44 protein-coding genes, 2 pseudogenes and 1 riboswitch are annotated in these 55,338 nt (G+C 51.6%); of the genes and pseudogenes, 35 read left to right on the top strand and 11 right to left on the bottom strand.

Features of this window, described 5'->3' with window-relative positions; all coding sequences use genetic code 11:
* The 4 genes from RTK01_RS01850 to RTK01_RS01835 form a co-directional block, all read left to right on the top strand.
* Positions 1-1,045: site-specific integrase (locus RTK01_RS01850; RefSeq protein ID WP_312279341.1), on the top strand; the 1,045-nt coding region annotated here is incomplete at its 5' end.
* A gap of 490 nt (positions 1,046-1,535) precedes the next feature.
* A complete protein-coding gene (locus RTK01_RS01845; RefSeq protein ID WP_312279340.1) occupies positions 1,536-2,330 on the top strand; it encodes an ABC transporter ATP-binding protein in 795 nt (264 codons plus the stop codon).
* 267 nt (positions 2,331-2,597) lie between these two features.
* Positions 2,598-3,995 carry an ABC transporter permease gene (locus RTK01_RS01840; RefSeq protein ID WP_312279339.1) on the top strand — a complete coding sequence of 466 codons (1,398 nt, stop codon included), beginning with the start codon at positions 2,598-2,600 and terminating at the stop codon, positions 3,993-3,995.
* A 364-nt stretch (positions 3,996-4,359) separates the two neighbouring features.
* Positions 4,360-6,816, top strand: coding sequence for an ATP-binding protein (locus RTK01_RS01835; protein ID WP_312279338.1), 2,457 nt, complete (start codon positions 4,360-4,362; stop codon positions 6,814-6,816).
* Here RTK01_RS01835 and RTK01_RS01830 read toward each other — a convergent pair.
* Both RTK01_RS01830 and RTK01_RS01825 read right to left on the bottom strand, forming a co-directional pair.
* Positions 6,798-7,844: an ATP-grasp domain-containing protein gene (locus RTK01_RS01830; RefSeq protein ID WP_312279337.1), complete on the bottom strand. Its 1,047-nt coding sequence runs from the start codon at positions 7,842-7,844 to the stop codon at positions 6,798-6,800. The two genes, RTK01_RS01835 and RTK01_RS01830, sit on opposite strands and share 19 nt — an antisense overlap.
* Before the next feature lie 114 nt (positions 7,845-7,958).
* A complete protein-coding gene (locus RTK01_RS01825; protein WP_312279336.1) occupies positions 7,959-8,876 on the bottom strand; it encodes a tyrosine-type recombinase/integrase in 918 nt (305 codons plus the stop codon).
* A gap of 419 nt (positions 8,877-9,295) precedes the next feature.
* On the opposite strand from RTK01_RS01825, the gene RTK01_RS01820 reads away from it, so the two are divergent.
* Entirely contained in the window at positions 9,296-9,601 is a 306-nt protein-coding gene (locus RTK01_RS01820) for a hypothetical protein (protein WP_312279335.1), read from the top strand.
* Between the two features lie 199 nt (positions 9,602-9,800).
* Here RTK01_RS01820 and RTK01_RS01815 read toward each other — a convergent pair whose 3' ends face one another.
* The 3 genes from RTK01_RS01815 to RTK01_RS01805 all read right to left on the bottom strand — a co-directional run bounded on the left by RTK01_RS01815 (position 9,801) and on the right by RTK01_RS01805 (position 11,749).
* Positions 9,801-10,640: a nitroreductase family protein gene (locus RTK01_RS01815; RefSeq protein ID WP_312279334.1), complete on the bottom strand. Its 840-nt coding sequence runs from the start codon at positions 10,638-10,640 to the stop codon at positions 9,801-9,803.
* Between the two features lie 122 nt (positions 10,641-10,762).
* Complete coding sequence (locus RTK01_RS01810) at positions 10,763-11,266, bottom strand: nitroreductase family protein (protein WP_312279333.1); 504 nt, start codon at positions 11,264-11,266, stop codon at positions 10,763-10,765.
* A 27-nt stretch (positions 11,267-11,293) separates the two neighbouring features.
* Positions 11,294-11,749: a MarR family winged helix-turn-helix transcriptional regulator gene (locus tag RTK01_RS01805; protein WP_312279332.1), complete on the bottom strand. Its 456-nt coding sequence runs from the start codon at positions 11,747-11,749 to the stop codon at positions 11,294-11,296.
* Positions 11,750-12,247: 498 nt separating this feature from the next.
* On the opposite strand from RTK01_RS01805, the gene RTK01_RS01800 reads away from it, so the two are divergent.
* The 3 genes from RTK01_RS01800 (at position 12,248) to RTK01_RS01790 (ending at position 15,661) form a co-directional block, all read left to right on the top strand.
* Positions 12,248-13,774: an oligosaccharide flippase family protein gene (locus RTK01_RS01800; protein WP_312279331.1), complete on the top strand. Its 1,527-nt coding sequence runs from the start codon at positions 12,248-12,250 to the stop codon at positions 13,772-13,774.
* 61 nt (positions 13,775-13,835) lie between these two features.
* On the top strand, positions 13,836-14,042 hold the full coding sequence (locus RTK01_RS01795) for a DUF503 family protein (RefSeq protein ID WP_312279343.1): 207 nt from the start codon (positions 13,836-13,838) through the stop codon (positions 14,040-14,042).
* Positions 14,043-14,101: 59 nt separating this feature from the next.
* Positions 14,102-15,661 carry an S-layer homology domain-containing protein gene (locus RTK01_RS01790; RefSeq protein ID WP_312279330.1) on the top strand — a complete coding sequence of 520 codons (1,560 nt, stop codon included), beginning with the start codon at positions 14,102-14,104 and terminating at the stop codon, positions 15,659-15,661.
* A 1,001-nt stretch (positions 15,662-16,662) separates the two neighbouring features.
* Here the strand turns inward: RTK01_RS01790 and RTK01_RS01785 are convergent.
* Positions 16,663-18,807, bottom strand: coding sequence for a methyl-accepting chemotaxis protein (locus tag RTK01_RS01785; RefSeq protein WP_312279329.1), 2,145 nt, complete (start codon positions 18,805-18,807; stop codon positions 16,663-16,665).
* 891 nt (positions 18,808-19,698) lie between these two features.
* On the opposite strand from RTK01_RS01785, the gene RTK01_RS01780 reads away from it, so the two are divergent.
* The 14 genes from RTK01_RS01780 (at position 19,699) to RTK01_RS01715 (ending at position 33,519) form a co-directional block, all read left to right on the top strand.
* Positions 19,699-20,724, top strand: coding sequence for a LacI family DNA-binding transcriptional regulator (locus tag RTK01_RS01780; RefSeq protein ID WP_312279328.1), 1,026 nt, complete (start codon positions 19,699-19,701; stop codon positions 20,722-20,724).
* 142 nt (positions 20,725-20,866) lie between these two features.
* Entirely contained in the window at positions 20,867-21,373 is a 507-nt protein-coding gene (locus RTK01_RS01775; RefSeq protein ID WP_312279327.1) for a tripartite tricarboxylate transporter TctB family protein, read from the top strand.
* Between the two features lie 48 nt (positions 21,374-21,421).
* Positions 21,422-22,450 carry a tripartite tricarboxylate transporter substrate binding protein gene (locus RTK01_RS01770; RefSeq protein WP_312279326.1) on the top strand — a complete coding sequence of 343 codons (1,029 nt, stop codon included), beginning with the start codon at positions 21,422-21,424 and terminating at the stop codon, positions 22,448-22,450.
* Between the two features lie 43 nt (positions 22,451-22,493).
* Complete coding sequence (locus RTK01_RS01765) at positions 22,494-23,984, top strand: tripartite tricarboxylate transporter permease (protein ID WP_312279325.1); 1,491 nt, start codon at positions 22,494-22,496, stop codon at positions 23,982-23,984.
* A 121-nt stretch (positions 23,985-24,105) separates the two neighbouring features.
* The gene (locus RTK01_RS01760) at positions 24,106-25,170 is read left to right on the top strand and encodes a hypothetical protein (RefSeq protein ID WP_312279324.1); all 1,065 of its coding nucleotides are present in this window, start codon (positions 24,106-24,108) and stop codon (positions 25,168-25,170) included.
* Between the two features lie 28 nt (positions 25,171-25,198).
* Complete coding sequence (locus RTK01_RS01755; RefSeq protein WP_312279323.1) at positions 25,199-25,486, top strand: UxaA family hydrolase; 288 nt, start codon at positions 25,199-25,201, stop codon at positions 25,484-25,486.
* Between the two features lie 15 nt (positions 25,487-25,501).
* Complete coding sequence (locus RTK01_RS01750; RefSeq protein WP_312279322.1) at positions 25,502-26,665, top strand: UxaA family hydrolase; 1,164 nt, start codon at positions 25,502-25,504, stop codon at positions 26,663-26,665.
* Between the two features lie 16 nt (positions 26,666-26,681).
* Positions 26,682-27,686, top strand: a complete 1,005-nt coding sequence (locus RTK01_RS01745) for a Gfo/Idh/MocA family oxidoreductase (protein ID WP_312279321.1) — start codon at positions 26,682-26,684, stop codon at positions 27,684-27,686.
* A 97-nt stretch (positions 27,687-27,783) separates the two neighbouring features.
* On the top strand, positions 27,784-28,773 hold the full coding sequence (locus tag RTK01_RS01740; protein ID WP_312279320.1) for an aldo/keto reductase: 990 nt from the start codon (positions 27,784-27,786) through the stop codon (positions 28,771-28,773).
* Positions 28,774-28,987: 214 nt separating this feature from the next.
* Positions 28,988-29,620, top strand: a complete 633-nt coding sequence (locus tag RTK01_RS01735) for an undecaprenyl diphosphate synthase family protein (protein WP_312279319.1) — start codon at positions 28,988-28,990, stop codon at positions 29,618-29,620.
* A gap of 112 nt (positions 29,621-29,732) precedes the next feature.
* A complete protein-coding gene (locus RTK01_RS01730; RefSeq protein ID WP_312279318.1) occupies positions 29,733-30,239 on the top strand; it encodes a hypothetical protein in 507 nt (168 codons plus the stop codon).
* A 322-nt stretch (positions 30,240-30,561) separates the two neighbouring features.
* Complete coding sequence (gene mtnK / locus RTK01_RS01725; protein WP_312279317.1) at positions 30,562-31,782, top strand: S-methyl-5-thioribose kinase; 1,221 nt, start codon at positions 30,562-30,564, stop codon at positions 31,780-31,782.
* Positions 31,779-32,831, top strand: a complete 1,053-nt coding sequence (locus tag RTK01_RS01720) for an S-methyl-5-thioribose-1-phosphate isomerase (RefSeq protein WP_312279316.1) — start codon at positions 31,779-31,781, stop codon at positions 32,829-32,831. Before mtnK ends, RTK01_RS01720 begins: the two co-directional genes overlap by 4 nt.
* Before the next feature lie 13 nt (positions 32,832-32,844).
* Entirely contained in the window at positions 32,845-33,519 is a 675-nt protein-coding gene (locus RTK01_RS01715; RefSeq protein ID WP_312279315.1) for a class II aldolase/adducin family protein, read from the top strand.
* An 81-nt stretch (positions 33,520-33,600) separates the two neighbouring features.
* On the opposite strand, the gene fabZ is transcribed toward RTK01_RS01715, so the two are convergent.
* Both fabZ and nifJ read right to left on the bottom strand, forming a co-directional pair.
* Entirely contained in the window at positions 33,601-34,044 is a 444-nt protein-coding gene (gene fabZ, locus RTK01_RS01710) for a 3-hydroxyacyl-ACP dehydratase FabZ (protein WP_312279314.1), read from the bottom strand.
* 13 nt (positions 34,045-34,057) lie between these two features.
* Positions 34,058-37,579, bottom strand: coding sequence for a pyruvate:ferredoxin (flavodoxin) oxidoreductase (gene nifJ / locus RTK01_RS01705; RefSeq protein ID WP_312279313.1), 3,522 nt, complete (start codon positions 37,577-37,579; stop codon positions 34,058-34,060).
* A 228-nt stretch (positions 37,580-37,807) separates the two neighbouring features.
* Here nifJ and RTK01_RS01700 point away from each other — a divergent pair, with 228 nt between their 5' ends.
* Together RTK01_RS01700 and RTK01_RS01695 are read left to right on the top strand one after the other, a co-directional pair.
* Complete coding sequence (locus tag RTK01_RS01700; protein WP_312279312.1) at positions 37,808-38,572, top strand: IclR family transcriptional regulator; 765 nt, start codon at positions 37,808-37,810, stop codon at positions 38,570-38,572.
* 73 nt (positions 38,573-38,645) lie between these two features.
* Positions 38,646-39,455: an SDR family oxidoreductase gene (locus RTK01_RS01695; protein ID WP_312279311.1), complete on the top strand. Its 810-nt coding sequence runs from the start codon at positions 38,646-38,648 to the stop codon at positions 39,453-39,455.
* Between the two features lie 193 nt (positions 39,456-39,648).
* Here RTK01_RS01695 and RTK01_RS01690 read toward each other — a convergent pair whose 3' ends face one another.
* Entirely contained in the window at positions 39,649-41,451 is a 1,803-nt protein-coding gene (locus tag RTK01_RS01690; RefSeq protein WP_312279310.1) for a helicase-related protein, read from the bottom strand.
* A gap of 466 nt (positions 41,452-41,917) precedes the next feature.
* Between RTK01_RS01690 and RTK01_RS01685 the strand changes: the two genes are divergently transcribed.
* The 10 genes and pseudogenes from RTK01_RS01685 (at position 41,918) to RTK01_RS01640 (ending at position 52,305) form a co-directional block, all read left to right on the top strand.
* Entirely contained in the window at positions 41,918-43,336 is a 1,419-nt protein-coding gene (locus tag RTK01_RS01685; RefSeq protein ID WP_312279309.1) for an SLC13 family permease, read from the top strand.
* Positions 43,337-43,530: 194 nt separating this feature from the next.
* On the top strand, positions 43,531-45,249 hold the full coding sequence (ilvD, locus tag RTK01_RS01680; protein ID WP_312279308.1) for a dihydroxy-acid dehydratase: 1,719 nt from the start codon (positions 43,531-43,533) through the stop codon (positions 45,247-45,249).
* Positions 45,250-45,275: 26 nt separating this feature from the next.
* Positions 45,276-46,169 (top strand): dihydrodipicolinate synthase family protein, encoded by an 894-nt coding sequence (locus RTK01_RS01675; RefSeq protein WP_312279307.1) that lies wholly within the window; start codon positions 45,276-45,278, stop codon positions 46,167-46,169.
* 437 nt (positions 46,170-46,606) lie between these two features.
* A complete protein-coding gene (locus tag RTK01_RS01670) occupies positions 46,607-47,473 on the top strand; it encodes a DNA polymerase III subunit delta' (RefSeq protein ID WP_312279306.1) in 867 nt (288 codons plus the stop codon).
* Positions 47,470-48,294: pseudogene (locus tag RTK01_RS16790) on the top strand (stage 0 sporulation family protein); the annotation flags it as partial. The gene RTK01_RS01670 and the pseudogene RTK01_RS16790, both read left to right, overlap by 4 nt.
* A gap of 517 nt (positions 48,295-48,811) precedes the next feature.
* Positions 48,812-49,657 carry an HAD family hydrolase gene (locus RTK01_RS01660; protein WP_312279304.1) on the top strand — a complete coding sequence of 282 codons (846 nt, stop codon included), beginning with the start codon at positions 48,812-48,814 and terminating at the stop codon, positions 49,655-49,657.
* A gap of 238 nt (positions 49,658-49,895) precedes the next feature.
* Complete coding sequence (locus RTK01_RS01655) at positions 49,896-50,282, top strand: GntR family transcriptional regulator (RefSeq protein WP_312279303.1); 387 nt, start codon at positions 49,896-49,898, stop codon at positions 50,280-50,282.
* Complete coding sequence (locus tag RTK01_RS01650; RefSeq protein WP_312279302.1) at positions 50,269-50,964, top strand: ABC transporter ATP-binding protein; 696 nt, start codon at positions 50,269-50,271, stop codon at positions 50,962-50,964. The genes RTK01_RS01655 and RTK01_RS01650 overlap by 14 nt, the downstream gene beginning before the upstream one ends.
* The gene (locus tag RTK01_RS01645; protein ID WP_312279301.1) at positions 50,958-51,761 is read left to right on the top strand and encodes a hypothetical protein; all 804 of its coding nucleotides are present in this window, start codon (positions 50,958-50,960) and stop codon (positions 51,759-51,761) included. Before RTK01_RS01650 ends, RTK01_RS01645 begins: the two co-directional genes overlap by 7 nt.
* 73 nt (positions 51,762-51,834) lie before the next feature.
* Positions 51,835-52,305: a small multi-drug export protein gene (locus RTK01_RS01640; RefSeq protein ID WP_312279300.1), complete on the top strand. Its 471-nt coding sequence runs from the start codon at positions 51,835-51,837 to the stop codon at positions 52,303-52,305.
* A 123-nt stretch (positions 52,306-52,428) separates the two neighbouring features.
* Here RTK01_RS01640 and RTK01_RS01635 read toward each other — a convergent pair whose 3' ends face one another.
* Positions 52,429-53,535, bottom strand: coding sequence for a hypothetical protein (locus RTK01_RS01635; protein ID WP_312279299.1), 1,107 nt, complete (start codon positions 53,533-53,535; stop codon positions 52,429-52,431).
* A gap of 54 nt (positions 53,536-53,589) precedes the next feature.
* Positions 53,590-54,840 (bottom strand): amidohydrolase family protein, encoded by a 1,251-nt coding sequence (locus RTK01_RS01630; RefSeq protein WP_312279298.1) that lies wholly within the window; start codon positions 54,838-54,840, stop codon positions 53,590-53,592.
* A gap of 54 nt (positions 54,841-54,894) precedes the next feature.
* Positions 54,895-54,995: riboswitch (purine riboswitch) on the bottom strand.
* Positions 54,996-55,188: 193 nt separating this feature from the next.
* On the opposite strand from RTK01_RS01630, the pseudogene RTK01_RS16785 reads away from it, so the two are divergent.
* Positions 55,189-55,338 (top strand): annotated as a pseudogene (locus tag RTK01_RS16785) (ZIP family metal transporter); the annotation flags it as partial.

Raw genomic sequence — 55,338 nt, 5'->3', positions numbered from 1 at the left:
AGAACCTACACCTTCTCTACCATGGGTGTCCAACTTGAACTTGCAATTTGCGAAAGATTTTATGTTGCCTGCCTTCGGCAATTGCAAACTGTCCAAGATCAGTGCGCTAAATATTGAGCAGTATTTGAACAACCTAAAGCAGGCCGGGGTTCGCAAGGACGGCAAGCCGGGCGGATACAGTCAAAAGACGATTCTCAGCCACTATACCATTCTATACAAGCTTTTTAATCTGGCTTTAAAATGGGACATGGTGCAATCTAATGTCTGCGTAAAGGTGGATCGCCCTATTGTTGACGCGAAAGAAGCCAGCTTCTATCAGGAAGAGGAGATTGTGAAAATGCTCTCCTATTTATCTGCTGAAGCAATGATGTATCAGGCGTATGTGTTGATTGCGCTGGTCAGTGCCTGTCGCCGCAGTGAGGTTTTGGGGCTGGAGTGGGATGACATTGACTTCGACCGGAATGTTATTACGGTGCGACGGACAAGCCATTACACGGCAGAGCGAGGCATCTATACACAGGATAAGTTAAAGAATGGTCAGGCATCTAAAACTGTGACCATGCCTGACAATGTAATGGACTTTTTGAAAAGATATAAGATTGCACAGAATCATACCCGCGCTACCATGGGTAAACAGTGGAGCACATGCAACCGCTTGTTTATTGTAGAGACAGGCGGTTGCATTACACCAGCAGGCGGGCCAATTCATCCAGACAATATAAGCCAATGGTTTGAACGGTTCTTGTTGAAAAATGGCTTGCCAAAGATCACGCTCCATCAGGTCAGGCATACCAGTATCAGTTTTCTTCTGAATAGGGGCGTAGACGTGGATACAGTTGCTAGACGAGCAGGACATAAAAACAGCCAAATTACATCCAGTATTTACGGACATGTATTTGATAAGAACATGCGTGACAGTGCAAATAAGTTTAGCGGTCTTTTGAAAAAGCAGATATCACATAACGAATTTCATATAGACCAGAATACGATACCTCCGCCCTCCTGCCCTACTCATGGCCGGAGGGAGATTTTTTATCAGCATTAAAAACATCTTTGCTCTTACATTGCACAATTATCCAGATTGTGGTATTATATTTTATAATATTACACAATTTTACACGCTTTGCAGGCCCTCCGCATAGTATAAGTTGAGCATATTATATCGAGATACAAGTATTTAGAATGCTTCGCATAATAGCAGGGGCTGTGTGAAAACAGGTCGGATGCTTCAAGTACCAGAAATATTATGGTATAATATAAGCAATACTACACATTTCAGAATTGGACAAATCTTCCCTTGCCTACTGCCGTATATAAGTCATTATGAAGTCAATGGAATAGCCGGTCTTTAAGAAATAGACACACGTATAGTCCTCTTTCTTCAATATGTTTCCTTTCCGCTATTTGTTGCGTATCTACTGTAGCTGCTTTCTGCCTGCGGCCGCAGGCAGGAGGTTTCAATATGGCTCTTTTATCAGTTTCTGGTTAGTCCAAACATAAGCTGAGAAAACCGTATGTTCAATAGGAGGTATACTATGGATAAAACCAGCGAAAGCGAGATGCCCGCCGTCTCTATACTGGATCTTAAAATGAGCTACGGAGACAAGCAGGTGCTCAGCGGCATCAATCTTGAAATCCAGCGGGGACAAATTATCGGCTATATCGGCCCAAACGGAGCAGGAAAAAGTACAACCGTAAAAATCCTGCTGGGGATACTTGAGGGATACCAAGGTCAGGTGCAAATCCTGGGCGAGGACATTTCCTCTAATTCCATAGCTTATAAAAAGAAAATCGGCTATGTACCCGAAACAGCTGATATTTATGACAGTCTCTCCGCTCAGGAATATCTGACCTTTATCGGCGAGCTCTACGGTCTGGATTTTGAAGTGACAGACCGCAAAGCCCGCAGATTGATGAATTTATTTGGAATTGAGGATGCCTATTCCGCAAGAATTTCCTCTTATTCGAAAGGTATGAAGCAAAAGGTACTGATCATTGCCAGTCTGATTCACAACCCGGAAATTATCTTTCTCGACGAGCCACTGAGCGGGCTGGATGCCAACAGCGTTCTTGTCTTCAAAGAAATCATGTCCGAATTGGCGGCACAGGGCAAAACGATTTTCTATTCCTCGCACATTATGGAGGTAGTGGAAAAAATCAGTGACCGGATTATCATGCTCAACAACGGAAACATCGTCGCTGACGGTACGTTTGAGCAGCTTAAAGAGCAATGCAGACAAGGCTCTCTGGAGGAAATTTTCAATCAGCTGTCGGGCTTTTCCCAACACCAAAGCATTGCTGGTGAGTTCATCGGTGTCATTGAGGAGTAAGATATGCGGGATTTTGTGTTTTTAAAATTTCTGGACCGGATAAAAAAATTATTTCCCGCCATGGGAGTCGATTATCCGGTAATGCGGCGCATTTTACAGGTCAAATTGGTAATGAACAGCCGCCGGTCCGCCACTGTAATCAACCAAGAGCAATCCGAGCGCAAAAATCCCTATCTGGCCTCTTTAGCCATTTATGCCTTCATGGGTGTCTTTATCGGACTGTTGATACTTCTCCCCTCTCCACTGTTTTTAAAAATGAGCATCGTTATGGGCATGATTCTCTTCCTCCTTTTGACCACGATGATTTCTGATTTTTCTTCTGTGCTGCTGGACGTGCAGGACCGGGCAATTCTGCTGACCCGCCCGGTAAACGTCAAGACGCTGAACGCCGCAAAGCTTTTGTACATACTCTATTATCTGGCAGGCATCACTCTGTCTCTGGCCGGCGTTTCGCTGATCGCCGGTTTTTTTAAATACGGCGTATGGTTTTTCCTGACCATGTTCCTTATTCTGATTTTGATCTGCTGTTTTTCCCTTCTGTTCACCGCAATTTTCTACTTTGCAATTCTGCATCTGTTCTCGGGGGAAAAGCTCAGGGACATCATCAACTATTTTCAAGTCATCCTGACTGTCTTTATGACAGTCGTCTACCAGCTGGTCGGCAGGATGTTTAATCTCATCGACTTAAACGTTCTAATTGACCTTCACTGGTGGAGTTACCTGCTTCCGTCATCTTGGTTCGCAGCCCCTTTTATCATTCTCTTTTCCGATGAGCACGCAGCGGCATATTTTCTCCTGTCTGCAATCGGCATCATCATCCCTGCATTGGCTCTGATCCTGTACATCAAGGCGGCGGCACCGGCTTTTGAGCAAAACTTGCAGAAGCTCACAAGATCGGGCTGCGGAAGAACCAAGGGGCTTTCTCGGCTGCATAAAATTCCCGCACTGCTTTGTCCGAATCACGACGAACGGGTGTTTTTTGAATTTACCCGCTCCATGCTAAAGAGTGAGCGCAAGTTAAAACTTCGCCTGTTTCCAAGCTTGGCTCTGGGAGTCATCATGCCGTTCATCATGCTTCTGAGTTTGGTACATATCGCTACGTCAATATCCGACTTTCTACAGACTGTTTCACAAGGAAAATACTACCTGTACGCTTACTTTTCTATCGTCATATATTCCACACTATTCTCTGTCGTCGGCAAAAGCGAAAGCTATCGGGGAGCGTGGATCTATAAAGTAATGCCGGTAGACAATCCCGGCCTTGTACTCAGAGGTGGAATGAAAGCGTTCTTGTACAAGTATATCGTCCCATTTTATCTGCTGACCTGTGTGATTTTTATAATGTTGTGGGGAGTCAGGATTATCCCCGACCTGCTTATAATCTTCATGAATCTGATCTTGGTAATGCTGTTCGTATTTTTGCTCTCTAAAAAAGAACTTCCCTTCAGCCAGAATTTCCGTGCCGACCAGGGTACGGGGTCTTTAGGCGTGGTCTTGCTGTCCTTTCTGCTGTGTGGAAGTATGGCCGCCGCACATTATCTGCTGGCAACCCGGCTGAACTATGGACTGGCACTCAACCTTGGAATTTCCACCGTTTTGACGGTCTTTCTCTGGTGCAAAAGTTTTCACATTAGTTGGGATCAAATTGTTTGCGATGCCGGATAACTTATCAGTCAGGCCGTTTCTGTGGGTCCGGGACTATAGATAGGATTTGATTCAGCAGGTATTATCTGCAATCCGTCAGACGCTTCATCAAGCGTTTGATATGCGTCTTTGTTTGCAGCTGATGAATACTTTAAAAGGCTGCGTTATGGATACGTATTTATGTGTCCCATTTTGTTTTGAGTTTCGCAGTATATTTAATGCAGGCCGAGCACCAACGGTTATTGGACTTGTAAAAAAATCCAGCACAAAAACCACATAATCTAAGCCAAGCATAAAAATGTAATATATTAAAATAAACAACGGATAATTTGTAATTATCCATAATAATAAAGCACACTGCTTTTATTTAAATAGAGGTGTTTTTATGGGCCTAGCAGATTATCAACAAGACATTGTAGCGCAAATGTATCAATTGCTTATAGAAAACGATTGTAACAAAGGGATTGGGCTATATGGTGCTACAGGGAGCGGAAAATCAACAATAGCACTAAACCTTGCAGCACAGCTTCAAGAGGGGTGGTCGACCTTCTATATTAGGGGTATTGATCCGAACCTCTCCCCATATCTTACATGGCATATTGGAACCAAGCTATATTCCAAAACGAAACTAAGTTTTGAAGGGAATATTTCGTTTGGAATTGATTTTTTTCCGTTGCCACTTTCTTTTGGAGGCGGAATCACTATTCAGAAAGATAAGAAAAACTATATACTGACACCGAGTGAGGAAGCTCTTATTGCATGTATAAAAAAACAGGCTGAGGCAAATAAACATATTTTTCTTATTGTAGATGACTACGAGCTGTGGGATATTCCGTCTAAGCAGTTCTTACAGAAAATTACCCTTTCAAAGTTAACACTACTCTCTGAGTTTCACGTTGTCATACTGCTCATATCTCGTGAAAAGTCATCTATTGAAGGAGAATTTATGTGGAAGTATATACCCGTTAATGAGATAACGGATAATGATGTTCTCTTTGTGTTGCGTCAAAAAGAATATGCAGGCTTTTATAATATAAATGATATACGCCGTTGTGCAGGGAATAACCTATCACTTGCCTTAATAGCTGCTGAATATTATAATCACAATGGTATTTCTGGCACTAATTTTAACGAGCTTATGGATAACCGCTGCAGACAATTATCAGAACAAGAAATTGACGCATTTTCTGCACTAGCACCACTTTCAATAATAGATTCTTACTTTACTAAGGATGAGACAGCGTTTTTTATAAATCAATCTCCAGAAGACGAAGAAGATATAGCGTATCAAGCAGAGAACTATCTGTTATTAGCTAAAAAGCTCTTATTTATTGAGGGAGATAGAGGCTACAAATTTACTACTCATGAAATGAAAAATTACTTTAAATTACAAATTTCTAAGAAAGAAAAGCTTCTTCACCGAAAATTTTCTAATTTTTTAAGAAAGCGTCACTCAGAAGACTATTTTAGCAGAGGGAAGCATTTGAGCCAAAGTCTTATGAATAATGACATAGAAGCAATTCGAGAAGCATGGCAACTGCTCTTTCTTTCCTACATTCGTCGAGTATCAGAGACTGATAGTGAAGCTGATACTTACAACATTCTTTCCGAGATTGAAGTTCTTTTGACCGGTTTATCTATTGAACTTGCAGATATGCAGCGTAGTACTTTGAAAGAATTTTTGGATGGCTATCAATTGTTTTCTCAATATCGATACAAGGATGCACTCCTGCACCTGCAGGCACTTATGTCAAGCCAACTGAGTTTGGCCTGTTTGGCTGAGAGCCAACGGCTCATACTTCTTTGCCATTTACAACTGGCTGAGAACCCAAATGCAATTAAGCGCACAGCTGAAGAACTTTATGATACTATAGAATCGTATAATTTCGATGAAGACGAGCAATATTGTCGAGCCTCTCTAGTCTTGCTAAATGTTTATACAGATCGATTTTATGATGCGCCTAAACTAAAGACGCTTAAAAGCAAACTCATACAAATAATACATCGACATCCTGGTACCCCTGCATTTGCGGAATTTGATGCATGCTATAACCGAAAGGCAGCACTCTATTTTTCAGCCTTGTTTGCCTTTCAACAAACAGAACAGAGCGTAAAATATTACCGAAACCGTTATAATCGGAGTGGACTATATATGGCTCTCTGCAATCATGCAGGAAACGCTATGATTGTAGAAAAGTACGATAATGCACAGCAGTCCTTATCAGAATGTGCAGAAATAGCAAATAGCAGTAATGGCTTGTACTATCCCAGTCAATATAAGGTCGAAAACAATCAAGTTCTTCTCACTTACCTTCAAGAAGATAAACTAGCTTTAGAAAATGAAAGTTCTGATATGATTTCTAGTGCAGCCTGCAAAACCTCCATGGAACTGGCACGAATAGTCGAGCATCAACAAGATGAAGTTTCACATGTAATTCTCTTGAATTACTTAGGTCTGTCAATATTATGTGGCTCCAAATCTTGGCCCTTAGAGCTCAAAAAAGTAAACTTGCAACTTGCGGATGCAGATGAATATTATCAATTCTATCTACATGATTTAAATTTTGCTAGTGCATTGCTTCAGCATGATTTAATAAGGGCTCAAGCTGAAGTGGACATATTAAAAAAATTGGACCCACCTCTTCTTCGTGAATACAAAGCAATTATTTTCAAGAGACGTTGTGTACAGCAGGAACTTTTAAGTTCTCCAAGCATAAAAAACATTGATCCAGTAGAGTATCACAGGTTTATCTCTAAAGAATGCGCGCATATTCAAGACCCATCGTGTCATTTTTTTGGACGAGGTTTCCTTCTATCAGATCTTCAATTTTTATCATTTTGACTCCAAAGAGCCGCTGAAATCACAGCGCGATAGATATCACTATAACAAAAACCCAGCTGATCAAATGCAAAGGAAAAGGAACTGTGCCTAGTGGTATACGGTGTAGTAGCAATGTCAAAAATATATGGCATTCCCTTGGCGCCAATTCTAAAATCAATTCGCCCATAGATATCCATTTGCAATAAGCTAAAAACTTTTTCGGCATAGTTCTTGATTTTATCTATCGTGAAAGCTGTTTGTGTGTCTTTGAGCTGATAAAACCCATAGTTATTTTCTGCAGAATTTTTTTCATCTAAAATTTTATTTCCATTAAGGTTAATGCCGACAGGGGACATTACCATAATGGAATCTCCAACTTTAAACAGTGGAACTTCACACTCAGTCCCCTCTATATATTCTTGGACGATGTATTGTGTTCCACGATATCGTTTAAACATAGAGGGAGATGCATCAAAAATTCCAGCTTGGGTTACTCCTTGGCTTGCAGATTCGGAAACAGGTTTGCATATAACCCTTAATCCATCTGGAGGTGAATCTTTTTCCCATTCACCATTATTATTGAGCAACCAACTCTGCGGTACAGGTATGTTATGGGAACGGATAAGTGTTGTGAAATAGTACTTATTACGGCACAATGCACAAGTTAACGAGGATGATGTGCTATACTTTAGACCAACTAATTCACAAAACGCAGGAATTACAGTCTTTTTGTTATCACCGAGGCCGTTTCGAGCCAAATTATATATTAGGCAATGTTTGAATCTTTCTGGATGTTCCATAAAATCCGAAATAAAGTCTAACTCGTTGTAGTACACAGCCTGAATATAATATCCTGCATCTACAATACCTTGATATATTTCGTAAAACTCTTCTATGGAAAACCGTTCGGTTTTACCACATTGTAGTTGCGCTATATTAATAGATCCCCGAGGTTGCTGAACATGTGCTAGTAGAATAATGTTCAAGGAATCCTTACTAACTACGCATTTATTTGATTCCCAAAAAGGAGAAAATTCTTGTTGTATCATAGCGGCCTCTTTTCTCTATGAACAACAGATAATTACAAATTATCCTGCATTCACAATTGGAGAGATTAATACAAAAAAAGCTCCCGCGCAAGCGGGAGCAGAGTAGATTATAGTTTAAATCGTGATATGATTTCTAGGATGCTTTTTTTGCATAATGCTTTTCTGTTTACTCAACGATACATGCGTATATATCTGCGTTGTCGTAATAGAACTATGGCCCAAAATGCTTTGGATATAACGGATGTCTACATCCTCCTCCAGCATTAAAGTCGCAAAGGAATGTCGGAGCATATGCGGAGTTATATTTTCAGGTATTTTGGCTATTTTTACATACATTTTAATCATATTTCTAACGGACTGTTCACTTAAACGATGTTCCAATCGATTAACAAAAAACCATCCAGTTTGAGTAATGCTTTTTGCATACGCTTTTTGATATGTGCGCAGAGCAGAAAGAGTGTCTATATTACTAATAAATACAATTCTCTCACGAGCGCCCTTGCCTTGGACTTTAACCGATCCATTTTTCAGATCAATTTCTGTAGATTTTATGGAGCATAATTCTGACACGCGCAAGCCGGTTGCAAACAAAAGCTCCAAAATTGCAACATTCCTCAGCTTTGCATAATACTGATAGATGCTCTGCTGCTGTTGTAAGGCTTGATAGGCAGTTTTAAGAAGCCGTTGTATGATTGATAATGGAAGAGATTTGGGAAGCGTAAGTGGTTCACGAAATTCCAAACGGATTTTACTAATTGGATTAAACTTGATTTGTTCGTCAAACTCAAGATAATTAATAAAAGCTCGTAAGCAGGCAATTTTTCTTTTTACAGTCTTGGGCTTATATTGTATATGCAACAATTGAATATATTTGCAAATGCATGTTTTTGTGAGAGGATCTGTTTCATTCATTGAGAAAGATGTAAATTGCGATAAATCAATTCCATATGCTTTTAGGGTCTTTTTGTTAAGCATTTTCTGGAATTCACAGTAGCTCAAGTAATTATTAATCTGCGCACTTAATTGATTCATAATGACCTCCTAGTTATAATAGGAAAATATTATGAACTATTTTCAGCAAATTGTCGAACCCCCCTAAGCTAGAAAAGAGGTCACCACGCGATTTCTCTAAGCCACTTAGAACTATGCATTATCCATATTACGGACAAGTCATTGCATTATGTTTATGATGGACATGCAAAAAATGTATTTAATTTGATGAGGCGATAAACCGGAATTCGATCGTTTACCGATAGGAAAAATTTATATGAAAATACGAATCAACACTTTATGGAGAGTGCCAGTTTTCTGCCTTGTCTCCAGCTGGGTTAGCTTTTATCTTACTGTTTATTTAGGGAAATTTTTCTTTATAGTAAAAACCGTGGGAGTTGATGGAGTGTGAAGTTTCTGCCGATCCTCTCCGCTCTGTCATTTTTAACGGAGGACTATTTTTGATAGTACTGTTATTGGGAGGCTTGTGGGCCTTCCGAACTATGACAAGAGCAGAGATTGCCGTTTCTTCAGCCATTATCTCTGCCACTTATTTTACTCTAACCCTAATGCAACTATATCTACCAAAATTTCCAGTATCCATCAGCGTTGAATTGGCGACCTTCCAGAACTGGATTAGCATTTTTGGTTCCGGTTTATATAAGATAATAGGTCGTTTTAACCTTTCTGTGCTGTCAGCAACCCTTGCGCCATTTCTTTTTGTACTATTTGGAAGAAAAGCAACTCACTCAAGCAATCAAATATAACCTTGGATTTGTCGAGTATAATTTAAGTGTTTTGAGCTGCTCAGTATGTTTACACTGCGAGAAGAACGCAGTGTCCAATTGTTTACATAATCAAAGGATAAATACCATTTGACATTTATTGCGTTTTATGAGCAAACGAAAAGATGCTAAAAATGCATATTTATAGTTGCTTTAAAGTCTTTCACAGACAGCTTAAAAATCATGCCTTTGTCCACGAAAAAAGATAACGCATCTTCTCCGGTACATGAATTTCAGGTTTAGTCAGCTTGACCAGCCGACCGGGTAGATCCCGTTCCAGTGCTGCCAAATGGAAGTGGCAGGCACCGATACCAACATCTGTGCGCTGGATATCGATCCCCAACTTACTATCCTTCATGGAACGCATCTCATAAAAATGATAGGTGTCCTTGTCCTGAACCACCCTCCAAGGCTGCTTGTTCCCTGCGGACGGAGCAAGCCTCAGCATTTCAAGAGGGGCTACATAATCACCGGCTTCAGCTTGCGTAAGCGGATGAGAAAAGTCACCCTTGAAAAACAGGGTATCCCACGGCTGACGCTGATTCGACTTTGCAACCCAGCGTACCATAGAATCCATCACTCGCCGTTTCTCCTGAGAATATCCAATGGGCGAAATAGCCGGGAACAGCTCTCCCTCTCCTAGCTTCATGGCCTCGGCAAATCCGCTCCGGTCAAAGGTCCCGCCAAGCCAGCAGGTTCCAAAGCCCAGCGATGTAAGATACAGGATTAGTTGTTCAAAGGAATAGCCCAAGGCTTCCAGCCCCAGCTCACCCGGAGCGACAGTCGCTCCGACAAAGTCTGAGGCTCCTTTAATAACGCCGTAGGTTCCCAGTTTCTCTCCGGACGCGGAGGCGTTTTTTTCCAACAAATGAAAGGACACTTCGACAGAAAACGGATTGCTCAGCCCCGCAATGTAATTCCGAATTTGTTCTTTTTCGCCGACAGGAAGCGGGCGGTCCAGATATGACCGAACACTGCTGCGGATCTTTACCGTTTCCTCAATTGAGAAATCCATTTTCATGTTACCGCATCCTCTCTAAGCCAGCGTGTGAAACAGATGCGCTTCACCGGGCTTTTCCATATAATTTCCGAACCGGGCCGCAGCGTCTTTAAAATGCTTTGATGCTGCGCCCCTCTTTACCATTACCATTTTTCATAATGCACACGCTCAGCCTGATAGCGGTCAACAAACTGATTTTTTTGTCCGTCCGGATAACCAACCGAAATCAATGCAAAAGGACGGATATTTTCAGGGAGCTGAAATAGCTTACGGACATTTTCTACCACAGGGGCAGAGGTTGCGACGCCCAGCCATACCCCGCCAAGCTCCAAATGAACGGCTTCCAGCAACATGTTTTCTGCAGCCGCACCCAGATCCTGCTCCCAGCCGGTCGGCACCTTCATTTTACTTTCATCCGCCAGAAGGACAAACGTCACCGCCGAGCCTGCGACGGGCGTTGCGTACGGTGAAGTTTTTGCTACCTCCGCCAGCTTCTCTTTGGCTTTGACCACAATAAATTCCCAAGCCTGCTGATTGGCGGCAGAGGGTGCCTGCATCGCTGCCCGCAGCAGCTTGTCAATTTTTTCGGGCTCTACCGGCTGGCTGGAAAATTTCCGGATGCTTCTTCTGCTAAAAATTTCTTCCATAATAAATAGCCTCCCGTTTGTGTTTTTTTATTCAGATTTGTTTGTTAGCTTCTCTAACAGCTTTTTGTTTATTTCCAGAAGTTGCAGCAGTTCTTCTTTTGTCAAAATATTCTGATAATTTTTATGAAGCAAATTCCATGCATCGACAATCTCTCTCTGCTGTGCCTGACCCTCCGGAGTTGACAGCAAGCAGACATTTTTCCCTTCCGACTGCTTTTTTACATATCCCCTTCGTTCCAGCTTATCAATCAGGCGGGTAATAGTGGAGGGTGTTAAATGAAACAGCTCACCAACATCCTTCTGCTGAATCTTTCCCTTAAGATTGATCATATATAACAGCATCGCATGGCTGGGAGACAGGCCGGTTTTGAAAAAAGCCTCATCCGCAAGCTTACCGAGCGCTCTGGCAAGCTTAGTTGTTGAAAAGAACAGGCAGCCGTTAAGCCTGCAATTCATCTGGCTTGTATTTATTTCTTCGCTCAAATCGTTCACCTCTATTGTTTGTACATGCAAATATATAGTGTTTTCAGAAATTTGTCAACTGGCGCTTACTCCTGTGCGCCGTGGAAATACAACATTCAGGAAAAAATCATTGCTCAAATTAAGCCGTCTTGTCAAGATGATTCATGCATGGAACGCTACTAAACTATTTGAAAATGGATAACCAGACTTGTCCCGATAACTTTGAGCTACTTGTTATGAGTAATACTGCAAAAGGAGAACGCCAAGAATACAAAACAAATATGCAGGAGATGCGGGGCTTTGGAAAAATTGGTATATTGCGTAGTCTTTGTCAAGACAATGTGAAAAAAGGCCTCCGATTTTATCAGCGGCCTTCCTGTGAATTGGGAGGGCAATACGCGGAGCCGCAATCAACCGCTCTTTTATGAGTGGACATCCTTGCTACCGCCGAAAATGTCATCGAATAATCCGTTCGCTTTGTCCATAGTCTAGATTATTAAAAGGCAAAGCGGTGCTGATTTGAGAAAAGTAAAAACTCTGTTTCTGAACTTTATACTCCTTTGCGGCGTTTCCGTCATATTGCAGACTGTCACCCTTTCCTTCCAGGCATATCTCGCCAGGAATCTGGGGCCGGAGGGGCTGGGACTCCTCCAGTTGACTTTATCGGTCTATTTTCTGGCCGCAACGTTTGCCTCCTCCGGGATGCGGTTCACAGCCACCCGGCTGGTGGCCGAGGAGTTGGGTGCCCGCCGACCGAACGGCGCCATTCAGGCGGTACGCTTGTGCCTCGCCTGTGCCGCAGCTTTCAGTATTACCTCAACAATTCTGGTGAATCTGGGGGCAAATTGGATTGGGACGGTCTGGCTCAATGATGCCAGGGCCATCCTGCCGCTTCGCATCTTTTCCTTCAGTCTTCCTCTGATTTCACTGTCCGGGGTCTTCAGCGGTTATTTCATCGGCGTACGCAAAGCGGCAGATATCGCCGCAGCACAATTGATCGAGCAGGTGCTTGGGGTCACCGCCAGCGTCGCGCTTCTGAGCATATGTCTGCCCATGGGGCTTGCATACTCCTGCGCTGCCGCAGCTTTGGGTCATGTGCTTGGTGAATTGGGTTCCTGCTTCATACAGTTTGTGCTTTACCGCAAAGCCATCAAAAACCAGCGCCAGAAAAACAGTGCTCCCACTTCCCATCTCTTTCGCCGACTGCTTCATATTGCCGCGCCAACTGCTTTGAGTTCCTATCTTACATCCAGCATCCACACAATCGAGCATCTGCTGATTCCCTACGGTCTGAAAAAGGGCGGTGCCTCCGAAAGCGGAGCTCTTGCCACGTTCGGAATCATCCGGGGCATGGCAATGCCGCTAATCCTTTTTCCCGCCTTCCTGCTCAACACAGCGCTGGACCTGGTACTTCCCGAACTGACGGAAAGTCAGGCTGCGGGCCACCTTAGGCATCTGAGTTATATCATCGGGCGGGTATATCGAATTGGGATTTTGTTTTCAGTCTTTATGATGTGGATCTTTCTGCGGTTTAGTCACGAATTGGGGATGCTGATCTATCAAAGCACCGATGCCGCATACTTCATCCGTCGTCTGGCCGTTCTGGCCCCGTTCTTTTACCTGGACATGATCACCGATATGATGGTCAGAGGCCTGGGCAGGCACATGAGCACGATGAAATACAACCTGATCACTTCTCTGGTCAGTGTTGTACTGCTTTACCTGCTTTTGCCCAAGTTTGCCATTACCGGCTATCTCATCACGGTTTATTGCTCCAAAATTCTGAATTTTACATTGAGCCTCCACAAATTGGTACATATTTCCGATCTGAAAATCGGATTGTGCGATATTTTCAAGGCAGTACGGTGTATGATTGCATCCGCTCAGCTTGCAAATCTGATGAGACGATTACTCCCGGTGTTTCCCGAACCTTTTTCAGGCCGGACGCAGATTGCCCTGACAATGCTGTTCTATATTCTGAACCTGCGGATTTTTGCCTGTGTTTCTCGGGAAGACATTGCCTGGTGCCGCTCGCTGTTAAAATAGGAAAATCTCCGCGCGACCATATAAGACCATATAAATTTAAAAAATCAGCAAGCTATAACAAATCCTAATTAGTAAAGCAAAAAACAAATTCAGTGTTTCAATTTCAAAAGTGGCTGCACAGGCTATTCACCAGACGATCGTGCTTGGACTGGCATGTGTAACTGGTACTGTATTGCATGCGGACAGTATGATTGATTCGATCCTGAAATCTATTGAGGTTCAGCGAAATCAGATAGGTAGACAGCTAGTTATGAATATTCTGTGCTAGGAGCTGAACTTCGCATTATGTTTAATACAGAACAATCTCAACGGGTAAGGAGTGCTGAAATGAAAAAGATACTGACCGGGTTTCTTTGTATTTTATTGTGTATTTCTTTTGTTCCCGAGGCTCTTGCTGCAGATATTGGAGTCTCAGGTTCCAATACGTCTCTTAATTGGGATTGGGTTTCAAGGGACAGCAGCTTTGAAAACGATATTGCCCTCAAGATGGAGCAGATTCGGCTGCTCCAAGGCGTTGGAAAACGCGAGGATGGGTCCACTGACTTTGGACTGGATCGGCATGTGACTCGAATGCAAGCCGTGCTCATGGTGATCCGGTTGCTTGGTAAAGGAGCGGAAGCCGCAGCATATCCTAAAACCCACCCTTTTACAGATGTTCCAAATTGGGCAGACAGCTATGTTTCCTATGCCTATGACAAGGGAATCACCAAGGGCGTATCGGGAACCCGCTTTGGCACAGCGGACAAGGTAAACGCTACCGGTTATCTAACGTTCATGCTGCGAATATTGGGCTATACGGACAAAAATTATATCTATGGCGATTATGAAGGATATTATAGCTCGGAATTTACCACCAAATTACCGTGGGCTTTGGCATCCTATTGCGGCATATTGCCGACGCAGGTTGATAAGGCGGAATTTCTTCGATCTGACTTGATTGATATTACCTGCGCCACGCTTTATGCTCACATGAAGGACAGTTCTGTGCAGCTGAAAGATAAGCTGATAAATGAAGGCGTCTTTACAAAGGCTCAGTTTAACGCCGCTTTTCCTCAAGATCCCTTTGCGTATTACCGCGAGATTGACAAGCAAATCTCTGCTGCCATTGCAGAAAAAGAGGCACAGGGGCAGTTGGCATTCGACAAGTATTCTACCGAATGTCACTTAATTATTGAACTGTATCAAGAGAATGGTGTCATAACAATTAAGCCCATGGTTTGCAATTATACAACGGATTTTCAGGAAGACAACACCTTAGGAACAAACGGCGGCGGGACAGGTCCCTGGATGATAAAGCTGGATGCGAATACTCTCAAGTGTCTAGAATGCTATTCCCCCGGGGAACTTGGCGATCAGGGGCTAAGTTGGGAAGATATTTTACCCGGTAAGTCGAAGCATGCCAGTTATTTGAGTCAGGGCATGGATCGTGTCTGCCGAATGGAGACCCAATTGCTGCTTAAAAAAGGGGTAATCGGTTACAGGCAACCCACCTATAATGAAGCACTGGCAATGATAAACACTTATTTGGGGATAACCCAGACGATTGAAACCACTCCTTGTACGATCCTGATCGGCGAAATCGATACATCACACGGAGGCTACGCGGATATAAGTCTTATTTACAAGCCGGGCTCCGCAGTAGGTGAGGGGAAAACCGTGTCACTGCCGATGCCGTCTGAAAGCTGTTGGGCTAGGACTTCGCAGCCGGATAAGCTGTGGCTCAGCGATGACGGTCTGACTTTGTATTATTCGTATCATTATGATGAACCGCTGGTAAGTGATGAAGGCACTCCGATGGAACACATTGAACACCAGGCCGGAACCTATCACTATACTACGGACTTGAAGACTGGAAAAACGTCTTTAGGCATCATTGCAAATAAATAATAAAGCAGACCTTTATTGTACCAATGTGAGCTTCGCGTAATCCTTAATAGCAAAAACGAATTAACGCCCAATTCATGTTTAAATAAAGAAATAAATTCTATATTCTCACATAATTCTCACAAAAATATTTTTAATTTGGATGAAATGTATACTGCCAGTGACCAGCCGGATACTATATGGGCATTATACAAATACCTTTGGATGAATATTGATTTGTTAAAATTACTCTTTCGCTCATAACCCGGAGGTCGTAGGTTCGAGTCCTGCCCCCGCAACCATAAAGGAAGCATCCTAACAATCGTTAGGATGCTTCCTTTTTTGCACTTTTATACTACATATAGTGTTTTTATATAGGTTCCTTCAAAATGTGGTACTCCCCGGCTGGTAAGCAGCTTTGCACCAGCCACCAGTAGCTACGAGCCCATTTAATGAAATATTGGTAAGTGTTGTTTAATATCGGTGGGTGTGTGTAAAAAATTGCGCACGATTTGCACATGCGGAAAATGATGCTCCAAAAACATCCCGGAAAAATTTTTTGCCACTTCCCTATCCGATGCGCCCCCTTTTTGCATAGGCGTTATTTAGGCGTATAGAACTGCACTGTATACCCTGCTTTTTAGGGTAACTACATTGGCTACCGTTAAAAGGCATGTCGAATTGTCCGCGGCATTTCCTAATTTGATAAGTTATATGACAAAAACATTTCTCTTGCAAGAACGGTCTAGTTATCTTTTTGCAAAAAGAGTGTATAAGGTATCACAGCATTTAAAGCGGCCTATAATATTAAAATCATGGGAAATGAGGAATCGCTCTTTTTACCATTTAAAAAAACAGCATTGTATTTGGAGCTGCGGAGTGGTGCAATTGTCTGAAGAACAAAAGTGCAGGACAGATCACTTAACAAATAGCAGATTAAAGATCCGATCCATCAGGCGGAGGAAAGCTTGGTGAACTTTTCTCTCCGCCTGATGAATGTCTCCTTTTAGATTGTACGTAAGCAATTAATATTTTCCTGCGGAAATTTCTTTTGCGTTATTTTTAGCTGGCTTTTCTAAAGATTCTTTGGCAGGCTCATAGGAAATTTCAGCAGTTTTATCCTGCGTAATTGAGACGCCGTCGTGGATTTCGTCGGATAATTCTCCGGACAGGTGGAAGACACTGATAAGCTTCAGTTGATGCTCTGCATAATTTAAAAGTTCGTGGCTGGATGCCGCACTTTCCTCTGCGGTGGCCGCGTTGACCTGAACCACCGTGGAGATCTGATCGATACCAACTCGAATTTGCTCGACAGACACCGACTGCTTTTCAGTTTCCTCTGAAATAGCTTGCATCATTTTCATGGCCTCGGCGGCTTGGCGGGAGGCATCTTTCATAGACTTTTCAGTTGCGGCGGAAATTTCGGCACCCTCTTTGACCGCCGCGACGGCAGTTTCAATTAGTTCCGCCGTACTCTTGGCAGCCTCAGTGCTCTGCTGCGCCAGATTACGAACCTCATCGGCCACAACGGAAAAGCCCTTGCCCGCCTCGCCAGCACGGGCGGCCTCCACTGCGGCGTTCAGCGCCAGCAGATTGGTCTGAAATGCGATATTATCAATCACTTTAATAATATTCTGAATTTCCAAAGAAGCGGAGTTGATGTGCTCCATAGAATTTGCCATTTTCTTCATATGCTGATTGCTCTCAACAAGGCTGCTTTCCGCCTCCTTGGAAAGGCTGCTGGCCTGCACAGCATTGGTGGCATTTTCTGTAATGCCGGAAGCAACCGTGGTGACCATGGCGGACAATTCTTCAACGGAAGATGCCTGCTCCGTGGCTCCCTGCGCCAGCGTCTGTGAACCGTTCGACACCTGAAGAGCATGGGAGGAGACATTGTTGGAAACATCGCGAAGCTCCGTCAGCATTTTATTTAGCATGGCGGATGTTTTCAGCAGTGCATTTTTGATAATGGCAAAGTCGCCATCATAAGAGTTTTTAAATTTCAGATCGAGATTCCCGTGTCCTATCTGCTCCAGAAGCTCCGACGTCTCGCTGATATAAGCGATGTACTCCCTCAATCGGGTGACCAGCGACTGCATGGACGCGGCCAACCGACCAACCTCATCTTTGGAATGTACATCAATGCTGACATCTAGGTTGCCGGCAGCCAAATCGTCTGTAATGGCCGTCAGGCGCTTCAGAGGCTTGGAAATACTTTTCGCAATCAGAAGAATTATGAGAATTACAATGGTAATTGCGATCAGATAGGTTGCTGCATTTACCAGAACCAACTGGGAGGCAGCCTCCTGATATTCCTTTTGTGGGACGGAAGTGACAATCAAAAATTTGCTCAGCGATTCCCGCCCGATAACCGCAAAGGCGTCTTCGCCGTTTTCGTTGTATTGGAACACGTTTCCGGTTGGAATAGAGAGCTCGTCGAGCATTTCCTGTGAGTACCCTGCGGAATCGAGACCTTGCATCAGCAGGTCCTGATTTGGATGCGCGAGGATCGCGCCGCCTCTGGAAATCAGCATCTGGGAACCCGTCTTAAACGAGGTCTGCGCATTAACCACCATGTCGCAGATCGTGGTAATTTGGATATCAATGGCCGTGACGCCGAGAATATCGCCCGACAAACCGTAAACCGGCACGGAAATCGTCGTGACAATGTTATTGGTATGCGGGTCTAGATACGGCTCAGTGACAATATAGCCGTTGTCGATGTCGGATTGTTCAGAAAACCAGTAACTGCGGCTTTTCAGATCAAAATCATCGGGAAACCAGTCCTTGCCGTCAAATGCCAGGTTCGTATTGGCACTGGAGATATAAGCGGACATGATATTCTCCGATTCATTTTGCATCAGATTGGAAAGCATGGTAAAAGCGCCGCTGTAATATGGGGAATCTTTCATATTTTCCACGGTTGAGCCGGACTGCATTAACTCAACGACATTTTGGTCAAGTGCCATTTGCTGGGCAATGGTTATATATTTCAACAGGTAGTTGGAAACATTGGAGACGCTTGTTTGGTTAGACAATTGCACGATTTTGTCTTCACTTTGGCGCATATCTCTTGACGCCATAGTCGACGTGACTACGCAGACGATCACCATAGCCGCCAGTACAATCCCGCCGATGCAAGTAATAATCTTTGCTGCAATACTCTTCATCCTATCAAATCTCCTCATTTTATTGGCACGCAATATCTTTCCTCCGAAATTCACTAGGTTTATCACGTTCTAATATATTTTTCGTCAGAATTTTGGAAAAGTTAATAAGATTTAACAGGCTGCAAACTGTGAATACTGGCAATTAGACGACAATTAGACGAAAGGCAACCAAAACAGAACATATCGTAGTAGCAGGCATCTTATTGGTATATTGATGTAATTCCTTTTAAAAAACGAGTATTTACCTTGTAGCCGTAGATTACAGCTTGCTCTTAAATACACTCAGTTTCACTAAATTTGAAAGAAACATGAATAGATACGGGAGTAGAGCGGATATTTGCAGACTATTACAACGCATATTTATCATTGACACTATCTAACAAATGGAAATAAAAGCGTGTGCAAAAGGCGGGCGGAAATCCGCCCGCCTTCTTTCGCTCAAGTTTCCGTCTCGGCGCTGTCTTTTAAACATTACCAGGGCAAATGGCTTTTTTACTAGAAAAAGCATCCATGATAGGTTGAAAATGTCTAAACATTTTAAATTTTTTGTTAATATTACAAAACCCGTGTGAATTTTTTGTCATATATTCCACTTGAAAACTGCCATTTTACGACTTATATTATTATGAGTACATAGAGGCTTGATGTCAGACGAAGGTAGTTCGTCTTTTATTTGTGTCGTTTGCGTGCACGTTCACGCATTTTTGCGTGCACGTTCACTCACATAATTCTTTGAATGTTTTTGCGACAGCGCAAACAGCATTTTTCTGTTAGAACGGCAGATGTTTTCTTTTTTTCAGGTCAAACGCTTCCCTCTGGTGCATGGCTGCCATCGCGGATATAATTTGTCCCATTCCCGCTGTATCTTTCTGGAAAGAAGAGGAATGATTTATGACAACCATTGAATCCATCGCTCAAAAAGCCGGCGTATCCCGGGGGACAGTAGACCGGGTGCTCCACAATCGCGGAAGGGTCAAGGCCGAGACGATAGAGAAGGTCTGGGCCGTGATGGATGAGCTGAACTTTCAGCCCAACAGTCTTGGCCGCGCGTTTTACCTTTCGCGAAAGAAAAACAAGATCGGCGTGCTGGTTTCTCTCCGCGAGCCGGACTTTCAAAGACTGGTGATGCGCGGGGTCAGCGACGGCATTTCATACGCCCAGCAGTACGGTATCCAGACCCTGACGGAATTTGCCCCTCCCGACGACCAGACCGCCTATCTGGAGGCTTTGGGCCGCCTGATTGACAGCGATATTCGGGGGCTGGTGCTGCGCGGAATTGAGTCGGAACAGGTCAATGCTCTGCTTCGGCAGCTCACCACAAAGCAAATTCCCATTATCACGTACAACGCGGACACGGAGGACAAGCTGCGGGACTGCTTTGTTGGGCAGGACTCTTACAAAAGCGGCGCCTGTGCGGCGTTTTTGATGCAGCAGATTTCTCCAGAAAAGGGGCGCACGCTGATTGTAGGCGTGGATCGGCTTCACTTCTCCAGCGAGGAGCGAATCCACGGCTTTGTCGATCATATCCGAAATTTCCCGGGCGAGGAAATGGAGCTGGCTCCCGTGGTTTACAGTCAGGGCAATCATGATATCTCCTATCGGCTTACTCGCGTCGAGATTGAGCAGTCTCCCGGGCTGACCGGCATCTTTGTCAGCGGTGCGGGCCTTAGCGGCGCCGCCCACGCCGTGGATGACGCCGGACTTTCCGGAAAAATCAAAGTGGTGGGTTTTGACACCACTGATTCCAACGTGGCCTGCATGAAGAAAGGAACCGTGCAGTTTCTTATTGAGCAGGACCCTTATCTGCAAGGTTATAAATCCGTTCAGCTTTTGGTGGACGCGATTTTTCAGGACCGTTCGGTGGAGACGGCATATTACGACACGGGAATTCAAATTAAAACTCTTTATAATTACTGAGGCGCTTCTCGGTTCCCGCGGCTTTACCCTGTTAATTTCAGCAGGCCGGCCTGCTGAAATGGATTTTAGCTCTTACGCAAAGCTTTTCCAACGCGCAGCAACCTGTTATGTGATTGATATGTGATTGAAAGGAGGAAAGTTTATGAAAAAAGTGATTCGAAGCACCAACGACCTTGTGTTGGCGGCGGTGATGGGCGCTATGTCCATTTTTCTGCTGACCAGCAAGCACATTATCACCGGCGTAGAAAACGGGCTCGGCGGCATGTGGGCGCAAGCTAGCACCTATATTCATCTTCTGGCAGGAATTATGCTGGGGCTGTGCATTTTGCAGTTGATCTACGCCATCAATTTCAAGCGGGACGGCGAGCATCAGGCAATCGCAATCCCCATTTCCAAGGAAATCGTCATCACTGCGGTGACCTTGGTTCTCTATGCGCTGCTTCTGCCCGTGCTGACGTTTTTCCCCTGCACTCTGGTGCTGAATATCGTTCTGTGCGGAACCTTTGCAATGAAGGAGAATCAGGGAGATCCCGATAAAGCGGGAAAGCTGCCCAAAAAGCAGCTTGTCGCCATTATCGTCTACTCCGTTGCTCTGACCGTTGCTTTGTGGGTCGTGTTTACCCAGCTTCTCAGGTGTATCCTCCCCTAAATGGGGTTTTGGATAAACAAACCAAATTAAGGAAATGAGGAAACATACATGAAAAAGGCTATGTCATTTGCGCTTGCGTCCCTGATGCTGGCGGGAATCCTGTCCGGCTGCGGCGGCAGCGGCTCCGGCAGCACCGGCAGTGCCAGCAGCGCCGGAAGCACCGGCAGCGGCTCTTCCGCATTGGATTATCCCACCAAAAACGTTCAGATTATCATTCCTTACGCTCCCGGCGGCGGCTCCGACAACCTGGTGCGCGGCGTCATTCAGCATCTGGATCTGGGCGCTACCGCGGTGGCCATCAACGTGGAGGGCGCTTCTGGCTACATCGGCGCACTTCAGGGCTTTAACAGCTCCAACGACGGCTATACCATCATGACCCACAACGAGATGGACCTGATCTCCTACTCCATGAGCGGACAGGCTCAGGATCCCCTGTACGAGGATCTGGAGTACATCTGCGATGTGGTGACCGACTACAACCTGCTGTGCACCAGTCCCGCCACCGGCTGGACCACCGCTCAGGAGGCAATTGATTACATCAACGCCAATCCCGGCACCGTGACCGTGGGCTGCACCGGCTCCAACAACGTCAACTACGGCACCACCATGGAGCTGCTGAAGGCCATGGGCATTTATGACAAGGTCACCATTGTGCCTTACGACGGCGGCGCCGCCAGCGAAACCGCCCTGCAGGGCGGCCACATCCAGTTGGAGGTCAACTCTCTGGCTGACACCTCTGCTTACATCGCAGCCGGCACCAACGTTCCCCTGCTGGTGTGCAATGACGAGCGCATCGACGCGCTCACCGACGTGTCCAGCACCGTTGAGGCTGGCTACAACGTGACCTATGGCAAGCCCCGTGGCTTCTTCGCCCCCAAAGGCACCGACCCCGCCGTTCTGGAGTACATTTCCGCCAAGATGAAGGAAGTCTGCGAGAAACCCGAGTTTGTGGACGCCATGGCCAACCTGGGCTTTACCGTGGCCTACGTTGACGGCCCCGCCGCCAAGGTTCGCGCACTTGCCTGGGCAGAAAGCCTGACCCCCGTCTTTGCGGACATGGCACAGATTGCCGGCTAAACACTATATTATCCTGCGCAGACAGGAAAGGGAGGGCTCTTGATTGTCGACAATCATCCTTGGCTTTCAGTATATCTTCAGTGACCCCATGACCATCGCGTTGCTTCTGCTGGGCATTTTCGTCGGAATTATTTTCGGCAGCATTCCCGGTCTTACCGCAACGCTCGGCGTTACTCTGTTTATCCCATTTACCTATGTTATGACGCCGGTTCAGGGCCTGACCATGCTGATTGCCGTCTATGTGGGCGGCATCAGCGGTGGTTTGATTACTGCCACACTAATTAACATTCCCGGCACCCCGTCGTCCATTTACACTTGCTTCGACGGATATCCTATGACGAAAAATGGCAAGCCTACTCAGGCTTTGGCCATTGGCGTCTTCTGCTCCCTTGTGGGTGGCACCTTCTCCGCGTTTGCTCTGATGGCAATTGCGCCTCAGCTTGCAAAAGTTTCCCTAAGCTTTGGTAGCTGGGAGTATTTCTCCGTGGCTGTGATGGGCCTGTCGGTAGTGGTGGCCATGTGCTCCAACTCCATGATTAAGGGCCTGATCGGCGCTATGTTCGGTCTGATGCTGGGCGGCATCGGCATCGATTCCATCAGCGGCGTGTCCCGTCTCACCTTCGGCTTCTGGCAGCTTCAGGCCGGTATCTCTTCCACCGCGCTGATGATGGGTCTGTTTGCCATTACCGAGGTGTTCAACCAGTCTTTGGAGCTGCACAAACCCCGCCCCAAGATTCACTTTGCAAAAACCACGCTGGTTCCGCCCATTTCCGAGATGAAGACAAGCTGGAAGGCCGTGGGCATCGGCTGCGTGGTGGGCACCGGCATTGGCATTCTGCCCGGCATCGGACAGAACGCCTCTACCCTGATTTCCTACAACCTTGCCCGCACCGTCTCCAAGACGCCGGAGATGTTCGGTCACGGCTGCCCCGAGGGCATTGCCGCTTCCGAAACCTCCAACAACGCCACCAACGGAGGTGCATTGATTCCTCTGGTCTGCTTGGGCATCCCCGGCGATCTGACCACCTCTGCCCTGATCGGCGGACTGATGATTCATGGCCTGCAGCCCGGCCCTCTGCTGTACAGCGAGCATCCGGAGCTGGTGGGCGGCATCATGGTGGCTTACTTCCTGGCAAACGTTGTGATGTACGTGATGGAGCTGGGCCTGATGAAGGCGTTTGTCCGTATGGTCAACGTGAAGCTGTCTTATCTGTTCCCCGCCATTGTGGCATGCTGCGTTCTGGGCGTATATACCCTGAACAACCGTATGTTCGACGTTTGGGTGATGATTGTTTTTGGCTTTGTGGGCTATTTCCTCATCTGCCTCGGTATCGACATGGCGCCCGTGATTCTGGGCTTCATTCTCGGGCCGCTGATTGAGAAATATATGCGCATGGCCCTGATCGCCTCCAGCGGTGAATGGGGACAGATTGCCACCCGTCCCGTGGCCGTATTTTTCGTGGTGGTTGCGATTCTCTTTGTGGTGGTTCCCATCGTACGAAAGCTGCTAATTCTCACCAAAAAAACGACCTAATGCCCTTTCGGGCTACTTGTTCGTAAGCACAGACAGGCAGTCGGGCCCGCTGCTATTGCAAAGAAGCACTCTTTGCAGCGCCGTGCCCGGCTGCCTGTCCTTGTTAAAATTGGAGTGACCGATGGATTTAACCTATAAGGTACCAAGGCAGGCGTATATTGACCTGCTGGCGGACATGATTCGCCGCAACGAGCGCCGACCCATCCGGGTGTTTACCCTTCTTTTATTGACTGTGGTGCAGATGGCAGCCGTCATTCTGCTTTGTATTTTTCGCCTGAATCCGGACCAGCGAATTTTCTTTCTGGTCTGGTCAATTCTTTTGGCGGCGCTGACGGCTCTGCGCCGCTGCACCGTTATGTCCCGGGCCAGGGGCACGCTGCGGCGTTTGGAGTACACCGGTCAGCTTTCCGAGGAGTTCTGGAAGGAGCACAAGCTTGGCACGACAGACGGACAGTTACGCCTGCGCTATGGCGCGCAGCGCCTTTCCTGTCCGCTACACGGTCTTTCCCGGGTGGAGGAGCGGGCAAATGCTCTGCATCTTTACTGCGGGGAAACCATGTTCGACATCGTGCCGGACTCCGCCTTTCCAAATCGGGAGGCCATGGAGCGCTTTGCCCGGTCGCTGCGCGATCAGGCAGCGCATTCCCAGCCACCGCCGGCGAAGCGCGAGGATTTGCTCGAAGGGGGCCTTTCTTGGCACATGGAGGGGAACGCTCTTGAAGACGGGCAATACCTTGCCTTCCGCACCCTTTATTACCGGCATCGCTTTTTGCGCTCCGCCACCTTTGTGCGTCTTGTGATCAGCGTGCTGGCCGTCATCAATCTGTTCCGGGATGCATCCCCCCTCAACATCGCCCTGAGCGCCGCGCTTTTGGTACTGGCAAATTTGGAGAATCTTTCCATGCTTCCGTTTGTCTGCCGCTTCCGCATCCGGCGTGAGGTGGGCGATTGGCTCGGAAGCGAAGAATACCGCCTCTCCCTGCGGGGAAGTACTGTGGTCTTTGCCTCTGACCGGGCAGAGGCGCGCATCCCTGTGGAAAAAATCAACCTCTGCGAGAAAGTCGGTCCTTACTATCTGATTGGCTGGAGCAGTTTCCCCGCCGTGGTGCTCCCGGCTCAGGTCTGGCAAACGCCGGAGGCATCCGCCCTTACAGAGGAAATCAAAGCCCTGTATCAGAGAAAATAGCCTTTTTAAGGCAGGAGGTATCGCTTTCATGAATGCACTGATCGTTGACCCAAGAGACAATGTGATTGTTGCCATTGAGCCGGTTGCCGCGGGAGATACGGTGACGTATCTTGTGGACGGCGAACCCGCGTCGCTGACGGCGGCGGAGGATATCATCATCTATCACAAGCTGGCCATCCGCGATATCCAAAAGGGTGAGCCGGTGGTTAAATACGGAGAACACATCGGCGCCGCAACGACGTTTATCCCCGCGGGGGCTCATGTCCACGTACATAACGTGGACAGCATTAAGGAAGACCGTCGGGCCAAGGAATAAAAGGGGATCACAATCATGACATTTTACGGATATCGCCGCCCGGACGGGCGGGTGGGTGTGCGGAACAAAGTTCTAATTCTGCCCGCCAGCGTCTGTGCTTCGGACGTCACCCGAATCATCGCCCAGCAGGTTGAGGGCAGCGTAACTTTCAACAATCAGCAGGGCTGCTCTCAGGTGGCGCCGGACCAGCAGTATACCATGGACATTATGGCCGGCTTTGCGGCTAATCCCAACATTTACGGAACGGTCGTGGTGTCTCTCGGCTGTGAGAACTGCCAGATGGATCTGGTTGTCGCCGCCATTCGCGAGCGGACCAACAAGCCTATAGAGCAGGTCATCATTCAGGAGGTAGGCGGCACGCTGAAAGCGGTGGAAATTGCCGTCCGTTACGCCAAGGCGATGGTTGCGGACGCCAGCATCCTGCGCAAGGAGGAGTTCCCCGTCTCCGAGCTGATTGTCGGCACGGAATGCGGCGGCTCCGACCCCACCAGCGGACTTGCCGCCAATCCGGTCATCGGCTCTATGAGCGACCTTCTGGTGGCCGCAGGAGGAACCAGCATTCTTTCGGAAACCACGGAGTTTATCGGCGCGGAGCACATTCTGGCCCGCCGGGCCGCCACGCCGGAGGTGCATGACCGTATCTACGAAATTATTACCCGCTTTGAGCAGTCTTTTCATCCTGTGGGTGAGGATGTGCGGGCTGGAAATCCCTCCCCTGGCAACAAGGCCGGCGGCATCACCACGCTGGAGGAAAAATCTCTGGGCTGCATCCACAAGGGCGGACACAGCCCCGTCAACGCCGTGTATGACTATGCCAAGCAGGTGGACCCGAAGCAGGGCCTTGTGATTATGGACACGCCGGGCAACGACCCCGCTTCCGTGGCGGCCATGGTCGCCGGCGGCGCACAGGTTGTGGTGTTTTCCAGCGGGCGGGGCTCCCCCACTGGAAACCCCATCGCGCCGGTTATCAAAATCACGGGCAACAAGCTGACCTTTGCCAAGATGGAGGATAACATCGATTTCAACGCCGCCCCCCTGATCTACGGCGAGAAAACGCTGGAGGCGCTTGGCGAGGAGCTTTTGCAGATGGTGGTGGAAACCGCCAGCGGCAAACAGACAAAGGCAGAATCCCTGGGTTTTACTGAAATCGCAATTGCCCGGGCGTGCAATTTTGTATAAGAAAGGGAGTACACAGATGGAAAAGAAAGTAGTGCGCTGGGGCGTTTTGGGGTGCTCCGGCATCGGAAAAAGCCGCACCATCCCCGGTATGCTTGCCGCGTCCAACGCGGAGTTTTATGCGCTGGCCGGGCGCGACGAGGCAAAGCTGAAGGCTTACGCAGAGCCGTTCGGCCCCAAAAAGCTCTATACGGATTATCAGGCGCTTCTGGACGATGAGAACGTGGACGCGGTTTACATTCCCCTGCCCAACGGCATTCACATGGAGTGGGTGATAAAGGCAGCCGCCGCCGGAAAGCACATTCTGTGCGAAAAGCCTCTTGCCCTGAATGAGAGCCAAGTGGAGGAGATGTTTGCCGCTGCTGAAAAGCACGGTGTTCTTCTGGAGGAGGCCTATGCCTTCCGCCACGCCCAGCTTGTGCAAAAGGTGAAGGAGATCATCGACAGCGGCGTGATCGGCAAGGTCCGTTATTTTGAATCCAAGCACTCCACCTTTGACTCCAACCGTCAGGGCATCCGTTATCAAAAGGGCATGGGCGGCGGCGCAGTGTTCGACGTGACGTGCTATAACGTGAGCCTTGTCTCCTATCTGCTGGGTGCGGATCCCACGGACATGCAGGTGTACTGCGGCTTTGACGCGCAGACCGGCGTGGACACCTCCGACTCTGTGCTGCTGCGCTATGGGCAGGACGTGTCGGCTATGTTGTACGCGGGGCTTGACGCCTATCCCCGCGGCTGCTTCTCCGTGCTGGGTGAGACGGGCCGCATTGATGTGGACCACAAGTTCAACAGCCGTGGCCTGTGCCACATCCGGGTAGGCAAAAACGCCCGGCCCCAGAATGCAGAGTATATCGACGAGGTTATCACCGATTACACCGTCTGGGTAGATGACAACTACTATCTGGAAGTCGAGCAGTTTGGCAACGCGATTCTCAGCGGCGCTCCCCTGCCCATTTCCCCGGAAGAATCCCTGCTGACTGCCAGAGTGTGTGACGCCATTCGCAAAGCCGGCGGCGTGGACTGATCTGCAATTTTCCGGCAAGGGGCTTTTCCCTTGTCGGAAAGATTTAAAAACGCTATCCTGACAGTGTCTAAAATACTCTACAAAAGGAGCGCGGAATATGAAAAAAAGCGAGCTGAGAAAAAGCGGCATCATGGTTTCCGGTTTAGCGCTTGGAACTTGGGCCTATTCGGGCGCAGCCCTCTGGGGCGCAAGCGACAATGCGGCCGCACTGGACACCATTCACTTTGCGCTGGAGCACGGTGTCAATCTGATTGACACGGCGGACCGGTACGGCGATGGCAAATCGGAAGAGGTTGTGGGCGAAGCGCTGAAGGGCCGCCGGGACAAGGCGGTTCTGGCCACCAAGGTTTACACCGACAAGCTCCGCTATGACGACGTGATCGCCTGCTGCGAGGCCAGCTTGAAGCGTCTCCAGACGGACTATATCGACCTCTATCAGATTCACTGGCCCACGCCCGACATCCCCGTGGCGGAGACGTTCCGTGCTTTCGAGGATCTGAAAAAGGCGGGCAAGATCCGCATCGCGGGCGTGTGCAACGCGGGCAAGGGCTGCGCGGCAAGCCTTGCCGACTACGAGGTTGCCATGAACCAGCTCCCCTATTCCCTGATTTGGCGGATTGTGGAGAAGGAAGTCGTTCCCGCCAGCCTTGCCGCCGGTATGCCGGTTTGCGCTTATTCCCCGCTGGCGCAGGGCCTGCTCACCGGAAAGTTCCGGCGCATTGAGGACGTACCCGTGGGCAGACGGGAAACCCGGTTCTATCGCACCGGCCAGACCCCCTGCCGCCACAGCGATCCGGGCTTTGAAGATGAGATTTTTGAATTTATCGGCGTGCTGATGGCTTTTTGCGAAAAGCATGGCTTTGCCCCCGCCGAGGTGGCTATGAATTTCTTAAAGCGTCGTGACTTTGTTCAGACGGTTTTGGTAGGAGCACGCACCATCGCACAGATGGAGCAAAATCTCGCTTCCTATGAAAAGGAAATTCCCGCCGAGCTGATGGAGGAGATTGAAAAGGCATCCGAGCCTTTGAAGGCGGTTATGGGCGATAACGCCGACATGTGGCAGGGTGACGGAGGCCGCATGTTCTAAGCGATAGAACGGCCAGTCCACTACATAGGATAAAAAATCCCCTGCGCGGCTTCTTGCCGCGCAGGGGATTTTTGCTGATCGCCTATCCTCACGGAAAGACCTTTTCCAGCCGAAAAAAAGACGCGGCAAGCAGTCGATTCCTTCCTTTTGGAGATAATTGCGTAAAAAATGGGCAACCTATTATCTGTTAAATCGCTTTGTAAAGGGGAATTTCATGGAGACGTTTAAAAGATTGCCGTTACATGTGGGAATTATTCCCGACGGCAACAGGCGGTGGGCGGTGACAAACGGACTTCAGAAAAAGGACGGTTACGCCCAAGGCATTCAGCCGGGCTTCGCGCTCTATGAGCAGCTCTTGGAACTGGGCATCCGGGAGGCCACCTTTTACGGCTTCACCAAAGACAACAACCGGCGGGAAAAAGGCCAGCGGGACGCGTTTACAAGGGCCTGCGTGGACGCCGTGCGCCTTCTCAGCGGAAGAGACGCCAATTTACTGGTCATCGGCAACACAGACTCCCCCGCTTTTCCGCCTGAGCTTCTGGAATACGCAAACCGGCGTGTTCACTTTGGCCGAGGCCTGATCAATTTGAACTTTCTGGTGAATTACGACTGGGAGTGGGACCTAAACCATCTGGCGGAAGACAAAACCCTCCGCTCCGCCGAAATTTCCCGGGTGGATCTTGTGGTGCGGTGGGGTGGGTGCAGACGCCTGAGCGGCTTTCTTCCCGCCCAGTCGGTCTATGCCGACTTTTATATTGTGGACGACTTCTGGCCGGACTTTCAGCCCGCTCATTTTCTGGAAGCGCTGCGCTGGTATCAGTCCTGCGACGTGACCCGGGGCGGCTGAGGTTTTGCCCCAAGCTGCGAAGGGACGGGAAAGGGCCCTGCTTTCCCGTCCTTTTCCGCGTCCGTTCTCTGTCATATTCCCACCGCTGCAATCATACCCTGTTCGAGAGGTGATGGCTTTGCAGGATTGCGGTAGGTACTTGGTGGATGCTCCATACCCGGAGGTGGGAAAGCTTGCCCACAATTTTGAATACGCCGCTCTTGTGTCCGACGCGTTTGCCGGGGCAGGCTCCGAGGCCACGGCCCTGTCGCAGTATGTGGCCCATAATTTTTACACACTGGAGCATCCCGAGCTTCATTTTGCATATGAGTGCATCGCCTCGGTGGAATTTCTCCATTTAAAGCTGCTGGGCGGTTTGGTTTTGAAGCTGGGGCATGCTCCAACGTTTTTGAGCTATGTCAGCAACGAATACTGGTCCTGGGAATTCCCCGTTTATGCTTATCAGATTCGCCCCATCCTTCTGGCTGATCTCGAAGCGGAAAAAGCCGCCATCGCCCACTATCTGCGGCTGATCCGGCAAATCGACTGCCCGGAGATGCAGGCTCTTTTTCGCAGAATCATTTTAGACGAGCGAAAACATGTGGAGACCATCAATGAGTTTTTAAGGGCGCTGGGCTAAGTAACTTTTTTTGCGTAGCTTTCAATCGGGACAATGCCGCAAAGCGGCATTGTCCCGCGCTTTTTGTGGGTGCTTTCTTTCGTTTTTACGATCCCGCACACGAAGCAGCCCGGCGCGGTGCTGTCCTTTGCATTTCCGCGCCCCCTGTTCCCTTCCGTTTTTTTACTTTCCCGTCTTCCCCACCAGTTTTATCACCTAAAATACCCCAGCCGATTGAATCAAGCCGTAATTTGTGATAAAGTAAACCCATCAATTTCGGTGGAAAGACAGCGGCGGGAATGCCCGCGCACGTTTTCCCCGCCGTCCGGGAGGAGAGGTTCTATTGTCCGGATTCGACCGGTTCTTTTTAATGAATGCGGAGGACGCAACACGCTATGCGGCTGAGGTTCTTCATCTTTTTGAGCCGGGAGAAGACCTGCGCTGTCGGGAGATCGGGGACGGAAACATCAATTACGTGTTCCGCATTGAGTCCGAGGCAAGCGGGCGCTCCGTCATCATCAAGCAGGCGGACAGGCTGCTTCGCTCGTCCGGCCGTCCGCTGGACGTTCGCCGCAGCAAAATCGAGGCCCGGGCGTTGCAATTAGAGGGCGCGCTGGCCCCCGGCCTTGTACCCAAGGTCTACCACTGCGACGAAACCATGGCGGTCATCGCCATGGAGGACATTTCTGACTATCACAACCTCCGAAGCGAGCTGGCAGAAAATCGAATTTACCCTCATCTTACCGAACAGCTTTCCTCTTTTCTTGCAGACACGCTGCTGCCCTCCACAGAACTTGTGCTGGACCGGCGGGAGAAAAAGGAACGGGCCTGCTTCTTCAACAATCCCGAGCTGTGCGAAATTACGGAGGATTTGGTGCTGACAGAGCCGTATGACAACTATAAAGACAGGAATATTGTCACACCGGGCAACGAAGCCTTTGTGGAAGAAGTTCTATATCGGGACGAGACGCTGAAAGCCGAGGTGGGCAAGCTCCGCTGCGCCTTTATGAACAACGCACAGGCTCTGCTTCACGGGGATTTGCACACCGGCTCCATTTTTGCAAACGAGCAGGGCGTGAAAATTATTGACCCCGAATTTGCTTTTTACGGACCCATGGGCTACGACATTGGAAACGTCATCGGGAACCTGTTCTTTTCCCGGGGAAACAAAGCCTTTACCACGCCGGACGACACCGAACTCACCGCCGCGCTGGACAGGACGATTTGCGAATTATACGACAAGACCCGGGAAAGGCTGTCTGGGAAATACGACGAGTTGGTGGAATTTTCGCTATACCGCAGCGGACAATTCAAAAGCTTTTATCTGGATGGCGTGATGGCGGACGCGATTGGCTACGCGGGGACGGAGTTGATTCGCCGGGTGGTGGGAGATTCCAAAGTCTCGGAGCTTACCTCCGTGCTGGACCTTGCCCTTCGTCTTCCCTTTGAACGGGTGCTTGTCAGGCTGGGGAGTTTTCTCATCAAAAACCGGGATCGCCTTTGCTCCGGCGCGGAGCTGACCGGGGCGTTCCGGCATATTCTGACAGAAGGAGAATCGCTATGACGCGCTGCGATGAAACCATGCCGTTTTTACTGCGCTATGAAAACGTGGCGTGGTATGAAGACGGCAGGGTGCAGCTTCTGGACCGGCGGATTTACCCGGCCGAGGTTCGCTTTGCGGAATGTCTTACGTATCAGGAGGTACGGCAGGCGGTGGCGGACATGGTGACCCAGAGTGCCGGACCCTACACGGCGGTCGGCATGGGCATGGCTTTGGCAGCCCACCAGTGCCGGGACATGGATTACGCCCGGCAATCCGCCTTTTTGAAGCAGGCCGCCGACGATTTGGCTCACGCCCGCCCCACCACCGCCAATCGCTATGGCATCATCACCAACCGCTGCGCGGAGGTAGGCATTCAGGCATTGGACGCCGGGAAGGACGCGGCGCAGGCCATATTTACCTCCACGGTGGAGGCCCTGAACCGGCGGTATACCGTCATGCAGTTGGTGGGCGACGCCCTCGCGGAGCTGATCCCCCAAAACGGAACCATCCTGACCCAGTGCTTCGGCGAGACGATTGTGGGAACGGTGATGCGGGCGGCTCTGCGGCAGGGGAAAACCTTTCGCGTCTTCTGCGCGGAGACGCGGCCCTATTTGCAGGGGGCGCGGCTGACGGCAGGCTGCTTTGCGGAAATGGGCTTTGACACCACGGTGATTACCGACAATATGGCGGCCTACGTCATGGAGCGGGAGGGCGTTGACCTGTTCACCTCGGCGGCGGACACCATTACCCGGGACGGGCACATCGCCAACAAAATTGGAACTTTTCAATTGGCGATTCTTTCAAAGCACTTCGGGATTCCTTATTTTGTCACGGGCATTCCCGACAGGGACAAGCCCACCGCAAAGGACATTGTGATTGAACTGCGGGACCCCACGCAGGTGCTTTCCTGCGGCGGGATTTCCCATGCCGCGCCGGGAGTCAAAGCCATTTACCCGTCCTTTGATGTGACGCCACCGGAGCTAATTTCCGGCATCGTGACGGACCGTGGCGTATTCCCCCCGGATGGGCTGGAGCGCTATTTTGACGGGCCGGTGCGGGCTTTTTATTAAAGGAGGAAGCTTTATGCTGATGCAAAAGGAGCGGGAACTGGTGGTCGTATACGGCAGAAAACTGAGCGTGGCGGGGCTTTGCCCCGGCACCAGCGGAAACCTGAGCATTTTCAGCCCGGAAACCGGACTGATGGCGATCAGTCCCTCGGGCATGGACTATGACCAGATTCAACCGGAAGATGTAGTGCTTTCGGATTTAAACGGACATACGGCGGACGGAAACCGAAAACCCTCCAGCGAGTGGGCCCTCCACGCTATTTTCTATCAAAACAAGCCAGAAGCGCGGGCGGTGGTACACACCCATTCCGTTTACTGCACCACCTTTGCCGTTCTGGGCCAGCCCCTCCGGGCGGTGCACTACGCCATCGGCGACGCGGGGACGGACGAGGTCCCCTGTGCACCTTACCGCACCTTCGGAACCCCGGAGTTGGCGCAGGCCGCTATTGTCGCCTGCGGCAATGGAAACGCGGTTTTGCTTGCAAACCACGGGGTTGTAGTCTGCGGGAGCGACCTTCCGGGCGCGTACAGCCTTGCCCGGAATTTGGAGTACGTTGCCGAGCTGCAATACCGGGCGCTGTGCGTGGGCACCCCCAACGTCCTCACCCAAAGTCAGATGGCGCAGGTGCTGGAACGGTTTCAGTCCTACGGTCAGTCCCCGGGAGGGGGCGCGGGCTATCTCCATCCATAAAAACGGACAATGCCGTATGCAAAAGCATACGGCATTGTTTTATAATAAAAAGTAAAATCTGCTGTGGGAAAAAACATTCCCTCATCGCATGGCAATGGTAACTTCGCTTTCCGCAGCAAGATCACCTGCAGTATAAACGGTACATTTGCAGGTGGCAATGGCCTTTTCAGGCCGCTGGGTCAGTATTTCCGCGTGGATTTCCAGTGTGTCTCCCGGCAAAATCTTTTTTCGGAACTTTACATTGTTAATACCCAGGAAGAGGGGGATTTTCTCGGCATAGTCCGGCTTGGTCATCAGCACCAGATCGGTAGCCTGTGCGGAGGCCTCCACCGTATACACACCGGGAAGCACCGGATCGCCGGGAAAATGGCCCTTAAAAATTTCTCGTGCGGGGTCCACATAAAAGCTGGCCACAACACGCTCACCGGGAACAAGTTCTGAAACCTCGTCAATCAGCAGCATGGGGTCCCTGTGGGGAATAATGGCCATGACTTGCTCGTGGTTGAGCTGAACTGCCTGATTCATTTCAGATGCCTCCTCAGTCGTTTTCCGCCCGGCGCTTATAACCGTCCAGTCGGTCGGCGGCGTCGCGGATCGTCTTTGCGTAAAGCTGCTCCGCCCGCTCGGGGAAGGAATCCGCCAGCGCGGCGTAGCGCCGCTCGGATTTAAGATACGCCGACAGATCGCCGGTGGGGTCCTTGGATTCCAGGACGAAGGGATTCTTGCCCTCGGCCTTCAGACGGGGGTCAAAATGATACAAATGCCAGTAGCCACACTCCACGGCGCGCTTTTGCTCCAGTTGGCTGTTGCCCATGCCGCCCTTGATGCCGTGCTCCAGACAGGGGCAGTAGGCAATGACAATGGACGGGCCGGGATAGGCCTCGGCCTCGCGGATGGCACGCAGCGTCTGGGCAGGGTCGGCGCCCATGGAAACCTGCGCCACATAAATGTAGCCATAGCTCATCAGAATGCTGCCCAGGTCCTTTTTGCGCACTTCTTTGCCGCCCGCCGCAAACTTTGCAATGGCTGCGGTGGGAGTAGCCTTGGAGGACTGTCCGCCAGTGTTGGAATACACCTCGGTGTCCATCACCAGAATGTTAATGTCGCGGTTCTGTGCCAGCACGTGGTCCACACCGCCAAAGCCGATGTCATAGGCCCAGCCGTCGCCGCCAAAGCACCAAACAGACTTCTTGGTCAAAAACTCCCGGTTGTCCAGCACAAACTTGGCCGCTTTGGCCGCTTCCTGATTGGGAGTATTGATCTTCTCCAGCGCGGCAATGAGCTGGTCGGACACGGCGCGTGTCTTTTCGGACTCGTCCTTATCCCTGAGATAGGTTTCGCAGGCCTCCTTGGCCACTCCCGCGTCAATCAAGGTCTGAATGCGGAGCAGAACCTCCTTGTTAATCACCTCGTGGGCGTTGAGGAAGCCGAAACCGAACTCGGCATTGTCCTCAAACAGAGACTGTTCCCAAGAGGGGCCGAAGCCGCGCTCATCCTTGCAGTAGGGGGTGGCGGGCAGGGGGCCGCCATAGGCGGAGGAGCAGCCGGAGGCGTTGGCAATGTACATCCGGTCGCCAAACAGTTGGGTCACCAGCTTGATATACGGCGTTTCGGCGCAGCCCGCGCAGGCGGCGGAGAATTCAAAGTAGGGCTTGGAGAACTGGCTGGATTTCACGTTCTTGGCGGAGAAGGCATCCTTTTTCACGGGAGTCTTCTCCACGCCGAAGGTCCAGTTCTCCCCCTCGGCTACCTGGGTTTCAAAGGGCACCATGGTCAGCGCCGTGTCCTTCGCCAGACAAATGTTGGCACAGGAGCCGCAGCCCATGCAGTCGTAAGGAGAAACCTGCATCCGATACTGATACTGGTTCAGTCCCTTGGCCTGAACTGTCTCAAAGGAAGCGGGCTTGTTGGCGGCCTCCTCCTCATTGAGCAGCACGGGGCGAATCGCCGCGTGAGGGCACGCAAAGGCGCACTGGTTGCACTGAATGCACTTGTTAGCATCCCACTTGGGGACCATCACGGCTACACCGCGCTTTTCAAAGCGGGTGGTACCGTTTTCCCAAGTGCCGTCCAGACAGTTATACTTTTTGAAGGTGGAGACGGGAATTTTGTCGCCTTCCTGGCTGTTCATGGGGATAACCACGTCTCTGATGAAACCGGGAATGTCCTTTTCCGGCGCCGCATCATCGGGTGCGCTGGCCCATTCGGCGGGGATTTCAAACTTCCGCACATCGGTCAGACCGCGGTCCACGGCGGTATAGTTCATATTGGTGATCTTCTCACCGGCTTTTTTGAAATAGCTCTTATAAATGCCGTCCTTCATCTCCTTGACCGCCAGATCCAGCGAGATGATGTTGGTCAGCTTGAAGAAAGCCGCCTGTAACACGGTGTTCGTGCGGTTTCCAAGGCCAATCTCCCGGGCAATGGCGGTGGCGTCGATGACGTACATCTCCGTGTGCTTCTTGGCAAGGTCGCGCTTCATCTTGCCGGGAATGTGAGAGGGCAGGTCGGCGTCGCTCCAGCCGCAGTTCAGAAGGAAGGTTCCGCCGTCCTTCAGGTCGTCAGTGACATCGTATTGACCAAGGTAAGACGGCTCGTGCAGTGCCACAAAGTCCGCGGAATTCACCATGTACGGAGAGCGGATGGGGTTTTTCCCAAAGCGCAGATGGGACTGAGTCAGTCCGCCCGACTTCTTGGAATCATAGGAGAAATAGGCCTGAGCATACATGTCCGCCGCAAGACCGATGGTGGTAATCGTATTCTTGTTGGCGCCCACGGTGCCATCGCCGCCGATTCCCCAGATTTTGCAGGAGGTTTCGCCCTCCTTGGGGATGGAGACTTCTTCATAAGGAAGAGAAGTAAAGGTCACGTCGTCCACAATGCCGATGGTGAAGTCGTTTTTGGGCGCTTCGCTTGTCAGGTTATCGTACACGGCGACAATTTGACCCGGGGTGGTATCCTTGGAGGCAAGGCCATACCGGCCGCCCACCACCTGCACGCCGGGGCAGTTTCGGTACAACACGCTCTCCACGTCCTGATAGAGCGGCTCGCCCATGCCGCCGGGCTCCTTGGTCCGGTCCAGAACCGCAACCTTTTTGACGGTCTTGGGCAGAACGGACAGGAAATGCTCGGCGGAGAAGGGGCGGTACAGATGCACCTGAATCATGCCGACCTTGCGGCCATGGGCATTGAGATAGTCCACTGTCTCCTTCACGGTTTCGGCGGAAGAGCCCATGAGAATCACGCACTCGGTTGCATCGGGTGCGCCATAGTAGTTAAACAGCTTGTAATCCCGTCCGGTAAGCTTGTTGATCTCGTCCATATAGCTCTGGACGATGGCAGGAAGCATGGCATAGTGCTCGTTGCAGCCCTCGCGGCACTGGAAGAAAATATCGGGATTGACGGTGGTGCCGCGGGTGGAAGGATGCTCGGGGTTCAATCCATTTTTGCGGAACGCCAGCAACTGGTCGTAGTCCACCAGCTTGGCAAGATCGTCATAATCCAGCGCGTCAATCTTCTGCATCTCATGAGAAGTGCGGAAGCCGTCGAAAAAGTGCAGGAAGGGGTGACGCGCCTTGATCGCGGCAAGATGCGCCACGGCCCCCAGATCCATTGCCTCCTGCGGAGAGGAGGACGCCAGCATGCCAAAGCCGATCATGCGGCAACCCATGGTGTCGGAATGATCGCCGAAAATGGACAGGCCATGGACCGAGATGGTACGGGAAGATACATGGAACACGCCGGGCAAAAATTCGCCGGCGATTTTATACATGGGAGGGATCATCAGCAGCAGGCCCTGAGATGCGGTATAGGTGGTGGTCAGGGCACCGGCCTGCAAAGAGCCGTGGCAGGTGCCAGCCGCACCGGCCTCAGACTGCATTTGAATGACCTTAACGGGTTCTCCGAAAATATTTTTCTTTCCATTGGCTGCCCAAGCGTCCACCTTCTCCGCCATAGTGGAGGAGGGCGTGATGGGGAAAATGCTGGCGACTTCCGTAAACGCATAGGATACGTATGCCGCAGCCGTATTGCCGTCCATGACAACACTTTTCTTACTCATAGTTTGCTTCCTTTCTTCCTCTTATCCGGGGATCGGTGCTTTGAATGGAATCTTGCGCTGCCAATGCGCAATTTCCGTACTGCGGAATCATTTTCCGAAAATGGGGCAAAAAAATATTCACAAATGAAAACACTTATGTTATACTCATGATAAGCGCTTGTAGAGTATTTGTCAAGCATATAACAGACAAAATTCAAGGCGGAATTCTGTGCGAAAGGTTGAAAATATATGGCAAAAGAACAGGTTTCCAGCATTTTGCGGGCTCTGCAAATTCTGGAATGCTTTATGGATTGTGACACCGAATGGACGCTGAAGGCTTTGGTGGAACGCCTGGATCTTCCTACCACCACGGTCTTTCGGCAAATTTCCACGCTGGTAGAGCGGCAGTATCTGGAGCAGGACCCGGTCCGCAAAAGCTATCGGGTGGGGCCCCGGCTCTATCTGCTTTCCAGCGCAATTATGGGGCGCTCCGACATTCGCAGCATGGCCCATCCGGAGTTGGAGCGGCTGAGCGATGTGGTCCAGGAGACAGTGAATCTCAGTGTTTTGCTCGATTATGATATTTTTTACTTGGATAAGGTGGAGACGCACCGCTCCGTGGTGTGCAACACCCGGGTGGGGAGCCGCGCGCCGGCCTATGCCACCAGTGGCGGCAAGGCGATGATGGCCGCGCAGCCGGAGGCATTTGTGGATGAATACTGCGAATGGATGAAGAATCAAACGCCCATGACGGAGACTACCATCACAAATTCCGAGCAATTGCGGGAGGAACTGGTCAAAGCCCGGATAAACGGCTATGCCACGGACAACGGAGAGATTGAGCAGGGGCTGATCTGTATTGGCGCGCCGATCTACGACATGACGGGCCATGTTCGGGCAGCAGTGAGTATTGCCGGGCCCAACTATCGGATGAAATCGGACGAGGCGTTTATAACCAGTGAAGTAAAAAAATCAGCAGAGCGAATCTCCGCTCTGCTGGGCTACCGCAAATGAAAAGGCCATTTTACACACCGGTATAATAATTGCAATTGGCGGGCGTGGACCCACCCAAGGAAAGGAAACAGTTATGAACAGCAAGGAATATCTCAATCATGTGTTTGGATTGGACGGAAAGACCGTCCTGGTGTCCGGCGCTGCCGGCGGGATCGGGTCGGCCATCAGCGAAGGACTGGCTTATGCGGGGGCGGAAGTGTTTCTATGCGGCCGCTCGGTGGAAAAGTGTCAGGCCCTGGCTGATAAAATCATGGCCAACGGAGGCAAGGCTTTTGCCCACCGTTTGGACGTGACGGATATGAGCAGCATCCATACCTGTGTGGACGATGTGACAGCCCAATGCGGAAAAATTGACGTGCTGTTCAATGTGGCCGGCATGAATAAGCGGGAAGGCCTTCTGGACGTGTCCGAGGAGACTTACGACCGGATTATGGACACAAATCTCAAGGGCGTTTTTATGCTCAGTCAGGCCGTGGCCCGGGAGATGTACAAGCGCAAAAGCGGCAACATCATTAACATCGGTTCCCACAACGACGAGGGGATGCTGGGGGGCTGCTCTGTTTACGGTGCCACAAAGAGCGGCGTGGTGGCGCTGACCCGTTCCATGTCCATAGAATTCGCACAGTATGGCATCCGAGCCAATGCCATCAGCCCGGGACACATTCTCACGGAACTGACCCAGGTGACCTGGGATCACCCCACCCGCGCCCCTTGGCTGAGAGATCGGATTGCCATGGGCCGTCCCGGTATGCCGGAAGAACTGGTGGGAATGGCCATCATGCTGGCCTCCGACGCGTCGGCCTATATGACCGGACAGGCATATCATGTGGACGGCGGCTGCCTGTGCGGCGGCGCCCCCTGGGAATACGACACGCAGTATTAACAACAGCGCGTATCGCCCGCGCAATCAGGAAGACGGCACTTTTAAAAGTGCCGTCTTCCTTGTTTTCCCGCAGTGCTTATTTTCGGTATAACTCCGTTAGTGCGGCTACCGTGTATGTGTCCATACCGAAGCTTTAAAGTTTTGGTCCGGCTCGCCCAAATATTTTGCAGAGGGCAAAATTGCAGACTTGTTCTTACCGCGTCTTCCCGCGGAATGTTTTTTCCGGTCGGTCCCAGCGGAGCTTTTCCAGCGCCGAACGGATGCGGGCAGACACCCGATTTCGGGTATCGAGGACCCAGTGTTCGTCAATGGGCATATCCAGTGCCTTGGAAAAAGAATAGTACAGGTTCACCTGCTGGTAATACGTCTCCAACTGCTCGCAGGACTGCCCTTCCGGGACCGGCTTTTCCAAATGCTGCGCATTTAAAGAAAAGCACGCGTGGGCATATTCTGCAAACTGGGTCAGCAGCGCAGAATTTCCCAGAGAAAAGGGAACGCGCATCAAGCGCCACTGAATCTGCTCCGGCAGGTGATAGGGCTCCAGCATATCCAGCAGGAAAAGCTCTGTGCTCACATCCTTCTTGCGGTAATAAGGCAGCAACTCCGTCTCTGTGCTCCACAGCGCCAGCTTTTCCCGCAAAGGCAGCAGTCCAATTTTCAAAATGGCCTCGCTGGGGCCGACCACAGCCTGTTCTATGGGCTCGTCCTCGGCGGCAAGTTTTTCTTCCACCACAGAGATGCGCTCGTCCAGACAGGCTACATATCCGACCTCATAGATGCCGATGCGTCCTGCCCGTCCGGCAATTTGTTTAATTTCCTGAGAGGTGAGAGGTCGGCGGGACTCCCCGTCGAATTTCTCCAGCTCTGTAAAAATGAGGCGGCGAATGGGGAGATTGACGCCCATACCAATGGCATCCGTGGCAACCAAAACCGGGTTTTCCCTCTTAATAAAAGCATCGTACTGTCCCCGGCGCACCTCTGGCGGAAGGTCCCCGTAAATTACGCTGGAGCGGATACCAAGCTGTGCGAGATACCGCGACAAGGACAGCACCGCAGCTTTGGAAAAAGCCACCAGCGCATCGCCCTGCCCAACACTTTTCAGCCGCACCGGAGCGTATTCCATTTGCAGCGGTACCAGACGGGTATATGCCTTCAATTCATACTCGTCACCGCAGTCCCGGATCATGGCGGTCAACTGCTCCTTTGCAAGCAGCGCACCACAAAGATGAATTTCCGGGCAGGGCAGGCCCAAAATGGCCCGGGTCCACGCATCACCCCGCTGGGAATCTGCCAACAACTGTACCTCGTCGATCACCGCTACATCGTATTTGCTGCTTAAATTCGCTTTTTCTACCGTGCAGCAAAGGTGCTTCGCACCGGGCGTCAGAACTTCTTCCTCGCCGGTAAGTAGGCTGCAGGGGAAGCCCTCTGCGTTTAGTCGCTCATAATTTTCCAGCGCCAAAATTCGCAGCGGCGCCAGATAAATTCCTGATGGACTCTGACGCAGGCGAAGCAGCGCCTGGTAGGTCTTTCCGGTATTTGTTTCCCCAAGGTGAAGATAAAACATTCGCTTTTCCCGCCGTGCCTCCGGGTATCCGTCCTGAGGATATGGGGGCAGCAGGCGGCGAAATTCCTCCCGAACCATTCCGGGAATATGGTTTGAAAGCAACACTGCGAGAATTCCGGAGCGCAGATACTCGGCGCGGTTTTTTTCCACAACGGCATCAAAGCTGTAATTTGTTCCCGTCTTGCGGTTATACTGCTCCAGCACCCTCCGGGATACATCATCCAATAGCGCGGTATATTGGGCATAGACGGTCTGTCCGTCCGGAAAATCGGCCAACGTGAGATTTCCAAGCTGCCGGAGCTGGCCGCGGATAGAGCTCTCGTTATGCCACAGGCTGCGGGCACGTGACGAAGATGCCTGCCGCTGAATTTGGGAAAAATTGTGCCTTACGCGCTCAAAGGCAAGGCGCTGCTTACGCTCTTTTTTCATTCGGATATTACCCCGCCATTCGTGTTTTTGAACCATCAGTCTCTATTCAGGCTGAAACATTTTAGAAGTTTTGTATAATTTTGGGTCTTACTTCTTCTGCAAAAAATGCTTATAAAAGATTTTTTCCAACTCATGTCCCTAAAAAATTAGCAAGATTAACAAAAAAATTAACCCGATTCATAGGAAGTGCTGAAAAGGTCTTTGCGTGCTTGACAAAAATTTCGCAAAAGTATATAAAGCTGTTATAAGCGATGTATTCCCGGCCGGGATATTTTTTATTCCTATATTTCGGAATGTAATTCCGCATGACGGAATAATGGCTTTGTGAGGGGGTGCTGGGTATGGCTACTGTCGCGGTGGTTATACTGCTTCACATGGCATCGCATGTATGCGCCGAAGCCCCATGTGTGTATGGCGACTCATTTATGGCAAACGCATAAATCCAAAAGGAAAGGGAGTACTTATCATGTCTGCTGGCGTATTTTTGGTAATCCTGGTTCTCTCCATTGCAGCGCTGATGCTGCTGATTATGAAAGCAAAGCTGCACCCGGTGTTTTCCCTGTTTTCCGTGGCTCTGGTCATGTCCCTGGTCATGGGCTTCTCCTTCCCCGAATCTCTGGTGAACATCAATGCCGGTTTCGGCGGCACCTTGCAGAGCCTGGGCATCCCCATTATGCTGGGCGCCATTTTGGCAATGGGTGTGCAGGATACCGGCGCGGCTAAATCAATTGCCAACTTCTTCATTCGCCTGTTCCACGGCAAAAATCTGGAGCTGGCACCTGCTCTGACTGGTTATGTGGTGTCCATCCCCGTGTTTGGCGACATCACCACCATCCTGACCTCCAACATCGCAAACGTCCTCTCCAAGCGCAAGCACATTTCTATGGGCAAAATGGCCGCTTTTACCCAGACCGGCCTGAACCTGACCCATGCCATGGTCCCCCCCACCCCCGGCATTCTGGCTGTGTCCATCATGCTGGGCGCTGATCTGGGTCTGACCATCTCCTGGGGCATTGTGGTTTCCCTGATTGCGTTCTTTGTGACTTGGCTGGCGCTGCGCAAGTGGACCGACAAGGAATTTGTGGAGCCGGTCCCCGCGGTTGTGGCTGAGATTGAAGAGACCAATTCCGACAAGGTCAGCGACATTCTCATCAAGGGCGAAGACCTGCCCGGCACGTTTGCTTCCTTCATGACAATTCTGATTCCTGTGTTCCTGATTGCCTTCAGTTCTTTCGTGAAGATGGCCATTCCCGATGCTGATTCTGCGGTTCGTGGCATCACTGATATTCTGGGTGATAAGATTGTTGCTCTGGGTCTGGGCGTGATTTACACCATCTTGCTGGCCATCGCCCACAAGGCTTCTGTCCGCAAGAGCAACGAGGATGTGACCGGCAAGGACCCCAAGGATTTCCGCGACGTGGTGCTCAACAGCTGGTTTGCCCGCGGCATGGAAGTTGCCCTGCCCGCACTGCTGATTACCGGCATGGGCGGCGCTTTCGCCACCGTTATCAAGTCCTCTCCCGCCATTGAGGGCTTGAGCCAGGTGATCGCCGACTCCGGCGTGCCGGGTCTGCTGATCCCCTTCCTGGTGGGCGTGATCATGATGACCGCCGTTGGCTCCATGACCACTGCCGGCCTGACCGCCGCCGGTGTTATCATGCCCATGATGGCTTCTCTGGGCCTGACCCCCATTTCCACCGCTTTGGCCATCGGCGCCGGCACCATGATCTTCAACCATGTCAACAACTCCGGCTTCTGGGTTATCAGCAAGTTCTTCAACCTGGACCTCAAGCAGGGCCTGAAGTATATCACCATTCCGGATGTTGTGGCCGGTATCACCTGCTTTATCCTGATCTTCATCTTTGCTGCCATCGGCTTGTTCTAAGCGCGGCAAAGGATTCCACACAATATCACAGGGGAGCCAGTACCTTCTCCTGTAAGCGCAATGCCTAAGGAGAAAATGGCTTGCCGCTGTGGATGCAGCGGCAGGCCTTTTCCCGATTTTTATGCAGCCAAACAGGAAAACAGGAGCTTCGGCAAATTATGTAAAGCTCCGCCGTTAAAAAGGAGAAACATTCTATGAATCAAAAGAGCATTAAGGAAAGAGCCCTCTGGGCGCAGTTCGACGCGCTGGAAATGGGTTCCGGCTGGGACGACACCGACATTACCAAGCCCCAGATCATGATTGAAGACGTGTTCGGTGACTCCCATCCCGGCAGCGTCCACCTCAATCAGCTGGCCGAGCAGGCCAAGTTTGGCGTGTTTGAAAAGGGCGGCTTTCCTGCCCAATACCATGCCACGGACGTTTGCGACGGCTGCGCGCAGGGCCACGACGGCATGAACATGGTGCTGGCCTCCCGCGAGGCCATTGCCAACATGGTGGAAGTTCACGCATCCGCCGTGCCTTGGGACGGTATGATCCTCTCTTCCAGCTGCGACAAATCCATTCCCGCCCACCTGAAAGCAGCCGCCCGTATGGACATCCCCACCATTTTTATGCCCGGCGGGTCCATGCGGCCCGGCCCCCATATGACCACCTCTCTGGTGGCAGGCGACATCTCCCTGCGTCAAAAACGCAAGGACGCCATTACGCCGCAGGAGGTCCGAGACTATAAGCTCACCGGATGCCCCTCCGTGGGTGCGTGCACCTTCCTTGGCACCGCCAGCACCATGCAGTGCATGGCAGAGGCAATTGGCCTGGCTTTGCCCGGCAGTGCTCTGGTTCCCGCCACTATGCGCGATATTTTGCAGTATGCCCGTCAGGCCGGACGGCAGATTATGAATCTGGTAAAGTTGGGCATCACCCCCAGCCAGATTATGACTCCCGCCGCCTTCCGCAACGCCATCATTGTTCACAGCGCCATCGGCGGCTCCACTAACGCCACCATCCATCTGCCCTCTATTGCTCGGGAGCTGGGTTACGAGCTGCCCATCGAACTGTTTGACGAAATCAACCATCAGGTGCCTCATCTGGGTAACATCAATCCCTCCGGCGCCCAGCTGACCGAATCCTTCTGGTTTGCAGGCGGTGTGCCCATGGTGCAGGTGATGCTTAAGGACATGCTGGATCTGGACGTGATGACCGTCACCGGCAAAACGCTGGGCGAAAATCTGGAGGATCTGGAGCGGGACAACTGGTTCAACCGCAACCTGGGATATCTCGAAAACTACGGTCTGACCCGCGATCAGGTAATTTTTCCGGTGGACAAGGCCCCCGAAAAGGGCAGCGTCGCCATCCTCAAGGGCAATATCGCCCCGGAGGGCAGCGTAGTCAAGTACTCCGCCTGCGTGGAGGAGCAGTGGAAGGTCACCGGCAACGCCCGCGTGTTCAACCACGAAGAGGACGCTTATGCCGCCGTGGTTAAAGGCCAGATTAACCCCGGCGATATCATTGTCATCCGGTACGAGGGTCCCCGCGGCTGCGGCATGCCCGAAATGCTCATGACCACCGAGGGCATCGTGTGCGATGAGCGACTCAACGGCAAGGTCGCCCTGATTACCGACGGACGCTTCTCCGGCGCAACCCGCGGCGCGGCCATCGGCCACGTCAGCCCCGAGGCGGCTGCCGGCGGCCCCATCGCCTTTATCGAAGAGGGCGACATTATTTCCTACGATATTATGGAGAGAACCATGAACCTCACTGGTATCCACGGCGTGCCCTGCACCATTGAGGAGGCCACAAAGGTTTTGGAGGAGCGCTCCAAGGCGGGCATTCTGCCCCGCGAGAAGCGCAAGGGCTTCTATAAGCTTTACACTGACCACGCTATCTCCGCTATGAAGGGCGCGGGTCTTGAATAAACGGGGAATCTGAAAGGAAATTAATTATGCAAGCAGCTTATCTCGCGCCGGCCATCACATTATTCCACGAAGACGGTACTCTGGATCTGGAAAGTCAGGGAAGACTCTTTGAGAATCTGATCGAAAAGGGCATTGACGGTATTTTGGTGGAGGGAAGTTCCAGCGAATTTTTCGCGATGCCCATGGAACAGCGCAGCATTATGGCGAAGTTTGCCATTGAGCGCATTAACCATCGTGTGAAGCTGATTATTGGCACGTCCAGCATGGTGGCACAGCAGATTATTGACTTTTCTAACGAGTGTCTGGACGCGGGCGCCGATGCGGTGATGATTCTCCCTCCATACTATTTTCATTTCGGAGCTGAAGCCCTGCTTCAGTATTACGACCGACTGGCCAGAGAAATCCACGGCCCGATCTATATCTATAATTTCCCCGACAACACGGGCTACACCATTCCGCCCGCAACGGTGCTTCAACTGGCCCAGATGCACCCCAACATCGTGGGCTTTAAGGATACCATTTCCGGAATGGACCATACCAGAGAATTGATTAAGCTGATCAAACCTCTGATTCCCTCCTTTGAGATTTACTCCGGTTTTGACGATAACTTCGCCCACAATGTTCTTTCCGGGGGCAACGGCTGCATCGGCGCGCTGAGCAATGTGGTGCCCGAGGTATGCACCGCGTGGGTGCGGGCCTTCCGGGAAAATAATTTGGACGGCATCGCCGCAGGCCAGCAGAGCATTGACCGCCTGATGGATCTGTACGCCATCCGCAGTCCTTTCCTGCCTGTCATCAAGGAGACGGCCCGTCTGCGGGGAATCTGCACCACCAGCGCCGGTACATTCCCCATGCCCAACGCCACAGTTGAAGACGACGCCCGCATTCTTGAACTGCTGGGCCGCGAAAATATTTTGTAAACCGCGCTGCACAACGCACTTCGACAGGACGCCCGTAATATTAAAGAGTGAATTCATAGAAACATCCCGAATAAGAAAAAATGAGGATGAGAACCGATTCATACCGGTTCTCATCCTCGCTTTATGTGTCTGTGTAGGGCAGACAGGTGCGAATTCTCCTGCAAAGTCTGCTTGTACGACGGCAGCGCAGCGCAAAAAATGCAGACAGATAGCCCCGCAAAGCACCTGCTACGCCTGTGTCGCGGCGGCGACTTTGTTTTGAATGTCCCGCGCTTTTGCATCGTTTTTTATCCAGCCTGCAAAAATCTTATTTTACTTCCCGTGTTATCAAAATTCAGAATTCCATTTTCCACAAAACCGTGTTACAATATTAGTAAAGTGGACGGTCTGCCCGTTTGCGCCCGCCGAAGGCGGAGTCCTCGAAAAGGGAGGTTCCCATGGCGGAGCTGGAAAAATTGAAACACACACCGGCAGCGGCCCGCATTCGCGCCGCTGCACAGAGGGGCGCTCTGGCCCACGCGCTGCTGTTCACCGGCCCTGGCGACCGGGCGGGCGCGGCCCTCTTTGCCGCCGCGGCGATGGAATGCACGGCAGAAAAGGAACCGCCCTGCGGCGTGTGCCCCGCCTGCCGCAAGGTGCTTGGGGGCATTCACCCGGACGTAACCGCCGTGCGGGACGAGGAACATAAAAACCTCTCCGTGGACGCGGTGCGCGCCGTCCGGTCGGATGCGTATATCCGCCCCAACGAGGGGGCGCGGAAGGTCTACATTTTTGAGGACTGCGCCCTTTTAACAGAGCAGGATCAAAATGTTCTGCTGAAAATCGTGGAGGAGGGCCCGCCCTACGCGGCGTTCCTCTTCTGCGCGGAAAACCCGGCGGCAGTGCTGCAAACTCTGCGCTCCCGCTGCGTGGAAATCAGGCTTCACCCTCAGGCGGAAGACGGCGACGCGACGGAGCTGTCCGCCGACGCGGAAGCCCTGTGCCGCGCCGTGGGCGAAAAAAAGCGGGGCGGGGTGACGGAGTTTTTGGTGGAGCTGGAGCGAAAAAAGACAGACCGGGAGGCACTTCAAACTCTTTTGGAGCAGGCCCACGGCCTGTTTGCAGATGCGCTTTTGATCTTCTATGGACAGGAAGTGCTGGGAAAGAGTGAAAAAACGGCCCGGTTTCTTGTAAAAAACTTGACAAAACAGCAAATCATGCACACAATAGAATTGTTGCAGTCATATTGCCGGGAGTGCGCGTACAACGTGGGTGTCAACCACGTGCTGGGCGCCCTGGCCGTCGAATTGGAGGGTATCCTTTGACCGAAGTAATCAGCGTCCGCTTTCGTGGCGGCTGTAAAAATTATTATTTTGCCCCGGGGAACCGGGAGATTAAAATGGGCGATCAGGTGGTCGTGGAAACGGCGCAGGGGCCGGAGTTTGCCACCTGTACGGAGGGGAACCACGAGGTGGAGGACTCCGCCATCGTCCATCCCTTAAGCAACGTGGTCCGCATGGCCACCGAGAACGACCGGCACACCGTGGAATACAACCGCAAACGGGAGAGCGATGCCTTTGACGTCTGCGAGAAAAAAATTCAGGATCACGGGCTGGACATGAAGCTGGTAAACGTCTCCTTCAGCTTTGAGGGGACCAAAATTATTTTCTACTTTACCGCTGACGGGCGAGTGGATTTCCGAGAGCTGGTGCGGGATTTGGCCGGGGTGTTCCGGGCGCGGATTGAGCTGCGGCAGATCGGCGTGCGGGACGAGGCAAAGATGATCGGAGGCCTTGGTATCTGCGGGCGGCCCTTTTGCTGCTCCCAGTTTCTGGACTCGTTTTTACCTGTTTCCATTAAAATGGCTAAAACGCAGAACCTAAGCCTGAACCCCGCTAAAATTTCCGGCACCTGCGGGCGGCTGATGTGCTGCCTAAAATACGAACAGAACGCCTATGAAGACGCAATGAAGCGGATGCCGAAGGCCGAGTCCTTTGTGCAGACGCCGGACGGCCCCGGCAACGTGCGCAGCGTGAATCTTCTGCGGGAAACCGTGAAGGTGAGCCTTGATTCTGCACCGGAGCCTCAGAAGACTTACCACAACTGTGAAATCCGGGTCCTGCGCAACGGCAAGGGCAGCCGGGAGGGCATTGAAATCCCCCGTGAGCGGCCCGAGCGCTACGTGGAAGAACGGGAGGAGGAGGACATTCTGCAATTTGTTTCCTCCGAGCCGCTGATGTCCATGGGAAAGCTGGAGGATCTGCCCAGCCGGGAGCGTATTACTCTTCCGCAGGACGGCGAGCGCCGGAGTTCTTCCCGCCGCCGCCATCGCGGAGGAAAAGGCGGCTCCGTCGGGAAAAAACCGGCGGTACAAAGCACCGCGCCCGAAAAGCCCCAGCCACCTCACCCCGCCAAGCCCAAGGCTCAGGCAAAGCCGCAGCCTCCCAAGGGCGACCGGCCCGCCGGGGAAAAGCCCCGCGTGGAAAAAAGCGAAGGGGGCCAGGCGGTCCGCCGTCCTCATCACAGGGGCGGCCGTCGCAGAGGGGGCGGAGGAGGCGGCCAAGGCCAAGGCGGAGGCGTCACCGGAGAATAAGCACTTAAAAACAAACGGCGGGGAGAGGGGAAATTCCTCTTCCCGCTTTTATAAAATTGGGAGGAACGGCATGGGAAAGTTTGACGGCGTATTGCTAGCCAGCGATTTTGACAACACTTTAATTTATACCGAGGAGGCTCTGCGCTCTGGCCGGCCCATCCCGCCTTTGTCGGCAGGAAACCGGGCGGCGCTGGAGTCTTTTATGGCTCAAGGCGGGCGCTTTACCGTCGCCACCGGCCGGGCACTGCCCGCTTTTGAGCGGCTGGCCCCGCTGGTCCCTATGAACGCGCCCAGTGTGGTGTGTAACGGGGCGGCGATTTACGACTTTGAAAAGGGCGAATATCTGGAGACGGCACTTCTACCCGAGCAGAGCCGGGAAAGGGGTCAGGAGGTACTGGACGCATTCCCCCGGGTGGGAGTGGAGGCATATCACCTGGACAGCGTCATCCACGCGGTGCAGGTAAACCATATTATCCGCGCCCACGAACATCTCACCGGCGTGCGGGTGCGGGCGCTGCCCTGCCTGACGGAGGCCCCCCTGCCCCTAAGCAAGCTTTTGTTTGAAGCAGAGCACAGGGACCTTATGCAGGCGGAGGAACTTATCCGCAGCCGGAACTGGGCCGCGGAATACGAGTTGATTTACTCCGGAAAAACTCTTTTGGAGCTTACCGCGAAGGGCGCGGACAAGGGCGGGATGCTCTGCCGCCTTGCGGCGCATCTCGGCATTGCGCCAGAGCATGTATATGCAGTGGGCGACGAGCGCAACGACCTGACCATGCTGGCGTGGGCTTCTCAGGGATTCGCCCCCGCCAACTGCGTGCCCGAGGTGGCCCGCTGCGGGGCGCAGCTTGTCTGCGACGCCCGGGACGATGCATTGGCGGAGGTAATTGCCGCGCTGGAGGAGCGCTATTCCTGACGGCGGCGACACAAATCCTATGGCCTTTTTGTTTTGTGGAAAATTGTTTTTTTGGTATGCTTGCCTTGCCCGCAGAATTTCCCGCAGGGAGCGGCCGCCCCACGAAAGGAATCGGTTTTTTGAAGGGCCGCTCTGCACGGCCCTTCACAGCTTTTATAATTTTCTAAAAAGATCTTGACAAACGGCAAATCTGTGTTATTGTATTACTTGCCTAGAACAATAGAACAGGAGGTGCGGTATGAAGTGGCATTTTTCAAGTGACGCACCCATCTACTCTCAATTGATTGAGCAGATCAAGGTGGGCATCGTATCCGGCGCGTTTCCGCCGGGAGAGCGGCTTGCATCGGTGCGGGACCTGGCCGTGGAGGCCGGAGTCAATCCCAACACCATGCAGCGGGCTTTGACAGAACTGGAGCGGGACGGACTGGTATACAGCCAGCGGACCGCAGGCAGATTTGTAACGGAGGACACGGCGATGATCGAATCGGCGAAACGAAATCTGGCAGACCGTCAGATTCAGAATTTTTTGACGGCAATGACCCGCTTGGGATATGAAAAAGAGGAAATTTTGACGCTGGTGCGTCGGGAAAACACGGGGGAGGGTTTAACGCATGGCGATTTTTGAATGCAGTGAGCTGACGAAGAACTACGGCCGCGCATTGGCTCTGGACCACCTGAGCCTGACGGTGGAGCCGGGCCACATTGTGGGACTCTTAGGTCCCAACGGAAGTGGCAAAACCACCCTGATCAAGCTGGCAAACGGCCTGCTGACGCCCGACTCCGGCGCGGTGCTGGTGGACGGAAGAGTACCCGGTACGCCGACCCACGCCATTGTGTCCTATCTCCCGGAGCGCACCTGCATCCCCCTGTGGATGAGCACCCGGAAGCTGCTGGACTTTTATCAGGATTTTTATGTGGATTTCCGCAGGGAGCGGGCGGAGGAGATGCTGGCACACCTGAACATCCGGATGGATCAGACTATTCGCCAGATGAGCAAGGGCACCCGGGAAAAGGTGCAGCTGATCATGGTGATGAGCCGGGCGGCAAAGCTGTATCTGCTGGATGAGCCTATCGGCGGCGTGGACCCGGCCACCCGGGACTACATTCTCAACACCATCATCGGAAACTATGATCCCGAGGCCGCTGTGATCATCTCCACGCATCTGATTGCGGATGTGGAGCAGGTGCTGGACGAGGTTATTTTTATCAATCAGGGGCAGGTCGTTCTTCAGTCCTCCGTGGATCAGATTCGGGAGGAGAAGGGTATGAGCGTGGATGCGCTGTTTCGGGAGGTATTTAAATGCTGAGAAAACTGATCAAACACGAATTCCGGGCCACGGCCCGGGTGATGGGACCGCTGTTTCTCATTATTCTGGTTCTGGCGCTGACGGCAAATCTGTCGCTGCAATTTCTTCTGGATGCCTCAGGCTTTTTCCCCAATCTGATGGGCGGGCTTCTGCTGTTTGCCTTCGGCATCGGTATGGCTGCACTGGTGATTATCTCCATCGTGCTGATGGTGGAGCGCTTCCGCGCAAATCTGATGGGCGACGAGGGCTACGTGATGTTTACCCTGCCCGTCTCCGGCCACCAGCTTGTCTGGTCCAAAATCATTGTCTCCACCGTGTGGTTTATTGCAACAACCGTTGTGGAGGCGCTGGCAATTCTGGTGTGCGCCTTCGATCTGGATCTGCTGCGTGATATTTTTGACTCCTCCCTCTTTGGCCGCACCCTCGAGGCCATCAAGGCTTTGGTTGTGGAATACGGGCTGAACCTGCCCATGATGGCGGTGGAGATCATCGCAGTGTCTCTTCTGGCCTGTGCGGTGCTGTGCCTTGAATTTTACGCGGCCATTGCTGTGGGCCACAGCTTCGCCAATCATAAATCGGCGTGGAGTGTGCTGTTCTTCTTCGCATTCCAGTTTGTCACGCAGATTGTCAGCGGGCTGTTTGTAAACACGGACTTTTTTACAGGTCTTTTCAACACCGGCGGAATGAACAGCTTCCATCAGCTCATGGCTGTTCTCATCTGCATGGAGCTGCTGAACGGAGGAATCTTCTACGCCGTCACCACGGTGACGCTGAAAAAACGCCTCAATTTACAGTAACCGGTATTAAATAAAAAGCGGAGCGGGATTTTTCCCGCTCCGCCGTCCCGGTTTCATTGGAAGGAGCGGATTTATGGCAATTTCAGAGACAACAGTTCCCGCGCTGATCACTTTTTTTATGGGGATGACCCCCATCGTGGAGCTGCGGGGGGCTATCCCCTACGGCGCGGCTGCGGGTCTGCCCCTGTGGGAGTCCTTTTGGCTGGCATCAGCGGGAAACATCCTGCCCGTGCCGATAATCATGCTGTTGATTCGCCGGGTGTTTGCCTGGCTGCGCAAGGGTGCGTGGTGGGGTCCCAAAATTGACGCACTGGAACGCCGCGCTCACCTGAAAGGGCGAGTTGTGCAAAAGTATCGTCTGGCGGGCCTGATTATTCTGGTGGCGATTCCCCTGCCCGGCACGGGGGCCTGGACCGGGGCGCTGGTGGCTTCCCTGCTGGACATCCGAATGCGTTATGCCCTGCCCGCCATCGCGGTGGGAGTTCTGATTGCGGGGGTATTGGTTACGCTGGCTACCGGCGGCGTCATCCGGCTTTTTTTCTGAGATTTGGCAGCACCGCGCAGAAAACATTGCCTGAAATTACATAAAAGGCTGCGCTTTGATACGACGTTAAAAATCGTACCAAAGCGCAGCCTTTCATTTCAGAACACAGGCCTATCCATCCAATTAGTTCAGGGAAAACTCCTCGGTGGAAAGCCTACCTTCCCACTCGCGTCCGTCCGAGCGATAGTATTGGCGCGTGACGGATCCGTCGGTTTTCGTATAGTCAATGATAAAGACCTGCCCCGCCTCCACCAGCATGGGAAAGTTGTCATAAGGCAGCACATCCCCTGTCTTGGGCTGGGCCTTAAAATCTTCATAGGCGGTTTCAAGCCGCCAAAACGCTCTCGACCGAACGCCCTTCAGAAGTCCCGTCATATCTTCTTCGCCAAAGTACGATGCCTGATACGCTTTCCCCGCGACCGTCACCGTTTCCACTTTCAAGGGGTCGATATCCTTTGCAAGCCAGGAAAGATTCTCGGAATAAAGAGCCGAGCCATAGCGCGCGGCAAGCTGGTTTGCCATGCACGGGACGGAGCCGGTGGTATACTCCATCGCGTCAATTCCGGTGTGGGCGCCGCCATAGATTCCCATGACGCTCTCGCCGTCCAGCAAGTCAAACTCGCGGATAAAATTTTCCGTCATCGTGTTTTCACGGTATACGTTGTCATCTTTCCCGTAATAAGTCTCCCCCTGACGGACGGCCTCCTCTGTAAGCCGGTATTGTTCCGAATCCTTTTGGCCCGCTTCCTCAAGCGTCTGCAAAAACCGCTTCCCTGTGGTTTGGCGCTGGTGCCCCACATCCGTCCCGTGAAATACTGTTTCGGGACACTCACGTTTGATTTTCTGATAGAACGCCTTCACGTCCGGGGTATGGGCGTCGGTTCCGTCCCAATCGTCGTAGACCGCGTCCAGAATTGCGTCGCCGTCGTCCTGCATCCACCTGTTTAAAAATTCCCCGGTATAGTAAGGGAGCTCCACAAACAGATGGCGCATCCCCCGGGTGTTGTAATTCTCCTGCCACAGTTCAAATTCCCGATTCAGTATTTTTTCAACGCCGTGCTGCTCTCCGTAAAGATAGATCTCGCCGCTGTCAGAGGGGGGAATTACAGAGATTGCGGACGCGGAAGCCGCTGCGGATGCCGCGCTCCCTGCCCCCGCAGGGGCGCAGGCCGAAAGCGCCGCCAAAAACAGCAGGGATACAAGCAAGGAACAAAATTTTTTACAGTTCACGGGATACACTCCTTCGGACATGAAATCCATAGTTTCCGGTATTACCCGGCGTGTTTACAAAACTCTGCGCCCCGCGCTCCAAACCGCCCGCACGGCCCCTTCCTGCCTGCGGCAGACAGCCCGGGCCAGTCGTTCCTCCGCCGTGGGCAGCGGGGTCAAGGCCGCGTCGTCCAGCACCATGGCATGGAGCGGTTCTCCCACGGCAAAGCCAGATTCGGCACGGAAAAAGGCCGCGCCTGCGGAGGTAGCCAGATACCAGCCCTCCGCCACAGAGAGGGCATCCGTTTTCCAGTCGTCCAGAATGCGGCGGGCCTTGGAGGCCCGGATGGTGGAGGCGGTCACATCGAACATGGAGACCGTGTCCCCTCCTGCAATGTCGCTGCCCAATGCCACCTTAACGCCCTCGTTCAAAAGCGCGCGAACCGGGGCTACGCCGGAGCAGAGGTTCAGGTTGGAGTCCGCGCAGTGGACCGCGGTAACACCAGCCTCCTGCATAGCCCGCCGCTCCCGCTCATCGGAAAAGACGCAGTGGGCCATCACCGTGCGCTGGTTCCAAAGGCCGTATTTGGCATAGGTCTGCCAGTACTGTTCGCAGTCAGGATACAGTCGGCACACCCACGCCTGCTCCGCCTGATTCTCCGACAGGTGAGACTGCACGGGCAAATTCCGCTCCGCCGCCAGCTTCCCCAGAAAGGCCATCAGCTCGTCGGTGCAGGAGGGAGTAAACCGGGGTGTAAGAATGGGTTTTATATGGGCAAATTGTCCGCACTCATCCAGCCAGCGAAGGGTTTGCCTCATAGATTCCTCCGTGGTTTCCTGCAAGCTCTCGCCGCCGTTGCGGTCCATGTTCACCTTGCCCACATAGCCGGTAACTCCGGCCGCTTCCAGTTCCTCCATCAATATCAGCGTGGCTTTCCGGTGGAGGGAAGAAAACATACACACCCGGGTAGTTCCGTTTCGGATCAGCTCCGCCGCCAGCGCGCGATACTGCTCCCGCGCGTACTGTTCATCGGCAAAGCGCGCCTCCGTGGGAAAAGTATAGGCATTCAGCCACTCCAGCAGCGGCAAATCCATGCCGGTGCCCAGCATGGGGTACTGAGGTCCGTGGAGATGAAGGTCCGTAAAGGATTGGGTAATCAGACAGTCTCCGAAATCCTCCACGGACGCGCCGGCGTACCGCTCCGGCAGCTCGTCGAACACGCCGGTAATCACGCCGTCCTCCAGAACAAGACAGCCGGGGGTGTGAACCTCCAGCTTGCCAAGGGATGGAGCGGAGACAAGGATGCCTTTTACAATGGAGGTCATAAAATCGCTTCCTTTCCAAAAGTCCGACAGAACGAAAAAAGCGCCCGTCTGCACTCCAGTGCAGCGGACACCCATAGCAGAGCCTTTCGGCGGCTCCGTAGAAACTTTCGCACCGTTTCCAGCGAAATTATATGAGCCTTTTCAATTTTCTGCCTCAACATAAGAGAACAGCTTCACAATAGCACAGTTTTTCTCGGATTGCAAGCCCCGTCACACCCGCCGCCCATTCCGCTTATACTGGTGCATATGGGCGGTGTCCCGCTTAGCGGAAAAGCGGGGCAATTTGCGCGCAATCCGGCTTCGGACTTCCGGCAGCGGGCAGGCGTCTTGAAAGGTGGGTACCATTACATGATTCAGCCGCTTTTGTGGGCGGCGGCCGGAACGGGGTTTACCTTTGCCATGACCTCGTTGGGCGCCGCCACAGTCTTCTTCTTTCGTGACATACCAAATGACAAAATTCAGCGGGTACTGCTGGGCTTTGCCGCGGGCGTACTGACC

It is taken from the genome of Oscillibacter sp. (genome assembly GCF_031978065.1).
Classification (GTDB): Bacteria; Bacillota; Clostridia; order Oscillospirales; family Oscillospiraceae; genus Oscillibacter.
This window is presented reverse-complemented; position numbering and strand designations above follow the sequence as displayed.

Excerpts from the sequence above, each read along its gene's own strand:
- RTK01_RS01845 (WP_312279340.1), top strand. The coding sequence starts at position 1,536 with ATGGATAAAACCAGCGAAAGCGAGATGCCCGCCGTCTCTATACTGGAT.
- RTK01_RS01840 (WP_312279339.1), top strand. The coding sequence starts at position 2,598 with ATGGGCATGATTCTCTTCCTCCTTTTGACCACGATGATTTCTGATTTT.
- RTK01_RS01835 (WP_312279338.1), top strand. The coding sequence starts at position 4,360 with ATGGGCCTAGCAGATTATCAACAAGACATTGTAGCGCAAATGTATCAA.
- RTK01_RS01830 (WP_312279337.1), bottom strand. The coding sequence starts at position 7,844 with ATGATACAACAAGAATTTTCTCCTTTTTGGGAATCAAATAAATGCGTA.
- RTK01_RS01825 (WP_312279336.1), bottom strand. The coding sequence starts at position 8,876 with ATGAATCAATTAAGTGCGCAGATTAATAATTACTTGAGCTACTGTGAA.
- RTK01_RS01815 (WP_312279334.1), bottom strand. The coding sequence starts at position 10,640 with ATGAAAATGGATTTCTCAATTGAGGAAACGGTAAAGATCCGCAGCAGT.
- RTK01_RS01810 (WP_312279333.1), bottom strand. The coding sequence starts at position 11,266 with ATGGAAGAAATTTTTAGCAGAAGAAGCATCCGGAAATTTTCCAGCCAG.
- RTK01_RS01790 (WP_312279330.1), top strand. The coding sequence starts at position 14,102 with ATGAAAAAGATACTGACCGGGTTTCTTTGTATTTTATTGTGTATTTCT.
- RTK01_RS01785 (WP_312279329.1), bottom strand. The coding sequence starts at position 18,807 with ATGAAGAGTATTGCAGCAAAGATTATTACTTGCATCGGCGGGATTGTA.
- RTK01_RS01780 (WP_312279328.1), top strand. The coding sequence starts at position 19,699 with ATGACAACCATTGAATCCATCGCTCAAAAAGCCGGCGTATCCCGGGGG.
- RTK01_RS01775 (WP_312279327.1), top strand. The coding sequence starts at position 20,867 with ATGAAAAAAGTGATTCGAAGCACCAACGACCTTGTGTTGGCGGCGGTG.
- RTK01_RS01770 (WP_312279326.1), top strand. The coding sequence starts at position 21,422 with ATGAAAAAGGCTATGTCATTTGCGCTTGCGTCCCTGATGCTGGCGGGA.
- RTK01_RS01760 (WP_312279324.1), top strand. The coding sequence starts at position 24,106 with ATGGATTTAACCTATAAGGTACCAAGGCAGGCGTATATTGACCTGCTG.
- RTK01_RS01755 (WP_312279323.1), top strand. The coding sequence starts at position 25,199 with ATGAATGCACTGATCGTTGACCCAAGAGACAATGTGATTGTTGCCATT.
- RTK01_RS01750 (WP_312279322.1), top strand. The coding sequence starts at position 25,502 with ATGACATTTTACGGATATCGCCGCCCGGACGGGCGGGTGGGTGTGCGG.
- RTK01_RS01745 (WP_312279321.1), top strand. The coding sequence starts at position 26,682 with ATGGAAAAGAAAGTAGTGCGCTGGGGCGTTTTGGGGTGCTCCGGCATC.
- RTK01_RS01740 (WP_312279320.1), top strand. The coding sequence starts at position 27,784 with ATGAAAAAAAGCGAGCTGAGAAAAAGCGGCATCATGGTTTCCGGTTTA.
- RTK01_RS01735 (WP_312279319.1), top strand. The coding sequence starts at position 28,988 with ATGGAGACGTTTAAAAGATTGCCGTTACATGTGGGAATTATTCCCGAC.
- RTK01_RS01730 (WP_312279318.1), top strand. The coding sequence starts at position 29,733 with ATGGCTTTGCAGGATTGCGGTAGGTACTTGGTGGATGCTCCATACCCG.
- RTK01_RS01720 (WP_312279316.1), top strand. The coding sequence starts at position 31,779 with ATGACGCGCTGCGATGAAACCATGCCGTTTTTACTGCGCTATGAAAAC.
- RTK01_RS01715 (WP_312279315.1), top strand. The coding sequence starts at position 32,845 with ATGCTGATGCAAAAGGAGCGGGAACTGGTGGTCGTATACGGCAGAAAA.
- fabZ (WP_312279314.1), bottom strand. The coding sequence starts at position 34,044 with ATGAATCAGGCAGTTCAGCTCAACCACGAGCAAGTCATGGCCATTATT.
- nifJ (WP_312279313.1), bottom strand. The coding sequence starts at position 37,579 with ATGAGTAAGAAAAGTGTTGTCATGGACGGCAATACGGCTGCGGCATAC.
- RTK01_RS01700 (WP_312279312.1), top strand. The coding sequence starts at position 37,808 with ATGGCAAAAGAACAGGTTTCCAGCATTTTGCGGGCTCTGCAAATTCTG.
- RTK01_RS01695 (WP_312279311.1), top strand. The coding sequence starts at position 38,646 with ATGAACAGCAAGGAATATCTCAATCATGTGTTTGGATTGGACGGAAAG.
- RTK01_RS01690 (WP_312279310.1), bottom strand. The coding sequence starts at position 41,451 with ATGAAAAAAGAGCGTAAGCAGCGCCTTGCCTTTGAGCGCGTAAGGCAC.
- RTK01_RS01685 (WP_312279309.1), top strand. The coding sequence starts at position 41,918 with ATGTCTGCTGGCGTATTTTTGGTAATCCTGGTTCTCTCCATTGCAGCG.
- ilvD (WP_312279308.1), top strand. The coding sequence starts at position 43,531 with ATGAATCAAAAGAGCATTAAGGAAAGAGCCCTCTGGGCGCAGTTCGAC.
- RTK01_RS01675 (WP_312279307.1), top strand. The coding sequence starts at position 45,276 with ATGCAAGCAGCTTATCTCGCGCCGGCCATCACATTATTCCACGAAGAC.
- RTK01_RS01670 (WP_312279306.1), top strand. The coding sequence starts at position 46,607 with ATGGCGGAGCTGGAAAAATTGAAACACACACCGGCAGCGGCCCGCATT.
- RTK01_RS01660 (WP_312279304.1), top strand. The coding sequence starts at position 48,812 with ATGGGAAAGTTTGACGGCGTATTGCTAGCCAGCGATTTTGACAACACT.
- RTK01_RS01655 (WP_312279303.1), top strand. The coding sequence starts at position 49,896 with ATGAAGTGGCATTTTTCAAGTGACGCACCCATCTACTCTCAATTGATT.
- RTK01_RS01650 (WP_312279302.1), top strand. The coding sequence starts at position 50,269 with ATGGCGATTTTTGAATGCAGTGAGCTGACGAAGAACTACGGCCGCGCA.
- RTK01_RS01645 (WP_312279301.1), top strand. The coding sequence starts at position 50,958 with ATGCTGAGAAAACTGATCAAACACGAATTCCGGGCCACGGCCCGGGTG.
- RTK01_RS01640 (WP_312279300.1), top strand. The coding sequence starts at position 51,835 with ATGGCAATTTCAGAGACAACAGTTCCCGCGCTGATCACTTTTTTTATG.
- RTK01_RS01630 (WP_312279298.1), bottom strand. The coding sequence starts at position 54,840 with ATGACCTCCATTGTAAAAGGCATCCTTGTCTCCGCTCCATCCCTTGGC.